Raw genomic sequence first — 57,671 nt, 5'->3', positions numbered from 1 at the left:
GAATGAAAGTGATTATAATGGATTGCAGGCTGTGAAAGTGAGTTATTATTTAGTTAGATTTGCAAACACCTGGTTCACTGCTTGGATTGTTTTTTCAATGTGTTCCATCGTATGTGCAGTTGAAAGGAATAGTCCTTCAAATTGGGATGGTGGCAGGAAAATTCCTTCTTCAATCATGCCGCGATAATAAGCCGCGAAACGGTCTAAATCAGAAGTTTGTGCTGTTTCAAAGTTGATGACTTCTTCAGCTGTAAAGAATACACCGACCATAGAACCGACACGGTTAATTTGTAATGGAATACCATGTTGCTGGCTAGCTTCCTGGAAACCTGCCTCTAACCTGTCAGCTAATCTCCCGAGCTCTTCATACGCCGCTTCGTCCATCGCTTTTAATGTTTCGTAACCCGCTGTCATTGCTAGAGGGTTTCCGGATAATGTTCCCGCTTGATAGATCGAACCTTGAGGTGCGATTTGTTCCATAATCTCTCGTTTTCCACCGAATGCACCGACTGGAAGCCCTCCACCGATAACTTTCCCGAGACAAGTAAGGTCCGGTATTACATCATAATAACCTTGTGCACAATTATAACCAACACGAAAGCCTGTCATGACCTCATCAAAAATAAGTAATGCACCATGCTTTGTAGTAAGTTCACGCAAGTTTTGTAAGAAGTTATTTCTTGGTGGAACGACTCCCATGTTACCACAGACAGGCTCGGTAATGACCGCAGCAATCTGGTCGCCGTACTGTTCGAATGCAAGTTGAACACTTTCATAATCATTATATGGAACTGTAATTGTGTTACTTGCAGTCGAAGCCGGCACCCCTGGGCTATCCGGGAGACCGAGTGTTGCTACACCGGAACCAGCTTTAATTAATAAGGAATCACCATGGCCATGATAGCTTCCTACAAATTTCACAATAATATCTCTGCCGGTATATCCTCGGGCAAGCCTAATTGCACTCATCGTCGCTTCGGTACCCGAATTTACCATCCGAACCATTTCGATGGAAGGCACTCGTTCTTTTACTAGTGCAGCCAATTTATTTTCCATTTCAGTTGGTGCACCGAAACTCGTTCCTTTATCAACTACTTCTTTCAATTTAGTTGTTACCCGCTCATCGGCATGACCTAAAATAAGCGGTCCCCAACTTAACACATAATCAATATATTCATTTCCATCAATATCCATAATTGTCGCACCTTTTCCCTCTTCCATAAAGATTGGCGACATGCCGACTGATTTAAAAGCGCGAACGGGTGAGTTCACACCACCAGGCATTAAGTCAACTGCTTCTTTATATGCATCAATGGATTTTGAAAAGTCTTTCATCGTTCGTTCCTCCTTCATGAATTACGTAAAACTGCTGCAATATCTTTTGCAAAATAAGTTAATATAATTTCTGCTCCTGCACGTTTCATGGAAGTTAGCATTTCAATCACAAGTTGTTGCTCATCAATCCAGCCATTCTGTGCGGCAGCTTTTACCATTGCATATTCTCCGCTCACATTATAAGCAACAACGGGAAGGTCAAATTCATTTCTGATGTCACGGATGACGTCGAGATAGGATAACGCTGGTTTGACCATAAGAAAATCTGCCCCTTCTTCAACGTCTGACCAAGCTTCCCTGATTGCCTCCAGACGATTTGCCGAATCCATCTGGTATGTCTTCCGGTCACCGAACTGTGGAGCACTATCGGCCGCATCGCGGAAAGGTCCGTAGAAGGCTGAAGCATATTTAACTGCGTATGACATAATCGGAATGTGGGTAAACCCTGCCTCGTCCAGTGCTTTTCTTATAACTGCGACAAAGCCGTCCATCATATTAGATGGTGCAATAATATCCGCCCCTGCCTCAGCTTGAGATACAGCTGTTTTTGCAAGCAATTTTAATGACTCGTCATTATCTACATCATTGCCATGAATCACGCCGCAATGACCGTGGTCTGTATATTCACAGAGACATGTATCAGCAACAACGAGCAACTCAGGATACTTCTCTTTTACTAGCTTGGTAGCTTGCTGCACAATTCCGTCTTCTGCATACGCCCCGGAACCAACCTCGTCTTTACCTGTAACGACACCGAAGAACATAAGTGCACGTATACCTAATTCATACGCTTCTGTTACCTCTTCCATTAAGCGGTCCAGTGAGAATTGGTAAACAGAAGGCATCGATGGCACTTCATTCTTAATATTTTCCCCTTCGATGACAAATATCGGATAAATAAAATCTTCAACATGAAGATGTGTTTCACGCACCATCGCCCGCATGGATGCACTACTCCGTAAGCGACGATGTCTTTTAAATTGATTATTCATTCTCAAATCTAACATTCCTTCCATCAATTAATCTTGAATCATTGCTTCGAGCATTCCTTCAATCGTAAATGTTTTTGCAGTGATCAACTGGTTGAAACCTGCCGCACTTGCCGCCTTTTCCGTTGTTGTACCGATACAGACACAAGGAACCGAAACAGGTTCTCCATATAAGTCAATAAATGCGTTCACTGTTGAAGGGCTTGTAAAGGTGAGATAATCAAAGGCATTCTTCTGTATCACTTCATTCAATCGTTCTTTTATACCTTCATTTATCATTGTCTCATATACTTCTATCGAATCGAAAGTAATGCCTCTTTCCATAAACTTTTTCGGTAAAATATCCAAGGAACGACTACCTCGCACTAATAAAATCTGTTCTCTATTTTGGTAAATCGGCAAGAAAATCGCTGCCAAAGATTCTGCATCATATGTATCAGGCACGAGATCAGCTGTATAGCCGAATCGTTGTAGTGCCAAATCTGTTTTATGACCAACCGCAGCGATTTTTACTTGCTCCCCAAAATGGACACCATTTTTATCGTATGCAGCAAAAAAGCAATTCACGCCATTTGCACTCGTGAAAATAATCCAATCATAGCTTTTCAGACGATTGAAAACATCCTGCTCATTGCTTGCTGTTATACTATTTATCCGAAGAAGCGGGATTTCAATCGGTATGCCTCCGAGTTCTCGTATTTTTTCCGAGAAACTTTTCGCTTGACCGGCTTCCCTTGTCACGATAATACGTTTCCCCTTTAAGTCACCGGACATTACTCCTGCTCCTCTTTCGCATTTTGAACGATTTCTTTTGCTCCTTGATTAATAAGCAAGTCCGCAGCTTCTGTTCCAACTTCAACCGGGTTTTTTCCTTTTACTACTTCCTTCAAAATTGTTTTACCATCAGGGGTTCCGACCAACGCTGTCATTACAAGTTCATCCTCCTTGTAATAGGCATGACCGCCAATCGGCACTTGACAACCACCTTCAAGCAAGTCTAAAAATGTCCGTTCTGCTGTGACCGTTTCCGTTGTCTCCTCATCATTGATTAAGGAGAGGATTTCTCTTATTTCCTCATCGTCTTCCCGGCACTCAATCGCAAGAGCTCCTTGTCCGACTGCTGGTACACAAACTTCAGGATCAAGGTATTCTGTAACTATCGATAAGTCCATACCAACTCGTTTAATGCCAGAGACTGCAAGAATAATTGCATCATAATCTTCTTCTTTAAGCTTTCTAAGGCGGGTTTCAATATTGCCGCGAATCCATTTTATTTCAAGATCTGGGCGCGCGGCAAGGATTTGCGTGCTACGGCGTAAACTGCTGGTACCAACAATTGCTCCCGCTGGTAATTCGTTCAGTTTCAGATCATTTTTTGAAATGAAAGCATCTCGATAATCCTCCCGAACTGGAATCGAGCCAATTATTAAGCCTTCCGGAAGTACAGCAGGCATATCTTTCATACTATGAACTGCAAAGTCGATACGCTTATCATAAAGGGCTTGCTCAATTTCTTTTACAAATAAGCCTTTACCGCCTACTTTTGATAACATGACATCAAGGATCTGATCGCCTTTTGTAACAATTTCCTCGATGACAAATTCATTTTTCACCCCTGCTTTTTTTAATTGTTCAATAACCCATTTCGTCTGTGTCAAGGCAAGATTACTTCGCCTTGATCCAACAATAATTTTCCGCATGAAAAAACCTCCTAATTGCGAATCCGTCTCTTTGTCTCTATATACTGGAAATCTCCTTAATCCGAGGGAGCGGAGAGTTTTCCGGTCGATTCAATTCTTTCATACTTTCATTTTTTTCCGTTTGCTTTTCGAACTCCTCAACTACTTCCGCTTCAATGCCGAATATATCTACAAAAAGCTGCAGACTTTCTTCCGCATTCTCCGATCCAGCCAATTCTTTTGCCTGAGTAATCGGCTCCTTTAACAATTGATTAATAATACTTTTTGTATGCTTACTCAGAACCTTTTTCTCCCGCTCTGTTAAATCAGGCATTTTCCGTTCAATACTTTTCATCGTTTCCGCTTGAATGCCTAAAGCTTTTTTCCGAAGTGCGGAAATTACCGGGACAACACCTAGCGTGCGGAGCCACTCTTTAAAGTCGATAATTTCTTCATGAAGTAGCTGCTCCACTTCATTTGCAGCTTTTCTTCTTTCTTCTAAATTCTCATCGACAATATGCTGTAAATCGTCAATATCAAATAAATATACTTTATCAAGTTTACCGATTGCAGGATCTATATCCCGAGGAACAGCGATATCAACTAAAAATAAAGCTCTGCCTTCTCTTCTAGAAAGAACTGGTTCGAGCATTTCCTTTGTTAGTACGATATTTTCAGCGCTAGTTGTCGTAAATAAGATGTCAGTCGATTGCAGAACTTCCAGTAGTTTCTCCATTGGTTCTGCTTCCACTTGAAATTTTCTTGCCATTGTTTCTGCTTTCGAATACGTCCGGTTAACAATGGTGAGATTCGATGCGCCGGCACCTTGTAAATTTTTCACAGCAAGTTCGGCCATTTCTCCTGCACCGAGAATCGTTATATTTTTATCACGAATTTTTCCTAATTTATTTTTAATCAATTCGACAGCGGTATAACTTATTGATACGGCATGTTCACCGATCGCTGTTTCATGGTGTACCCTCTTTCCAAAGGTGATAACTTGTTTGAACAGTTCATTAAAGATCGTTCCGGTCGCTTTCACTCTCTGGGATGTAAAAAATGCATCCTTCATTTGACCAAGAATCTGTGTTTCCCCAAGCACCATCGAATCTAAACCAGTCGTCACCCGAAATAGATGTTCCAGTGCATCGTCATTTTCGTTAATCTGCAAGTACTCTTCAAATTCAGCTCTGTCAATCCCGAACCAATCAGCTAAAAATGTTTTAATATAGTATCTTCCGGTGTGTAACTGATCGACAACCGCATAAATTTCCGTACGATTACAAGTTGACAATATGACGTTTTCTAAGATGCTTTTTCTAGCTTTTAGCTCAATCATTGCTTCATGTAAAGACTCCTCGGAGAATGTCAGTTTCTCCCTAATTGCAACCGGAGCATTCTTGTAGTTAAATCCAACTTTTAAAATGTGCACGTGTCTTACCTCCAGAAGTAATCAATCATTTTTCCGTAATTGAATTTACATATTCCACTATAAGTATAGTATTATTATATCATAAGGCTTTATCCAGTAATTTTACAGCTTTAGCACAATTACAATTTTGTTACAGTTATAATGTAACAAAACTTTCACAGTCTAAGACCTCAATTTGCTTTCATTCAGCGTAAGTGTGTGGTTCGTTCACTAATTATGGCGTTCTAATCGCCGTTCAGTTGCCCGGTGGACGGATGCTTTCCGCGGGCACAGCCGAAGCCTCGACGCACAGGACGTTAATGTCAGACGTTGCCACAGGACGTGGCGATCTTAGTCTGCCTCGGAAGAAAACCGCTTCCTGCTCAGGTCTGGACTCGTGCTATTCCCGTAGGAGTCACCGTCCGCCGGGCAACTGAACTGGTCTAAAGGATTATTTTAAAAAGAAATTATTCCGTTATGATAAGGATTGTACTTTTGGAATATTAAACAGTAATCCAAATCACGCCTTTCCTCGGAGCAGTCCAGACACCTCGAGACTCCAGCAGGAGGCCGGCTAAGAACGGTCACGTCCTGTGACCAACGCCGGCATTAGAACTTCCTGTTCGTCGAAAGGCATAGGTGAGACCCCGCAGGGCGACAGCCCGAGGAGGCTCACCAGCCGCCTGCGGAAAGCGAGAGGTGTCTGGACTGCGGACCTACAGGAGAAGGTTGCACACACTTACGCTGAATGAAAGGATTCGTATGATTAATTTACAGGTGCAAAGGTTGAGGGTGTAATGTTAAAATTGATTATTATTTGTTAGAGGAGAAGATGGATGAGAACACAAAATCCTTTACTTGCTTACATATTAATTGGGATTGGCGTATTTTTTCTGCTGCGTGAATTGAAACTACCGATCATTACTGATTTCTATTCTTGGCAAACCCTTTTAATTATCATAGGACTAGCCTTTTTGATTCACAGTTACCGTTCCCGCAGTTATCAACATATTTTCACCGGTATTCTTATTCTCGGTATCGGGATCCACTTACACGGATCAACTCATTATCATTTTTGGATTGATCATTGGGCAGTTTATTTAATCATAATTGGTTTAGCCTTTATAATTCGCTATTTTAAAACGAAATCGGGCTTTCTCCCAGGTATTGCCTTTCTTGCTGTCGGGGTATTATTTATATACTCAACCGCGTTTCATTCCTATTTTTATTGGATATATGATGTAATTGCTTTAGTGGAAAGGTATTGGCCAATCGCACTAATCATCTTAGGTTTTGTCTTATTAAGAAAGAAGTAGAGTCATTTCAGAGGAAAGACCTCCTCTTTACGCGAAAGTAGAAATTTCCGAAAGAGGAGGTGAACCTTATAAATATTGTTTAATTGCTTGCCAAGCTTGGTCTTTCCCTTCACCTGTTTCTGCTGAAAAGGGAATGACAATATCTTCTGCATCAACTTCAAACGTGTCTTTTACTACTTTCACATGTTGATGTTGTTTTGATTTTTTTACTTTATCAAGTTTCGTTGCGATGATAATGACAGGAAGCTCATAATATTTTAGATAATCATACATTTGGACATCGGCGTCTGTCGGTTCATGACGGACATCACAAACGAGAACAACTGCTTTCAAGTTCTCTCTTTGCTGGAAATATTCATCCATCATTTTACCCCATTTTTCTCTTTCTTTCTTGGATACCTTTGCATAGCCATAGCCCGGCACATCTACAAAGTAAAAAGCTTCATTTAACTTATAAAAATTCAACGTTTGAGTTTTTCCTGGTTTTTGTGACGTTCGAGCTAAGTTTTTTCGATTAATCAATGTATTGATAAAAGATGATTTTCCGACATTCGAACGTCCCGCTAAAGCGATCTCAGATAAGCCTTCCTCCGGGTATTGCTTCTTCGTGACCGCACTAATTACGATTTCCGCTTGATTGATTTTCATTTTCTTCCTCCACTAATGCGATTTCCAATACTTCATCTAAATGACTAACCGGGATAAATGTTACATTCTGTTGTACACTTTCTGGAATAGAGGCAATGTCCTTCTCATTTTCTTTCGGAATAATGATTGTCGTTAAGCCAGCCCGGTGTGCACTTAATGATTTTTCTTTTAAGCCGCCGATAGGAAGTACTCTTCCCCGTAGTGTTATTTCCCCAGTCATTCCAACCTCTTTCCGAACAGCTCGGCCAGTAAGTGACGAGACAAGTGCCGTTGCAATGGTAATTCCCGCTGAAGGCCCATCTTTTGGCGTGGCTCCTTCCGGCACGTGGATATGAATATCAAACTTCTCATAAAAGTCAGCAGGGATGTGCAGTTCCTTGGCACGGGAACGGACATAACTGGAAGCAGCTTGCGCAGATTCCTGCATCACTTCACCTAGCTTACCAGTTAAAATTAATTTACCTTTTCCAGGATAATGGGATACTTCAATAGATAAGATATCGCCACCTGCTGATGTATAAGCAAGACCGGTTGCAGCACCGACTTGGTCTACCACTTCCATTAAACCATAACGGTATAATGGTTTCTCTAGGAAATCCTCTAAATTCTTGACCGTGACGACTACTCTTTTCTTCTCACCAGAAATAATAATTTTGGCTGCTTTACGACAAACTTTAGCAAGTTGTCTTTCCAGATTACGGACGCCCGCTTCCCTAGTATAAGTTCTTACAATTTGCAGGAGCGCTTCATCTCTAATTTGTAAATTGGATGGTTTTAATCCGTTTTCTTTAACTTGTTTTGGCAATAAGTGTTCTTTTGCGATATGGAGCTTTTCCACTTCCGTATAGCCCGAAAGAGAAATTAATTCCATCCGATCTAAAAGCGGACCAGGAATACTATTCACATTATTTGCCGTTGCAATAAATAATACTTTCGATAAATCATATGTTTCTTCGATAAAATGATCACTGTAACTATTGTTCTGCTCTGGGTCCAATACTTCGAGCATTGCAGCGGAGGGATCCCCGCGGAAGTCATTTGACATCTTATCAATTTCATCGAGTAAAAATACCGGATTTATAGTACCTGCCTTCTTCATTCCTTGGATAATCCTGCCTGGCATTGCACCAATATAAGTCCTTCGGTGACCTCTTATTTCCGCTTCATCCCTCACTCCACCGAGGGAAATACGCACGAAATTTCGATTTACGGACTGAGCAATGGAACGTGCAAGGGATGTTTTCCCAACACCAGGCGGCCCAACTAGACAAAGAATTGGACCTTTTAGAGAGTTCGTCAGCTTTTGGACAGCTAGATATTCCAAGATGCGTTCTTTTACTTTCTCCAGTCCGTAATGGCCTTCATTTAATACTTTTTCAGCTTCATTAATATCAATTGTATCTTGCGTTTGTTTTGTCCATGGCAGATCTAATAACCAATCCAAGTAATTGCGAATGACAGAGCTTTCTCCAGAGCTTTGTGGTACTTTCTCGTAACGGCTTAATTCTTTAAGGGCAATTTCGTAAATATGTTCCGGCATATCGGATTTGTCAATTTTTTCTCTTAATTCACTGACTTCACCGGATTTACCATCCCTATCACCGAGTTCTTTTTGAATTGCTTTTAATTGTTCACGCAAATAATATTCTTTCTGGGTTTTCTCCATGGATGTTTTAACTCGTTCACCGATTTTCTTTTCAATGCTTAATACTTTCTTTTCATTCGTAATTAAGCTAATGATGTGTTGCATACGTTCGGTGACATTCGTCATTTCTAATAATGTCTGTTTTTCCTTTAACTTAATGGATAAGTGTGAGCTAATAATATCAGCGGCCCGTGCCGGGTCCTCCATATCCACAACTGACTTTGCTGTTGCACTAGACACTTTCCTGGAAAGCTTTGTATACTGCTCAAATTGTTCAAGTAGTGCACGCATGAGTGCCTCTTCTTCCGTCTGATCTGCATGTACTTCTTCAAGTTGCGCAATTTCTACTAAAAACTCGTCTTCTTCATCGATCGTGCGGACAATTTCATAACGGTCCAGTCCTTCTACCAATACACGCAACGTGCCATTAGGCATCTTCAGCATTTGGTTGACCTTTGCAAGTGTACCAATTCGGTATATCTCATCTATTTTCGGCTGATCAATGCTCGTTTTTTTCTGTGCAGCCAGGAATATAAGTTGATCATCAACCATTGCTTTCTCCAGAGCTGCGATCGATTTATCTCTTCCAACATCCAGATGTAAAACCATGGATGGAAACACAATTAAACCGCGTAAAGGCAGGAGGGGGACTTTCTTTATTTTGTTAACCATGATAACGACCTCCAAAATGAATATGTATATCTCTATGTTAATCCGTTCAACCGAAAAAAATAGTTAGTTGATTTACATGTTGTAGTAAGTACTATTCCCCAATATCCTATTTATACATACAGAAATGGAGACTTACTGCTAATAGGCTCTTCAAACAGACGAGAGCATCTTTTAAGCAGCCAGTCTCCATTATCGCAAAAATGTTCTACTTCACATTATGCACTTTCTTTTGGTAAATTCTCATTTCCTTCAATTACCGTACCGTCACGGAATACAAGCTTGGGACTGCCATGTTCTTCTTTCACCGTATCCTCTGTTATAATACATTTCGTAATATCTTCACGGGAAGGAAGCTCGAACATAACATCAAGTACAAGCCCTTCAATGATGGAACGAAGACCCCGGGCACCTGTCTTCCGTTCGATTGCCTTCTTCGCAATCTCACGTAGAGCAGCTTCCTCCATCTCCAGTTCCACATCATCCATTTCAAATAGCTTCTCATATTGTTTCACGAGCGCATTCTTAGGTTTTGTCAGAATTTGAATAAGGGCATCCTCATCCAATGGTGTTAAGCTGGAGATAACCGGAATACGACCAATGAATTCGGGAATTAATCCATAGCGAAGCAAGTCTTCTGGTAAAATTTTGGAAAGCAGTGCACCCATGTCCAAATCTTCTTGTTGTTCGTTCGCTCCAAACCCGATAACTTTCTTACCAAGACGGCGCTTAATTACTTGATCAATTCCGTCAAAGGCTCCTCCTACGATAAATAGGATATTTGTCGTATCGATTTGGATGAATTCTTGATGTGGATGTTTGCGTCCGCCCTGTGGTGGTACACTTGCAACCGTCCCCTCCAGAATCTTAAGTAAAGCTTGTTGTACACCTTCACCTGAAACGTCTCTTGTAATTGATGGGTTTTCAGACTTTCTTGCTACTTTATCAATCTCATCGATATAAATAATTCCTTTTTCCGCTTTTTCCACGTCATAATCGGCTGCTTGGATTAGTTTAAGAAGAATATTCTCGACATCTTCTCCTACATAACCAGCTTCTGTAAGTGATGTAGCGTCAGCCATAGCAAAAGGCACATTAATGATGCGTGCTAATGTTTGAGCTAGTAATGTTTTACCACTTCCTGTAGGTCCAATCAGAGCGATGTTACTTTTCGCCAGTTCTACATCGTCGGTTTTATTTATCGAGTTGACTCGTTTATAGTGATTATAAACAGCTACAGACAGGCTCTTCTTCGCTTGATCTTGCCCAATGACGTAATCATCAAGGATTTCACAGATTTCCTTTGGTTTTGGGATTTCTGTAAATTCCATCGCATCTTCCGAACCGAGTTCTTCTTCTACAATTTCTGTACATAACACAATACATTCATCACATATATAGACACCAGGCCCGGCAACTAATTTACGAACCTGTTCCTGATTCTTTCCACAAAAGGAGCATTTTAATTGTCCTTTTTCTTCATTGAATTTAAACATTTTTTCACCCCTATAGTTCATAAGAAAATTAAATTTCCTGACTTAATTATAGCAATCATATCAGATACGAAATAAAAAACAAAACGATAAACCTTGTAGCATGATATCCATTTTAATTAATTCCATATTACTTATCTATATGACAGATAGCAACCGTTAAGTCAGTGAAATGTAAATTAATGCTTGTTCCGTTTCGGTTATACAGAAACAAGGTGCGAGGGAACTCGCACCTTGTTCATGTTGTCTTGTCTTAGCTGGGATGATTAGTTAGCTGCTTTGCTATGTTCCACTAATAGATCGATTGCTTTTCTTATTTTGAGATCGTTTTGGATTGTTTCTGTGTTTCCACCAAGGATTTGAACAAGTTGATCTTTATCTACACCGTACATGCCAGCCATCTTGTCAATCTCTTCATTCACTTCTTCTTCTGTAGCCTCAAGATTTTCCGCATTTGCAATTGCTTCAAGCGTCAAGCTAGTTTTCACTCGTTTAGCCGCATCTTCTTTCATTTGTTCTTTCAGCGCGTCTTCATCTTGACCAGAGAATTGGGAATACATTTCTAACGTCATTCCTTGCATCTGTAGACGTTGTTCAAATTCAGCAAGCATTTGTTCCAATTCATTTTCTACCATTGCATCTGGAATATCAACTTCAACATTATCAGATGCTTTTTCAATTAGACTTTCACGTTTTGCAGTTTCTGCCGCTTGCGTTCTTTCTTCCAGCATTTGTTCTTTCTTTTTCGTCTTGAGTTCATCAAGTGTCTCTACTTCATCATCAACATCTTTCGCGAACTCATCATCAAGTTCTGGAAGTTCTTTTGCTTTGACTTCATGAATTTTAACTTTAAAAGTTGCTTCCTTACCGGCTAGATTTTCTGCATGGTATTCTTCTGGGAAGGTTACATCGATTTCGGTTTCTTCACCTGGTTTCTTACCGATTAATTTCTCTTCGAATCCAGGAATGAATTGACCAGAACCGATTTCCAGGCTATGGTTTTCACCTTTACCGCCTTCAAACGCTTCTCCGTCAGTGAAACCTTCAAAGTCGATAACAACCGTATCGCCTTCTGCAATTTCCCCATCTTCTTTAACAACAAGCTCTGCATGTTGCTCCTGAAGGTTTTTTAATTCTTGCTCGATATCTTCATCTGTCACTTCAACAGATTCTTCTTCTACTTCTAGTCCTTTATATTCACCTAAAGTAACTTCAGGCTTCACTTCAACCTCTGCAGTGAAGATTAATGCTTTTCCTTTTTCGATTTGTTCGATATCTACACTCGGCTGTATAATTGGGAAAATATCCGCCTCGTCAACTGCTTTTGAGTAAGCTTCTGGTAATACGATATCTACCGCATCCTGATAAAGGGATTCTACTCCGAAACGCTGTTCAAATAACCCACGCGGAACTCTTCCTTTACGGAAACCTGGAAGCTGCACATCTTTTACTACCTTTTTAAATGCTTGATCTAATGCTTGATCAAATTCTTCAGCAGGAACTTCAAATGTTAAAATCCCTTTATTTCCTTCTTGTTTTTCCCATTTCGCTGTCATTATTAATTACCTCCAACATCTATTGTTTAACTTAATAACATTTTTTTAGGGTTCGTTTTCAATTTTTACAACTTAATCATTATACCATAATTGAGAGGTCTTTCAAGCCTTTGTTCCTGTATAAGAAACTATAAATTAAAAATGCTGTGATAACATAGGTGTCAAGGGCCAGCCACGTCCGGCTCCAGCGCCCAGCAACTAGCAAATCTTTCGTAAAAGGGAAGTTCGATTAAGTTCGCCCCGTCCTGGGGCAACATCGAACTACCTCCCGTCCTGGGAGGCACAGTTTGTACGTTGCTACGACGCACAGGATGTGCTAGTACAGGCGTTGCGACAGGACGTCGCGTTTTTAGCCTGTAAGGGCGCTTGCGCCTTTGTTCCTAATCATCAATAATACTTGCATATAATAGATCGGTTGTTTTAATTTCTTGGATATACTTATCTACCTCTGCCTGTTCTGATGTGGACACGGCGATGTTTAAATAGTCATTCCCAATCTGAAATAATGCTTCCGCGATATAAAATGATTCATCAATTGATGGTGTAATCGGATAGAGCGCATAGAGATAATGTTCTAAAAGCGTATTCATCACCTCATATAGTGATGGATTGCTTTGCTCTATTTTCTTAATCTCGGTAGCAATTTCTTTCGCGATTGCACTTTCATTAACCTCCGGCGTTTCACTTGGCGTCATCTTCATCTGAATACCAAACTTATGTACTTCTATTGGTTTTGCTACTCCTAAATTCTTCAACCATAAATAGATGGCTGTTTTGACAAGCGGATGGATATGTTCATTTACAAGCAACGAAATCACTTTCTCATTTGGTTGGATTGTCGTTTTACTGAGTTTGTCAATAAGTCTCCATTGTTCGATATGATTATCTTGGTGAACAGCATCATAGAGTGCATTCAGAAAAACATTCGAACGCTCCAGTTCCACATTCAGCCGCATTTTTTCACTCATCGTGTAGAGCTGTTTAAATGGTTCTTGCAAATGATTTGGTACGTTTCCGCTTTCTAATTCCACAGATACTACATCAATTAATGTATCATACTGATCTGTTTGGAATAATAATGTTAAATAAATATGTATGTATTGATAGTAGTGGGAATCTTTTTCTTCTATTAAAGATTCACAGAGTTCTTGCGCTTCCTTATAACGTTCCAGTTCCATTAAGCAGATTAATTTACCGGTATAAATATCATGATTTTTCACGTCATAGCTTAATAGGTTATCTAATTTTTCTAAAGCATCCTCGAATTTCTTTTCTTTAATTGCTGCAACACTTTCTTCTTCTAACACTTTTTGCCATTTTGGAAACAAAATGATATTCCCAGGTTTCATTTTTCTCAGGTCACCTCCTCCTTTTGTTTCATTTTATATGAGAATGACTTAATAAATAGTTTTACCCTTCCAATTGAATATGAAACATAAAATGAAACTTCATTCAGCGGGAAGTTTACTCTTCTCCGGCGGGATGTAGTTGAATGATCAGGGTGTTAGCATCCATTATCTCCCACCTACATAATTCCCCCACTTAAAGGCAGAAGTTCTATGGACGGTAGCACCGTGGTGAAGAGAAAGAAAAAAAGCAGCTTTTTGCATTCTCTGCTACAGTTTAGTTCCGTTCATCCAATCGAGGAGTTGTTTCATCTGGTTCGAAAGCGCAAGCAAGTAGATAAAAGTATATATATCTTATCATAATACAAAAGAGAAACCTAAAACAAGTTAGGTTTCTCTTTTGCTGTTTGAAAAGCGTCCCAAGTAGGATTCGAACCTACGACCTACAGCTTAGAAGGCTGTTGCTCTATCCAGCTGAGCTATTGGGACATGGAGCGGGTGAAGGGAATCGAACCCTCATCATCAGCTTGGAAGGCTAAGGTTTTACCACTAAACTACACCCGCAGGTTGCTTATTTATTTAGTTTTAAAAATTCATTATGTAAAAGTATGTTTTAGAAGCGAACAAGATTTATTATAGCAGTTTCACATAAAATGTCAATACCTATTTTAAAAGATTTTTGTAACGTACTATTTCTCTTTTCCATTGTACCGCTTCGCATTCTGGAGACGTCTGCAAGTCTCGACATACTAATACAGACGATACGAATGGGTTATAGGCTTTGTAAAATGAGTTATTTGTCCTCACCTCGAAACATCTTACTCTAATTTAAAAAAAGCTCGCCAAGAAACTAAATTCCTTAGCAAGCTATTGAAGCATCAAGTATTCTTCGGATAATCCAACGCTCTATAATGTTCGCCAGTGAGGGTATAAAACTTCACAGCTATATCCTGCTGACCTGTATCCCATTCTAAAATAGCATAAGTTTTCTCTTGCATCCCACCCCTTGGCTGATAGATACTGCCTGGATTAATAAATAGCTGTTCCCCTTCCTGTACAACACCAGCGACATGTGTATGGCCGAAACAAACTACATCGGCATTCGCTTCCCGCGCACGTAATGAAAGTGCGGTTAAACCATAATTCACTTTATGCAGATGCCCGTGAACAATGAGGAAGTTTAAGCCATCAATCTCCATAGTTTGCTCTATCGGATAACGGTTGTCAAAGTCACAGTTCCCTGCTACTTTATAAAAATCTTCCATTGGACCGGAGTCGATATCAAGCTCAGAATCTCCGCAATGGATGAGATAATCAACCTCATGCCTTTCTTTGATTTCCGATAGCTCTTCTGCTAGTCCGTGACTATCACTGACAATTAAAACTTTCGTCATGCTGCATCTCCCTCTCTGTTCGTCCTTTTTCATGTAAAGAGGATGTTTAACCTCAAGTTAGCTTTTCCCAGTTTTTCAATTGTTTTATTGCGTTACTTCGATGGCTTATCTGATTTTTTTCAGCAGAGCTTAATTCTGCCATCGTTTGTTGATATCCATTAGGGATAAACAGTGGATCATAGCCGAAACCATTCGTCCCTTTGGGATTAAGCGCTATCTTCCCTTCACAGACACCCCTGTAAAGCGTTGTTTCTTCACCAGGAACGGCGATTGCAAGTACACAAACAAATCTTGCTGTTCGCTTATCTTGCGGAACTTCCTGCAAATTCTTGAGTAGCTTTTGATTATTTGCTTCATCACTTTTTTCCTCTCCGGCATAACGGGCGGAATAAATTCCCGGAGCACCATGGAGCGCATCAACGACGAGACCGGAGTCGTCTGCTAGAACAGGACGATTCAACAACTCTGCAATTTGCTCCGCTTTAAGTGTCGCATTTTCTGCAAAACTATCCCCAGTCTCTTCAACATCCGGGAGTTGTTCAGCAATTTCCAGCAAGGATTGCACCTTAATACCGTAGGGTTTAAAAAAATCGATAAATTCGTTGACTTTGCCCTTATTTCGAGTTGCGATAATGATTTCTTTCATTTAAATTTCCTCGCCCTGCGCCACTTGCCCGCTTCCAATTGATTCTCCAAGCTCCCCCAGTATTTCTTTCTGTAACTCAAATAACTGTTGTAAACCTTCATCAGCCAAATCCAACATGGTAAAGAGCTCATTCTTCGAGAATGTGGCCTCTTCTCCTGTACCTTGGATTTCCACAAATTCACCTGCACCAGTCATTACAATATTCATATCTACATTTGCATCGGCATCTTCCTCATAATTTAAATCAAGAACCGCTTCTCCAGATGATAGTATTCCGACTGATGCCGCTGCTAGATAATCTTTTACAGGCAAGGACTTGATTTGCTTTTTTTCCAGTAAAGTTCCGAGCGCAAGTGTCATCGCCACAAAGGCTCCGGTAATGGAAGCAGTTCTGGTCCCACCATCCGCTTGAATGACATCACAATCTACCCATACCGTGCGCTCACCGAACCCTTCTAAATCAACAACGGAACGTAATGCACGTCCAATGAGTCGTTGAATTTCCATCGTTCTCCCCGTGACTTTCCCTTTGGAGGACTCCCGGATATTTCGTTTCTCTGTTGCCCGTGGAAGCATCGCATATTCAGCAGTAATCCAACCTTTCCCTTGCCCTCTCATAAATGGTGGTACTCGGTCTTCAATACTTGCATTACAGATTACTTTTGTATTCCCCACTTCGATCAATACTGAACCTTCAGGATGCATAATATAATCTTTTTCCATTTTAATAGGTCTTAATTCATTTATTTTTCTTCCATCATTTCTCATGTAAAAATCCTCCTCATTCGTCAAATCAAGCTTACCATACTTTTCCCGAAAGAAAAATCATCATTCCTACAAAAGTTGCAGATTAATAATCCACTGTATTTTTATTTTATAGTTTCCTTATGTATGAAATAATGGTTATTAAGGTTGCTCAAAAACTTTAAAAAAGTATTTGACATGCTATGAAACAAAAAGAAGCCAGGGCATCCCCCAGCTTCGGAATCCTTTTATTAAAGCTTCTCACTTGGAACAAAGAAGTCCGCAGTAACAGGGTCACTATATGGTTCCCCGTTCTCATTTGCAATAACATCCTTATTCTCCACTTTAATATCCACAGCGTCAATTTCATCTTGTACTGTTAATGTTCGGACAATCGTCTCCATCACTTCGTCGGCAATAACTGCTTCTTCTACATCTTTTAATATCGCTTCGTTAAAGGTGAGTTCCAACACACCCTCCGATAGGACAGGCTCACTCACGAGCATTGCCTCATCATTGAATACATGAGTCACATTTGCCATAAAGCCTGGACCTTCCATTAAAGAAGTGACAATCGCTTCAAACATTTCTTCTTCATTCTCAGCACCTACATATTGAGTAACCGGGATATAATAACGATTCTCCTGATCACTTGCAGGGTAATACATTGTTACTGCCTCGCTATTAATAAAATCAATCGTGTCATTCTGCATAACATTAATTCCATGTGCCTGCGAATAACCTTTCCCAATCGGTGTACCATTTACCGGCATTTCATCCAGTGGATGGCCATTAACCCAAAGTTGAACCCGTTCTACACTATCAAATTGTGTTAAAGTATGTGTAATCGCTTCAAGTATTTTCACTTCATCTTCAGCGGCATACTCTTCAAATTCCTTGGAAAAGTCTACAACCATTGTCCCGTCCTCTAAAAGATTTAAACCAAGTACTTCCGTTCCTGCGGGTAAAACCGCACGAAAACCATTTGGCAGTAGATCCATTACCGGTCCATCATCAACTAGATACTCTAATACTTGGGTTGCAACTTCATTTGAATCAAGCAATGGCAATTCAATTATTTGTGAGGCGACCATGCCGTTTTCATCAATCAAATATAGCTGGCGGGCAATCATATCTGCAGCTTCTTCAGTGTTTTCCTCATCCGCTTCGACGTCCTCTACCTCCGTTTGATCATTGTTTGCTGTATCATTCACTGCTTCTGCATTTTCTGGTGGATCGATTTCAACAGAAGACTGCTCCCCTTGGAAACAGGCTGTCAGTAACAATAATGACGCACATACACCTGGAATTAATAATCGACTCGCTTTCATGCAATACCTCCCTGCGATGGTTTGTACTACAATATATACGAGCTATCATGTGAAAATAGACCATCTTACCGAAAAAATAAAATGTTAATACGTAAGTTAAAGATAAAGTGAAACTTCATTCAGTGGGGAATTCCTATTAAAAAAGACTAGCTAGGCGCTAATCTTTTTCAATGACTGCTCGTTTAATTTTAAATTGCTGCTGGATACCACTTTGGAAAATTTTGGTTGCAATACAATTAAATAATTCCATATCCCCTGTAGAATAAATTTCATGTACCTGTTGCACGCCTGATTTATTATGCAAATGTTTAATTTCAAGTATAGCACTTGTTTCCCTTGCTGTTTCTTCACTTGAAGAAATCACCGCAACCTTGTTACCAACTACATCTTGGATCAGCGGTTTTAATAAAGGATAATGCGTGCACCCTAAAATTAATGTATCCATCACGTTATCTTCCACTAAAGGTTCTAACGTTGTCTGTACAACTGTTCTTGCTTCCTCACCTGAAAAGACTCCTCTTTCCACTAGTGGCACAAACAATGGACAGGCAAGCGCTTGTACATGAAGTTCTGGATTGATTCGCTTTAACGCCTCCGGATAAGCGCCACTTTTCACTGTACCTTCTGTCCCGATAATGCCAATTTCTTGATTGTTTGTTGCTTTAATCGCTGCTCTTGCCCCCGGATTGATGACACCGATCACCGGAATATTTAATTTATCTTTTAAATCATCAATCGTATAGGCTGTAGCTGTATTACAGGCAATTACAAGCAGCTTAATTTCTTTTTCTAATAAGAAATTCACCATTTCCCAAGTGAATTGCTGAACTTCTTCTTTCGTTCTTGGTCCATATGGGCAGCGTTTCGTATCCCCAAGATAAATTAATTTCTCTCTTGGCAGTTGCCTCATAAGTTCAAGTGCTACGGTCAAACCGCCTACACCTGAATCAATTACTCCTATTGGTCTGTCCACTTTTCGTTCATTCCTTATCTACTATTTCTCATTTACTTGCTTCATTCGATCATACAATGAATCAAGCATTTCATTTAATACTGTTTCTTCTTCCGTGGTAAAGCCGGCGAGAACTTCCCGTAAATATTCCTGACGCTTTTCAATTACTTCATGGATAATCACTTTTCCCTTGTCTAATAAATGAATCCTCACTACCCGTCGATCCTTATTATCCCTGATTCGTTCAACCAGTTCATTCTTCTCCATTCGGTCTACAAGATCGGTCGTTGTGCTAAAAGCAAGACTTATTTTATTTGAAAGCTCTCCAATCGTCAAATCGCCTTCTTCCAATAACCATTGGAGGGCTACAAACTGCGGAGAGGTTATGGGATAGTTATGTAAAATCTTCCTGCCGTTTTGTTTGATCATTCCAGATATATAACGTAATCTTTTTTCAATTTTAACGATGGGTTCTGATGAAGCAATCTCATTCTCCATTCGGCAACCTCCTTACACTCTAATTTCAAATTTGAATAAACGCCTTAGACTAGTATACCAAATTTTCATCTGTAGCATAGTAAATATGCTACTTATCTACGGAGTAAAGGCTTTAAAATAGGTCATTTACCACGCACTAAATTCCTTTCCGTTCATAAGCTATAATGACTAAATAATTCCCTTCAAAAAGCAGCTCTATCAAGAGCAAGGAGGGGTTATAATTTGAAGGACAGCAACTATAAACCGAAGCAATTATTAACGAAGCGAGAAAAGGAAGTATTTGAACTGCTTGTACAAGATATGACAACAAAAGAAATAGCCCAGAAACTGTTTATATCGGAAAAAACCGTGAGAAATCACATTTCAAACGCGATGCAGAAACTGGGGGTAAAGGGGCGTTCACAGGCAGTCGTTGAGCTTCTTCGTATGGGAGAACTTAAGCTGTAATTTAGACCGACTTTCATTTAGTGGAAGTCGGTCTAATTTATCTTTTTATGAATAAACCAAGCGCACTCGTAACTTCAGTCATGAGAGGTTCAAAGTATAAACTAACAGGCTTGTACAATGTAACGCATGGCCCCTCATTGACGAGTCGTCCAAAAAGGCTATATACTAATACGAAAAGACAGAATATTATCTTTTATAAAGTCTTTTTATACAATTAAATCAAGGAGGTTTTTACAATGACAAACGATCGTTATCAAAGAGGGATAGATAAGATACAGGAACTTACGGCATCCGATGATCGTAATCCAACTGGAGAAATGGATATTGGGGAGGCGTTTAAAGATATTGCGCCAGATTTGAGCAAGTATGTTGTTGAATTTGCTTTTGGAGACATTTATGCGCGTCCTGGATTGGACAACAAGCAAAAGGTAATGACAACCATTACTGCTCTCGTCGCTCAAGGAAAACCGCAAATCGAAATGCATATTAAAACTGGATTATCTGTTGGTCTAACGCCGGAAGAGATTGTCGGTTGTATTATGCATCTCATTCCATATACAGGATTCCCTAGTGTGCTGAATGCACTTTCTGTCGCGAAAAAAGTTTTCGCCGAACGTGGCTTAACCGTTTCAACTCCTGAAGATTAATATAAGATTGAATCTGTTTTAAAAGATACATAGATTTAAAAAACCGACTTCCTTTTCATAGAAAGTCGGTTTTCTCCATTTAGCGTACATGATTTTTGTCTGCAAGTATTGTTTTCATTTCCTCAGGGATAGCCCAGGCTTTGTTCGTTGTAAAATCCATCATAACGACACGACCTCTTCCCGTTACCGTTATTTCACCTTGATTATTAACCGCCATATAATGTAAGTCCATGGATGTTGTACCGATTGTTTCCACTTTAACATAGAAATCTATCGTTTCATTGAAAAACATTTGCTTGAGATAATTACATTGGAGGTCAGCGACAACAAACCCTCGTTTCTTTTGATCCAAATCCCTAAATGAGCCAAAAGATTGCAAAAACTCAATTCGCGCCTCTTCGAAATAGATGAAAACGGACGTATTATTGACATGACCATATAAATCCGTTTCAGAAAAACGTACCTTTATCGGTATGGAAAAAGAAAATTCGGAACGCCATGTCTCCAAATCATTTATGTAATCTATTCCCTTCATCGCAATGCTCCCCCTTAAATAACGGAATGGTCCTCGCCTACATAGGTAAGGACCATTCGCTTTATTTCATCCCAGTACAATCGTCCGTAAAACTCCCACATCAAAAAGTCTACCAAAGGAGTTTTGATGGAAGTTAACGGGCCCTATACTCCAGTTTGTTCAACTAATAATAAGTGGGGATAAAATACCCCCGACTTATTAAGTTTCACTTTATAGTGTTTTGTCACTGCCAAAGAAGCTTCTGAAGGCGTGTAGATTTGTTGCACGGTTCATTGCTGCAATCGAAGTAGTAAGCGGGATGCCTTTCGGACATACTTGTACACAGTTTTGTGAGTTACCACAGCCGCTGATACCGCCATCCTCCATCAAACCTTCTAATCGATCACTTGCATGCATTGCTCCTGTTGGGTGGGCATTAAATAAGCGCACCTGTGAAAGAGCCGCCGGTCCGATAAAGTCGGATTTGTCGTTAACATTCGGGCAGGCCTCCAAACAAACACCACACGTCATACATTTTGAAAGTTCATACGCCCACTGCCGTTTATTCTCCGGCATTCTTGGACCAGGTCCAAGATCATGCGTTCCGTCAATTGGAACCCAAGCTTTCACTTGTTTCAATGCATCAAACATCCGCTCACGGTCGACAATTAAATCACGTACAACCGGGAAAGTCGACATTGGTGCCAAGCGGATTGGCTGCTCCAACTGGTCAACCAACGCTGCACATGATTGTCTTGCGGTACCATTAATTACCATCGAACAGGCACCACATACCTCCTCTAAACAACTCATCTCCCACATAACCGGTGATGTCTCTTCCCCATTTGCATTCACCGGATTCCGTTGAATTTCCATTAACGCGGAAATAACGTTCATATTCTGACGGTATGGAACATGAAACGTTTCTTCGTAGGGTTCAGAGTCTGGACTGTCTTGACGAGTTATAATAAATGTAACTGTACTTTTTTCAGCCATCTTGTATTCTCCCCCTTAGTGTGTAGTTGTGTAGTCACGTTTACGAGGCTTGATTAATGACACATCAACTTCTTCATAACTAATAATCGGTTCCACATTCTTGCTGTCAAACTCCGCGATTGTTGTCTTCAGGAATTCGTCATCATTACGTTCAGGGAATGCCGGTTTGTAATGTGCTCCGCGGCTTTCATCACGCTTAAAGGCACCAATAGTAATAACACGCGCAAGATGCAACATGCTATCCAGCTGACGCGCAAACATGACTCCTTGGTTACTCCAACGAGAAGTATCATTAATATTGATATTCTTCCAGCGTTCTTGTAACTCCTGAATTTTTTCATCTGTTTGAAGCAGCTTTTCATTTTCTCGTACAACAGTTACGTTGTCCGTCATCCATTCACCTAGCTCTTTATGCAACACATAAGCATTTTCGGTCCCATCCATGCCTAATAGCTCATCGAATTTCGCTTGCTCTTTTCGTGCTTTCTCGTCAAAGAGCTGGTCACTAATGTCTTCTGCATGTTTATCAAGTCCGTCAATATATTCAATCGCTTTCGGGCCTGCTACAGAACCACCATAAATTGCGGATAGTAGCGAGTTTGCACCTAGACGGTTCGCACCGTGCTGAGAATAATCAGCCTCTCCCGCTGCAAAAATCCCTGGGATATTTGTCATTTGATTTTCATCAATCCAAAGTCCGCCCATCGAATAGTGAACTGCTGGGAATATCTTCATCGGAACTTTACGCGGATCCTCTCCAACAAACTTTTCATAGATTTCTATAATTCCACCAAGCTTAATATCAAGTTCTTTTGCGTCCTTATGCGAGAGGTCAAGATAAACCATGTTCTCTCCATTAATACCAAGCTTTTGGTTCACACAAACATCAAAGATTTCTCTCGTAGCAATATCACGCGGTACAAGATTTCCATAAGCTGGATATTTCTCTTCCAGGAAGTACCAAGGCTCCCCGTCTTTATATGTCCAGATCCGTCCACCTTCTCCACGAGCAGATTCACTCATTAAGCGCAGTTTATCATCTCCAGGAATTGCTGTCGGGTGAATTTGAATAAATTCTCCGTTTGCATATTTGACTCCCTGTTGATAAAGAATACTTGCAGCTGAACCAGTATTGATCATCGAGTTCGTTGATTTTCCAAATATGATACCAGGACCACCTGTTGCGAAAATAGTAGCGTCAGAACGGAATGCTCGAATTTCATGTGATTTAATGTCCTGAGCAACAATTCCCCGACCGATACCTTCTTCATCGATAATCGCTGAGAGAAATTCCCATCCTTCAAACTTTGTAACAAGTCCCTCTACTTCATAACGACGGACTTGTTCATCCAATGCATATAATAATTGTTGCCCCGTAGTTGCTCCGGCAAATGCAGTACGGTGCATTTGTGTACCACCAAAACGTCTGAAGTCTAGTAGGCCTTCTGGTGTACGGTTAAACATAACTCCCATCCGGTCAAACATATGTATAATCCCCGGAGCCGCCTCACACATTGCCTTTACCTGTGGTTGATTAGCTAAAAAGTCTCCACCGTATATCGTGTCATCAAAATGAAGCCATGGTGAGTCTCCCTCACCCTTCGTATTAACCGCTCCATTAATTCCACCTTGAGCACATACAGAGTGAGAACGTTTTACAGGAACAACTGAAAATAAATCAACTTTTACACCTGCTTCTGCTGCTTTGATTGTAGCCATTAATCCTGCTAGACCACCACCAATTACAGCAATTTTACGATTACTCATTTATTTGACTCACTCCTCTAATTACTTACTTTTACACACCATACGCAAACTGAATTAATGTTCTTACACCGATATAGCTGACCGCGATAAAAATGAAGAGTGCTACATATGTTAACACCCGCTGCGATTTCGGTGATTGCGTAATACCCCATGTTACAAAGAAGCTCCACAGTCCATTAGCGAAGTGGAATACAGCTGAAACTACACCGATTATGTAGAACCAGAACATAAATGGGCTAGAAAGAATTCCTTCCATTAAGCTGTAGTTTACTTCAGCATTTCCAAGTCCAATCTGGACGCGTGTTTCCCATACATGCCATGCAATGAATACTAATGTAATAATTCCTGTCCAGCGTTGCAGCTTGAACATCCAGTTGCGGAAGAATCCATATTTCGCTACGTTATTCTTTGCAGTAAACGCTATGTATACCCCTAATACTGCATGATAAAGAATCGGCAGGTAGATCACAAAGATTTCCAGTAATATGACAAATGGAAGCCCTCCCATAAATCCTGCTGCTTTATTGAAGCTTTCTTCTCCATACACGGCAAAGTGGTTAATTATTAAGTGCTGGACTAAGAATATTCCGATTGGAACAACACCTAGTAAAGAATGTAACCTTCTCCAGTAAAAATCACGTTGCCCCGCCATGTTTTTCCCCCCTTGTAGGTTAATAATTTCATATTTAGTTATCATTTTAGTTTAATAGGTTCTACTTTTTTCTACATGAACCTCTAAAATGATACAAAATTGTAACACTTTTATTGTACTTCTTAGTTTATAAACCGTCAAGAAAACGATTTTATTTCTAACAATTCCGAAGTAAGCAGCTTGGACCTTCTAAAAACTTCCATAATTTAATTATACCAAACTTAAAATAATTTGCGTTTAAAAAAGACTCAGTAAGGAATCCGAAGACGATGAGCCTTCTCAGGAAACGCTTTTCTTTCGAGGCAGACTAAGAATACACGCTCTCGTATATGGCAACGTCTGCATTAGCACGTCCGATGTGTCGGGTCTTAGCGCGAATCTTGCAGAATGCATAGTACGGTAGCAGACATCCTAATTTACGGAGAACTATCGTAACTGCGGACTCGCAGCAGCACGTAATTATCCTAACTCCAGTTAGGACTGGTTCGCTGTATTTATGTATTGTATAATGAATAAAAGTCTATTTATGATAGTTTAGTATATTGACAGTCTAGGATGGAAAGGGTGACAGAAATGAGTAAGCAGCTGACGACGATCCCGATTTCTCAACTTGAAGAATTACAGACATCCGGTGCAGGGTTTGATGTCCTTCGTTATCTCGCGCTTCCTGATCTATTAGGCAACGAGGCACCTACATTGCTTTATTTCATGGGGAAAAATCTTGCAAGGAAATTTGAAATAAATTCTATAGATGATATTACATATATCTTTGAAATGTTAGGTATCGGCAAAATGGAACTCGTAAAAGAAAAAAAACAGGAGAAAATATTTCATCTCCTCTCTGATTCGGTCGTATTGCGCTTAAAAGGTCCACTAGAAGCAGATTTTCGTTTGGAAGCGGGCTTTCTAGCGGAAGCTGTACAAATGATTGATGGAATAGAATGTGAATGCAAAGAAGAGATCAATCGCCGCATCCATCAAATCCAATTCACAGTGTTTTACACAAATTAAAGATACGCACTGTTTCTTCGTACTATTTATACGAGAGCAGTGCGTATTTTCATAGTGGTGCAATCTCCCTTCCAACAGACAGATTTATTAAGTTATACAGCCAGAAGATAACGGACGCTAGCGCCCTAATTCACGAAAGCAAGTTCAATGGGAAAAGAGCAATGACACTCGCTGAATGAAGATTCGTATTATGAATTCGTTTTTTCTTCTGTTTCTTCTTTCTCCTGTGCATCTATTTCATTTAAATGATTGATGATCTCTTGGGCTGTGTTCGATGGAATTCCAAGTTTAGTAATATCTGTGACCGACGCCTTTTTCAGCTCCGTGATTGATTTAAAATGTCGGAGCAATAACTTTTTCCGTTTTTCACCGACACCTGGAATACCATCCAGAGAAGATTGGAATAATCCCTTACTGCGCAGATTCCTGTGAAACGTAATTGCGAACCGGTGCACTTCATCCTGAATCCGTTGGACAAGATAAAATTCATGAGATTGCCGCTCAAGTGGAACAATCATTGGCGGCGAGCCATAGAGTAGTTCACTTGTCTTATGTCTTTCATCTTTTATTAAACCGGCTATTGGTATATCAAGGCCTAATTCATTTTCGAGCACATCCGTCGCCGCGCTTATTTGGCCTTTTCCACCATCAACAATGATCAAGTCAGGCAGTGGTAGATTTTCCTTAAGTACGCGCGTATACCTTCTTCGGATTACTTCACGCATCGTTTCATAGTCATCAGGACCATCAACTGTTCGAATTTTATATTTGCGGTAATCCTTTTTACTTGGCCGACCATCTACAAAAGCTATCATCGCGGAAACTGGATCTGTGCCTTGGATATTCGAGTTATCAAAGGCTTCAATGCGATAAGGCGTTTCAATATTAAGAATCTCACCAAGCTTCTCTGTTGCGATAATCGTCCGTTCTTCATCCCTTTCAATTAAAAGAAACTTCTCATTTAAGGCGATCGTTGCATTCTTCATCGCTAATTCAACAAGTTCTTTCTTCCTGCCACGGAAAGGGGTATGTGCCTGGACTTCCAACAACTTACTGATCAATTCGTTATTTGTACCAATTGGCATTAGAATTTCTTTCGGTTTCAAATGATTTTGGTGTAAATAAAATCTTCCAATAAAACTAGTGAACGCCTCTTCTGGATCATCATAAAAAGGAAAAGTTGTTACATTCCGTTCAATCAACTTACCTTGGCGCATGAAGAATACCTGAATACACATCCAGCCTTTATCGTAACTGTACCCGAATATGTCACGATCCGTTTTATCGGCCATTGTCATTTTCTGTTTCTCCATGACAACATCGATATGCTGAATTTGATCTCGCAGTTCTTTCGCCCTTTCAAAGTTCAGCGCTTCACTCGCTTCATACATTTTCTCTGTTAAATTCCCTTTAATCTCCTGGTAACCACCTTGCAAAAACGAGCTCACTTCTTGAACGATTTTGGCATATTCCTCTTCAGTCGGCGGTGTTTTACTACATGCTTTACATTGGTTCAAGTGATAATATAAACACGGCCTACCTGATGGATTATTGCATTTACGCAAAGGGTAAATTCGATCGAGCAGTTTCTTCGTTTCCCGTGCTGCAATAACATTCGGGTACGGACCGAAATATTTCCCTTTATCCTTTTTAATTTTTCTCGTAATCAATAGACGGGGATGTCTTTCAGCTGTGATTTTTAAATAGGGGTAGGATTTGTCGTCTTTTAACATGACGTTATATTTCGGATCATATTTTTTTATTAAATTCATTTCTAAAATGAGTGCTTCTAATTCTGAAGAAGTGACAAAATACTCGAAGTCGACGATTTCTTGAACCAATCGTTGGGTTTTCTGATCATTAGCTCCTGTAAAATAAGAACGGACACGATTACGCAATTTTTTAGATTTACCGACATAAATGATCGTTCCCTGCTTATCTTTCATCAGGTAACAACCTGGATTTGCCGGGAGTATTTCCAGCTTCCTTTTAATGATGTTATTCATGATAATCATTCCTTTAAGTTTAGAAAATCCCTTGTTATGAAAACAACAAGGGATTTCGGTTCTCTACTATATAATTTTACATGAATTAGAGATGTTTGTTAATTAATTCGGTTAGTGCTTCTTTCGGCTGGAAGCCAATTGCTTGGTCAACTACATCCCCATCTTTCAGTAGTAATAGTGTTGGGATGCTCATGACACCAAATTTACTTGCAGTTTCTTGGTTATCATCGACGTCTAATTTAACAATTTTTACATCATCGGACATTTCTCCGTCAATTTCCTCTAATACTGGAGCAATCATTTTACAAGGTCCGCACCATGGTGCCCAAAAATCAACGAGAACTAAACCTTCAGCGGTTGCCTCAGCAAAATTTTGATCTGTTACATGTTCAATTGCCATTAACATTTCCTCCTTTTGATAAAAACGAAACTTCATTCAGTGGAGCTTTTGGCCATCTCCAACTGAATGCTAGATGAGCTAATCAGGGTGGTAGCGTCCAGTATGACCCGCCTAAATAAATTCGGCTAACCTCTCTATATTTAAGGCAGATGTTTTAGGAACGATTGCACCGTGATCATTCAACCTACTTAAATAGAAGTATAACACCCTTATTATTTACTTCCTAGCTTTTTGCTTATTCGTTTTTAAAAAAATTGAAAGAAAGAAAGAACCGGGACAAGAAACATGTCCCGGCTAATTTTCACATTATACTTTAACCGTTTTAATTTCTTCAATAAGTAATGGTATCACTTCAAATAAGTCTCCTACAATTCCGTAGTCGGCGATATTAAATATGTTTGCTTCTGGATCTTTATTAATCGCTACGATGACTTTCGAGTTTGACATCCCCGCCAAATGTTGGATTGCTCCGGATATACCAACTGCAATATAAAGGTCCGGAGTAACGACTTTACCGGTTTGCCCGATTTGAAGAGAGTAATCACAGTATTCCGCGTCACATGCCCCACGGGACGCTCCTACCGCGCCACCAAGGACATCCGCAAGTTCATATAATATGTCAAATCCTTCCGCACTCTTGACACCACGTCCGCCTGCGATAACGACGCTTGCTTCGGACAAGTCTACCCCTTCGCTTGCTTTTCGGACAACGTCTTTGATAACGGTACGAATATCAGCTACTTCCACTTCTTTTGCTGTTATATCACCGGTCCTTGCTTCATCACGTTCAAGAGTTGCGATGTTATTTGGACGGATCGTTACAAAAGTTAGACCATCTGTAATAATTTTCTTTTCGAAGGCTTTACCAGAATAAATTGGTCGAACATACTCGACTCGGTCGCCGTTTGTTTCAATTGCTACAACGTCGGAAACTAATCCAGTATCCAACTTGGTAGCGAGCTTCGGTGTCAAATCCTTCCCAATGGATGTATGTCCCATTACGATGCCATCTGGAGATTCATCATTTATTACCGTCAGAACGGCTTGACCATAACCTTCTGAGGTATAGTTTTCTAATTTTTCATGCGCTATAGTAACAACGCGATCTGCGCCATAATAAATCAGCTCTTGGGCTTGCTCTTCCAGATTTTCTTTTCCTAAAACGATGCCGACGATCTCAGCATCCGCATGGATTGCCTTCGCTGCTGCAACCGCTTCAAATGATACGTTACGTAAAGCACCGTCTCTACCTTCTGCAATTACTAGTAATTTACTCATTCTTCTTCCCCTCTCTCTATCCTTTTCGCTTAAAGTACTTTCTTTTCATTTCTCAGCAATGTGACAAGTTCTTTCACTTGATCCTGGATCTCTCCTTCCAGAACCCTCCCCGCTTCTTTTTCAGGTGGTAGGAATACTTCAACTGTCTTCGTTTTCGGTTCAATATCGTCTTCATCTACATCAAGATCATCCAGTTCTAATTCTTCAAGCGGCTTTTTCTTCGCCTTCATAATTCCTGGAAGAGATGGGTAACGTGGTTCGTTTAAACCTTGCTGACAAGTAACGAGGAGAGGTAAGGTCGTTTCAACCGTCTCTACATCTCCTTCCACATCCTTTTCAATCCGAACGTTATCCCCGTCAATCGATAGATCTGTAATTGTTGTAACGTATGGGATGCCTAAAGCTTCTGCAAGACGCGGACCAACTTGGCCACTCGCCTCATCAATCGCAACATTTCCTGCTAATATTAAGTCCACTTCTTTATCTTCAAAAAACGCTTCCAAAATTTTGGCTGTTGTATATTGGTCTCCCTCATCCAAATCATCTTCTGTATTGATGAGGACGGCTTTATCTGCTCCCATTGCGAGGGCAGTTCGTAATTGTTTTTCAGAGTCTTCATCCCCGATTGTAATCACGGTTACTTCCCCTCCGTGCTCATCCCGCTGTTTAATTGCTTCCTCCACAGCGTACTCATCATAAGGATTAATGATGAATTCTGCACCCTCCTCATCGATTCTTCCATCATCCAGATTAATTTTTTCTTCTGTATCAAAGGTCTTTTTTAATAGTACATAAATATCCATCTTGCTTCCTCCTCTTATACTTTTTATTTATCTTTAAAATTAGGTTTTCTCTTTTCAATAAATGCTTGAATGCCTTCTTTTGCATCTTCGGAGCCAAATACAGTTCCGAAGGCCTCTGCTTCAGCTTCCACACCAGCTATGAATTTATCGGAGCGGGTGTAATTTACAAGTTTCATAACCTGGTTAATTGTTGGCTTACTTTTTCCAGCTATTTTTTCCCCAAGCTTTCTAGCTTCTTCCAAGACACTCTCGTCAGACACTGCCCGATTAGCAAGTCCAAACGTTACCGCATCACGGCCGGAAATCGGCTCCCCTGATAATATCATTTCATATGCTTTAGCAGTTCCGACGTAGCGCGGTAAACGCTGAGTCCCAGCAAAACCAGGAATAATACCTAGATTGAGCTCTGGTAGACCGAGCTTTGCATTTTCCCCGACAATCCGGATATGGCATGCCATCGCAAGTTCTAAACCTCCACCTAATGCTGCACCGTGGATTGCTGCAATAACAGGGACCCGGAATTCTTCCAACCTTTGAAACACTTTCTGCCCATTTTTAGCAAGCTCCTCATAATCTGAATGCGCTTGCAAAGAAGTGAATTCTTTAATGTCAGCACCAGCCGAGAAAAATTTGCCCTCCCCGTGAATAACAATCGCTTTCACATTGTCGCCCTCTTCAATTTCCCCAAGGAACACATCTAAATCCTTTATTAATTGACTAGACAATGCATTAGCTGGTGGACTTTGAATCGTTAAGTATGCCACTTGATTTTCCACTTTTTTTACAATCGTGGTCAATATGATCCCCCCTCTATATTCTCTATCTTAATCGATAAACGATTATTTTGAAAATAATAACTCGAATAATAATGTATCATCCTATTTTTTTATTCGAGTTATTATCGTTAAACGGCGTTTTATTAAGCCTTCAAACCATTTGTTAAAAATTTGTGTACCTCATCCACCTGATCGACTAAAGTAAATTTCCTATCCTTCATCACCCAATTCGTCACTACTTCGTCAAGCGTTCCGAAAATCATTTGCCGGATGAGTGCTGGATTGATATCGCTACGGAATTGTTTGTCTTTCATCCCTTCTTCAATAACTTCATCAATGACACGTAAATAGGCCTTTAACACATTATTGATTTGTAATCGCAAAGAGTAATTGGATTGTCTTAATTCTAGTTGGGTGACGATAGCGAGATCAGGATTTTCTTCCAATTGACTAAAGTGCATTTCTATTAAAACTTTCAATTTATCATTGGCATTAGCTTGCTCACTCGTTGCCTTGGCAATCTTGTCTATAAATTGCCCCATTTTCTCTTCAAAAACGGAAACGAGCACATCTTCTTTATTCTTAAAATATAGGTAAATCGTTCCATCGGCTACGCCTGCTTCTTTCGCGATTTTTGAAACTTGTGATGCATGATAACCATTTTCTGCAATTACTTTAACTGCAGCTTCGATAATCTGTTGGTATTTTGGCTTATTGCTCTTCATTGTTTTCTCCTTAACATGTTTCTAGCTTTTCGTTCATATAAAATCAAAATAAATAACCTGACAATTACTTTCATTCAGCGTAAATGCAACCTTCTCCTGGAGGTCCGCAGTCCAGACACCTCTCGCTTTCCGCAGGCGGCTGGTGAGCCTCCTCGGGCTGCCGCCCTGCGGGGTCTCACCTATGCCTATCCTCCTGCTGGAGTCTCGAGGTGTCTGGACTGCTCCGAGGGGAAAGCCAAATTTGGAACACTATTTCGTATTCTAGAAGTATAATTTTAATCGAGATGGAATAACTTCCATTCATCATAATCATCTTTACCAGTTCAGTTGCCCGGCGGACGGTGACTCCTACGGGAAAAGCACGAGTCCGAAGACCCCGCAGGAAGCGAACTTCTTCCGAGGAGGCTGAGGCCGTGCCCGTGGAAAGCATCCGTCCGCCGGGCAACTGAACGGTAATTAGAACGCCAATAAAATGAATGCACAAAATACTTACGCTGAATGAAAGTGATTAGCTAATCTTTAAGTTCTCAAAATTGTGCCTAGCTGATTTAGGGCGTGATTGCTGTATAAAAAATGGAATTATGAATGACTGTTCATTCATAATTCCATTTTATTCGTTTACCTGTTAAGTGTCAATGTTTTTGCAAAGATTTCTTGAATTATACTGGTTCGATTTGTTCGTCTTGCTGTTTGACCTCTTCATCAACTAGTTGCCTTCTGAGAATTTTACCAACTATGGTTTTTGGGAGTTCTTTACGGAATTCGTACCTGCGAGGGACTTTGTAGGCTGCAAGATTATCACGACAGAACCTATTCAGGTCTTCTTCTGTCGCTTGCTTCCCTTCTTTAAGAACGATGAATGCTTTAACCGTTTCGCCGCGATACGGATCAGGTACACCCACTACTGCACATTCTTGGATGGCCGGATGTTCATAGAGGACTTCCTCGACTTCCCGTGGGTAAATATTATAACCGCCAGCTATAATCATATCCTTCTTCCGGTCAACAATATAAAAGTAACCGTTTTCATCCTCGTAACCCATATCACCTGTATAAAACCAACCGTCACGGAGGGCGTTGGCTGTTTCTTCTTCATTTTTCCAGTAACCGACCATCACTTGTGGTCCTTTTACAGCCAACTCACCGACTTCACCAATTTCTACTTCTTCATCTGTACCGGTCTTAACAATTTTAACATCGGTATCAGGCCACGGGAGACCGATACTACCATTTATCCGATTTCCCCAAATGGGGTTAGCGTGGGTTACTGGGGATGTTTCAGTCAACCCATAACCTTCAACTAACCTTCCACCAGTAAGTCTTTCAAATTGCTCTTGCACTTCAAGCGGAAGTGGTGCAGAACCACTTAGGCACGCTCTAATTGAGGATAAATCATACTTCTCAATATCAGGGTGATTAATCAAGCCGATATAAATCGTTGGTGCACCAGGAAATAAGGTAGGCTTTTGTTTATCAATCACTTTCAAGACATCTTCTGGATTAAATTTCGGCATCAGAATGATTTTCGACGCTTGCTTTACACCGAAATTCATTACTGTCGTCATGCCATATACATGAAAGAATGGAAGTACTGCAAGAACGACTTCTTTCCCTTGCTCAGCCTTATAAAGCCAAGCTTCACACATTTGTAAATTAGCAACTAAGTTATAATGGGTAAGCATGACGCCTTTCGGATAGCCCGTTGTTCCACCGGTATACTGCAGGAGAGCAAGATCCTCCTTAGGATTGATTTTGACTTTTTTATATTCGGCTTTAGCGGTCTTCATTATACTTTCCCATACGTGGGTATCCGGACTCTGCTCTACTTTCACTACCATGTTGTACTCGCGCTTCTGTATAAATGGATAAATCAAGTTTTTCGGAAATGGCAAATAATCTTTGATGCCGGTTACAATCTTATGCTCTAAATTTGTTTTCTCTTGTACATTGCTTACCCTTGGCACGAGTATGTCTAGACAAACTATCACTTTTGCATCAGAGTCGGCTATCTGGTACTCGAGCTCTCTCTCTGTATAAAGCGGATTTGTCTGTACAACAACCCCCCCTGCCATCAGGATACCATAATAACTAATTACAGCCTGCGGACAGTTCGGAAGCATAATTGCAACCTTATCTTCTTTTTTTAGACCGAGAGATTGTAAATAATTCGCGAACTGCTTCGCTTGAGAATGTAATTCTTGGTATGTTAATTCTTTTCCCATGAAATAAAGCGCTTTCTTTTCCGGGTAGAAAGAAGCACTTTCCTCAAGATAGGAATCTAAAGGCTTCTCATCATATTGGATGCTTCGCGGTATTTCTTCTGGGTAGTGGGCATACCAATTTTTTGTTGCTTCCATTTCATCTCCTCCTTTTTATCTATTATAATCATTATATCGATTAATTTCTATTTTTAGAAATTTTATTTATCAAATTTAAGATATTTTTTTATTTTACCTGAAAATATAATATAAGCCAACAAGTAAAAATGCAATCGCAACACCAATTAAAATCTTTGCTAACCGTTCAAAAACCATCCTGCTTCCCCTTTCTAACCAATACTTGCGCCAATGACAAAAGCAATCCCGATGGAAAAGATCATCGATAATAATCCAACCGCTACATTTCCTTTTCCAATCTCTTCATCCACTTTAATTGTCGGTAAAAGAAATTCAAAGATAAAATAACCAGTTAATAATAAAATAAAACCGAATGTTCCCCAGCCAATCGTCTGAAGCAGGGAATCGTTATGCTCGATGGAATAACGGAAAATCGTAGCAATGCCAAAGATTTTCCCACCTGTTGCCATTGCTACTGCAAGATTCCCCTTACGAATCTCTTCCCAATTTTTATAGGATGTTACCAGCTCAAACACAGTAAGAAATATAAGCGTACATAAGACAACAACACTATATCTTGCTGCTGTAATTACGATAATATTTTCCCAAAAACCATTCATACGGACATCCCTACCTTTTATTTAAGTTCTAAAACGGTAACCCCGCTGCCACCTTCACCACTGCCGCCGAACCTAGCAGATGATATGGCTGGATGTTGTTTAGCAAAATCCTGTACAGCTGAACGAAGTGCTCCGGTTCCTTTCCCATGGATAATCGTTACTTTTGAGTAACCCGCAAGTAGTGCATCATCAATATATTTCTCCAGCCGGTGAAGGGCATCCTCAAAACGCTCGCCCCGCAGGTCAAGTTCGGTTCTCACGTGAGCATTGGAACCTCTAACTGTTGCTACGGTTCGTTCGGGTTCTTGCTTTTGTCTTCCAACATATTGTAGGTCTTTCCGTTTTGCTTTTACTTTCATAATACCAACTTGAACCATATATTCTTGATCATTTAATTGCTCCAGTACGACACCTTGCTGATTGACTGTAAGCAACTTAATATCATCACCAGGTTTTAATGGTTTGTTCTCTTTCGACACTTCCTGTTTCGTTGGATTAGATTTGCTAATTAATTGTGGGTGAGCCTCTTCCAGCATCTTCCTCGCTTCAATCCACTCATGTTCTTTCAGGCCAGCATTCGTTTTCATATTACGGATTTCTTCGACAATGATTTCCGCTTCTTCCCGTGCTTGTTTTAATGCTCTTTCTGCCTTCTCTTCCGCTTTTCTATACAGCTCTTCTTTTTTCCGCTCAAAAGTGTGCCACTCTTTTTCTAATTCGGTCCGCATTTTCTCACTCTCAAGTAAAATTTCATGAGCTTCCTCATACTGCTTTTCCGCAGCGATTTGCGACTTTTCAAGTGATGCGATCATATTTTCAACACTTTTTGAATCGATGCCAACTAAGCTTTTTGCCTTATCAATAAGTTCTGCTTGTAATCCGAGACGTCTTGATATTTCAAATGCATTACTCCTTCCTGGAACACCAATCAAGAGACGGTATGTCGGCTTTAATGATTCGACATCAAACTCAACCGACGCATTAATGACATGATCGCGATTATAGCCATAAGCTTTCAATTCTGGATAATGTGTTGTAGCAATGACTCGCGCACGACGAGCGATCACTTCATCAAGCAAGGCCATAGCAAGTGCAGCTCCTTCACTCGGATCTGTACCTGAGCCTAGTTCATCAAAGAGTACAAGAGACGCGTCATCCACTTCTTCCATAATCGAAACGATATTTTTCATATGGGAAGAAAATGTACTTAGATTCTGTTCAATCGATTGCTCATCACCAATATCGGCAAATACAGTTTGAAAAACGGCAAGCTCACAATCATCAAAGGCTGGGACTTGTAAACCAGATTGGGCCATTAATGTACAGAGGCCAACCATTTTTAATGTAACAGTCTTCCCCCCTGTATTCGGTCCTGTAATAACAATTGCCGTATATTCTTCTCCGATTTCAATATCATTAGCGACAACCTCATCATCTGGGATGAGCGGATGGCGGGCTTGTTTCATCTTAATAATCCCTTTATCATTCATCCGCGGCTTACTTGCTTTCATTTTGCTTGCAAGCTTTGCCCTTGCTGCAATGAAGTCGATCGTAGCCAGTAATTCTAAATTGCTGGAAATCGTTGGTTCTACTCCAGCAATTTGGTTCGAAAGCTCTGTTAAAATTCGTTCAATTTCTTGTCTTTCATTTAGGATTGCTTGCTGCAATTTATTATTTAAATCGACCACTGCCCGAGGTTCCATAAAAAGGGTCTGGCCGGAAGAGGATTGGTCATGGACGATTCCCCCGATTTGTGCCCGGTATTCCTGCTTCACAGGCAATACATACCGGTCATTACGAATTGTAACAATAGCGTCTGAAAGCATCTTCGCATGAGATCTCGTATACCCTTCTAATTTTTCTCGGACACTGGCCTCAAATGTTCTTATCTGAGAACGAATACTTCTTAATTTACTTGATGCATTGTCAAGTACGTCTCCATTTTCATCGATGGCACGGCGGATTTCCTGCTCCATCTCACGCATTGGAGCAATATCTTCTGCGAATTGTTTCAAGATTGGAATCTCTTCTTCCAAATCTTCAAGGAAATCCTTCACCCGTCTTCCACCATACATTGTATTCGCTATATCAAGGCATTCCGAGGCAGATAAGACGCCACCGATTACGCTGCGTTTTAGGCTCTCTCGGATATTACGGATTCCTCCAAAGGGAATCACCTTATTGAGGCGCAAAATTTGAGCCGCTTCATCCGTTTCTTCCTGAAGCCGATTCACCTTGTCTAGATCTGTTTCAGGGAAAATATGTGCAGCCTTTTCCTTGCCAAGTGATGTTTCTGCTTGCTCCTTTAATTGTTCGACTATTTTATCAAACTCGAGTACATGAAGTACACGTTCGTTCATTTACTTCACCTCTATTTATTTCGATCTAAATAAGCTTTAAGCTCTGCTAGAGGTAAGGTGTTCAATACCGTACTTTTTTGAATCCAGCCCCGCTTGGCGGTTCGGACTCCAAACTCCATAAATGCAAGCGTTTCATAGCTATGGGCATCGGTATTAATAATCAGCTTTACTCCAGCTTCTTGAGCCATTTTTGCATGTGTTGCTGAAAGATCGAGTCGATTCGGATTGGCGTTGATTTCAAGCGCTGTATTTGTTTCTTTCGCTTTTTCGATCAACTTTTCCATATCGACCCGGTAGCCGTCCCGGCGTCCTAGTAATCTTCCGGTCGGATGTGCAATCATATCTACATAAGGGTTTTCAAGTGCTTGATATAATCGCTCCATCATTTTTTCTTCACTTTGGTTAAAGCTTGAGTGAATGGACGCGATCACGAAATCCAGTTCTTTTAAAAAGGAGTCCTCAAAATCAAGAGTTCCATCTGGTAAAATATCCATCTCAACCCCGGTGAAAATATGAATATCAGGATATTTTTCATTTAATAGCTGAATTTCCTCCCATTGTTTCCGAAGACGTTCTTCGTTCAATCCATTCGCTACCCGAAGGAATTTAGAATGATCCGTGATGGCAATATATTCGTAGCTTTTCTCCATAGCCTTTAGAACCATTTCTTCCAAGTTTTGTGCCCCATCGCTCCACGTCGTATGCATATGTAAGTCTCCGCGGATAGCTTCTAGTTCAATCAATTCCCGGGTCTCTTGAAACTGTTCAAGTTCAGTCGTTCCCTCTCGTATTTCAGGCGGGATATAAGGAAGACCAAAATGTTCATAAAATGTCTTTTCATCAGGGAATGTGAGTATTTCGTTCGTTGCTTCCACTTCAACTCCATATTCACTAATTTTCTCTCCACGGGATTTCGCCAATTGGCGCATCGCTACATTATGTTCCTTCGAACCTGTGAAGTGATGAAGTGTTGTTGTAAATTCCTCGTCCTTTACAAGACGGAAATCGACATTGATATCATATTCTTCTTCCAGTGTAACAGACACCTTTGTATCCCCCTCGGCAATCACTTCTTTTACCGTAGGGAGTAACAGTAGTGCTTCACGTACCTTCTCCGGTTCATCTGTTGAAATAATAAAGTCGATATCCCTGATTGTTTCACGCATTCGTCTTAAGCTACCTGCAATAGAGTAGCGGGTAATCCAATCTATATTATCCAAATAGTTTTCTATTTTCCCGGCGATTTGCAGCATTACTGCAATCGATAGACGTTCCGGGCGTTTTCCAACCTCGTCCAGCGCTGTTAGTAGATTCTTCACTGTTTTAGCCCCGAAACCAGATAACTTTTCGACCTCCCCATTCTCACATGCAGTTCGCAAACTGTCTGCATCGACAATATTCAACTCTTTATATAATCTGGAAAGTTTCTTGCCACCAAGTCCTGGCAACTGGAGAAGGGGAATTAATCCAGACGGAACCTCTTCCTGCAATTTCTCAAGCTCTGTCGATTTTCCTTCCTTCATGAATTCGGTAATGACTGCGCCTGTTCCTTTTCCAATCCCTTTTATTTTCGTCATATCATCAATTTCGTCAAGTGACCGTTCATCTGTTTCCAATCCTTGGGCAGCCTTGCGATAGGCTGATATTTTAAACGGATTTTCACCCTTTAATTCTAAGTAAATAGCAATTTGTTCTAATAAACGAATAACATCTTTCTTATTTACGAGCAATCCATTCACCTGCTTTATTGTTATTTCAATAAAAAAAGACCGATTCCGTACCGTTTACTACTATTGTACATGTAATCCAGTAGCAATACTAATACGACGAACCGCTCTTATAAATACACTTTTACTAAGTCAAACACTTTATTGGAGAAATATGGAGTCTGCTCCAGTATGAGTAAAGCCAACGATGAATTATTAATATATGATTGTACAGTCTCAATTGGTGTTAAGGCAAGTACATATAGAAGGACAAACACAATTAAATAAATTTCTAAAAAACCTAAAACTGCACCAAGAATCTTATTCACCGGATTAATAAGCGGGATTGCCGCAACAAAATCAAGCATATTTGCAACAATCTGCAAGATTATTTTTACCGCAAAAAATAAAGCTGCAAATGAAATGATATTATAAAATGCCATTTCAATCGGTAACCCTTGTAGGAATTCAGGCCAGATATTTGCGCTTAGTTCCTTGTATGGAATCCAAAGTTCCAACCGAATAGCTAAGTCATCATAGTACCTTGCCGCGATAATAAAAGCTGTTATAAAGCCTATCAAATGAAATAGCTGTAAAATAAACCCTCTATTCAGGCCAATAAACAGACCGAATAGAAGTAATATAATTAAGATTAAATCAAACATATCTTATTTTTCCTCTTTCCTCGCAATTGATCCGACTAATTTTGCGTAGTCTTCTTTCAATTTCACATAATCGTTCATCGTATTTACAGCTGTGAGTACGGCCAGCCTTGTTGTATCTAAATGCGGATTATGGTCTTTAATTTCATTCATTTTCTGATCAACAAGACTCGCGACCAACTTCACATGACTTGCTGGTTCATTACCCATGATTGTATATGTTCTGTTATTGATTTCCACTGTAATCCTGTTCTTTTCACGTTCTGTCATGTTGATCCCCCCGCCAAAATCACTACCATTTATCATATCATTTTTTGTTTCTAAAAAGAAGTATTATAATTACCCCTGCTTTTGGAGTTTGGGACAATCAGCCCTCCCTTAGTGCAATCCAAAAAACTGACATTTCGCTCTACATAATCCTCATAGCTTCCTCCGCTTTCCAACTAATACCTTCATTCAGCGTAAATGCAACCTTCTCCCGGAGGTCCGCAGTCCAGACACCTCTCGCTTTCCGCAGGCGGCTGGTGAGCCTCCTCGGGCTGGCGCCCTGCGGGGTCTCACCTATGCCTATCCTCCTGCTGGAGTCTTGAGGTGTCTGGACTGCTCCCAGGAAAGGCGTGATTTGGATTACTGATTAATATTCCTGAAGTATAATCCTTCCTTATCATAACGGAATAATTTCTTTTTAAAATAATCCTTTAGACCAGTTCAGTTGCCCGGCGGACGGTGACTCCTACGGGAATAGCACGAGTCCGAAGACCCCGCAGGAAGCGGTTTTCTTCCGAGGAGGCTGAGGCCGTGCCCGTGGAAAGCATCCGTCCGCCGGGCAACTGAACGGCGATTAGAGCGCAAAATTAAATAAACGAGCAAAGACACTTACGCTGAATGAAAGTATAAGTCGTTCGTTTTGAAAAACTTTAATTATGTCTGGTTATATTCTTCAACGACTGTGGATGTTTCATTAGGTTCATCGTTACGTATTGAAGAAGTAAAAACGTTGTAGCGGACTTATGATCCATGCTACAACGCTTTTTGGTTTTTTAAGATCTTACATAACCATTAAATTCATCGGATATGGCTTTTACAATTTCCTGATAAGATGCTTCCACTTCTTCGTCTTTCAATGTTTTCTCCGGATCTTGATAAACGAGATGATAAGCGATTGACTTCTTACCAGCCTCTAAATGTTCCCCTTCATAAACATCAAATACAGCAACAGACTTAACTAATGGTGCACCTATTTCGGCAATTCTTGCTTGAACGTCGCCTGCTAAAACTTCCTTATCAAGGATAAAGGCAATATCCCGTGAAATCGCTGGGTATCTTGGAATTTCTGTATAGCTCGGTTCATTTTCATACTCTGCAAATACTGCATCTAAATTGATATCAAATACATAAGTTTCCTTTAAATCTAACCTTTTTGCAAGGAGTGGGTGAACCTGTCCGAGGAAACCGATAACCTGACCGTTTTGTTTAATTACCGCTGTTCGGCCTGGGTGCATATCCTCAAGCTTTACCGGTTCAAATTGGATAGATAACTTCAACTGTTCAAATAACCCTTCAACAATTCCTTTTACAACATAGAAGTCCACCAGTTTTACTTCCCCTTGCCATGGATGGTCAACCCAGTTCCCCGTTATCGCACCTGCAGCACGAAGAATTTCTTCCGGTTGCTTCGTAATTTGTTCTTCTTCAGATACAAAAATTGACCCAATTTCATAATAAGCAATATTCATCTGGTTTCTTGCTTGATTATATGATAGGGATTGAAGAAGCCCTGGGAGTATGCTTAGACGGAGATATTTATGATCCTCACTCATCGGCCTAGCCAGTGCAATTGGAACTGGTGACTTTTTGATAATCTCCGGGCTGATTAATTTCTCAATATCATGTTCATCCGTCAAGGAATAGGTTCTGTTTTCCATTAATCCTAATCCCTCAAGTAATGATTTGATATTTCGTTTTAATTGCTGTACGTGATTCAGGCCACCTACTTGCCCTTCCCCTTTAGGTAAGGTGTACGGCAAGTTATCATAGCCATAAATACGAGCGATCTCCTCAAGCATATCCTCAAAGATTGTAATATCCTGTCTTCTTGTCGGTACTTGAATCGTGAATGTTGTGCCATCTTGCTCAAAAATGAATTGCAATCTATGCAAGATGTCAGCAATCTCCTCATTTTTCATAGAGGAACCAAGTCTTTCATTCACACGATCCGTTTCAATGACAACTGTTTTCTCCGAATAATCAAGGCCATCATATTCACTTAAACCTTGCAAAACTTTTCCATCTGCATATTTTTCAAGTAGATGGCAAGCTCTTTCGCCGGCTTTTCTTACCCGTTTCGGGTCAACTCCTTTTTCAAAGCGGGTACTTGAGTCGCTCCGTAAACCAGTTTGTTTAACTGTCTTTCTGACAGTCGTACCGTCAAAATAGGCTGCTTCTAGTAAAATAGTCGACGTCTCATCCGTTACCTCCGAATCAAGTCCACCCATTACTCCAGCAAGCGCAGTCGGTACCGAACCATTGGTAATGACAAGATTCTCACGCGTCAATTTGCGAGTCTGACCATCAAGGGTAACAATTTCTTCCCCTTCATTCGCACGTCTAACCAACACCGTGTTTGATGCAAATCTATCATAATCAAACGCATGAAGTGGTTGGCCGTATTCGAGCAAGACATAGTTCGTAATATCAACTACATTATTAATCGGACGGATACCAGCTGCAAGTAAATAGTTCTGTATCCATAAAGGAGAAGGCTTAATCACAACATCTTTAATGATAAATGCCCCGTAATATTTGTTTAACTCTTGGGCTGCCACTTCTACGGTTACATAATCTTCCGCACACTCACTTTCATTACTTTCAATCGTTTCATCTGGATATGTGACTTGTTCATCAAGAATAGCTGCTACTTCATACGCTACCCCCATCATGCTTAACGCATCTGCCCGATTGGCAAGTACATCGAGTTCAAATACCACATCGTTTAAGTTGAGAAGCGGAGTAACATCCTCACCGATTTCTACTTCATCCTGGAAAACGTAAATACCGTCTACGAATTCTTGGGGAACGAACTTTTCTTTCACTCCCAATTCCTGTAAAGAGCAAATCATCCCATTTGATTCCACGCCACGTAATTTCACTTTTTTAATTTTAAAATTACCTGGTAAGACAGCACCGGGCTTGGCTACGACAACTTTTTGACCTGCAGCCACGTTCGGGGCGCCGCATATAATTTGTAAGGTTTCTGTTCCAACATCTACTTGGCAAAGATTTAATTTGTCGGCATTCGGATGCTGCTCACAAGTTAGGACATGTCCGACAACAACATCGTTCACCTTTTCTCCGACGTACTCAATTCCTTCCACTTCAATTCCAGACTTTGTAATTCGCTCTGCAAGCTCTTCTGGAGAAATATCTCCTAAATCAACATAATTTTTTAACCAGTTATAGGATACGTACACTTATTTTTTCCTCCCTATGCGTGATGATACTGTTTTAAGAATCGGATATCGTTCATATAGAAGCTACGAATATCACTTACACCATATTTCAACATAGCAATTCGCTCTGGACCCATTCCAAAAGCAAAACCGCTGTATACGCTCGGATCATATCCGCCCATTTCCAAAACTTTCGGATGGACCATTCCGCCACCTAATATTTCAATCCAGCCTGTTCCTTTGCATACACTACACCCATCACCATTACAGACTTTACAGGAAATATCCATTTCCACAGATGGCTCTGTAAATGGGAAGTAGCTTGGACGGAGACGAATTTCGCGGTCTTTTCCAAACATCTGTTTAGCAAATTTATCTAATGTTCCTTTTAAATCACTCATCCGGACGTTTTTATCGACGAGTAGACCTTCAATTTGTGTAAATTGATGGGAGTGTGTTGCATCATCGCTATCTCGACGATATACTTTCCCCGGACAAATCATTTTAAATGGCCGTTCGCCTTTATAACTTTCCATTGTTCGTGCTTGAACAGGAGAAGTATGTGTACGTAGCAATAACTCGTTCGTAATATAGAATGAATCCTGCATATCGCGGGCCGGGTGATCTTTCGGTAAATTAAGTGCTTCGAAGTTATAATAATCTGTTTCTACCTCTGGGCCTTCCTTGATCTCATAGCCCATACCGATGAATAAATCCTCGATTTCCTCCACAATACTTGTTAAGAGATGCGGTCCTCCAACGTTGACCTTACGACCCGGTAGTGTCACATCAATCGTTTCCGATTCTAACTGTTCATTCAAAGCGGCCTCTTCTAGTTTAGCGGCCTTCTCTTCAATTGCTTCAGTGATGATATTACGTACTTTATTAGCCATTTCTCCAATAACTGGACGCTCTTCTGGGGAAAGCTGTCCCATTCCTTTTAAGACCTTCGTGATCGAACCCTTCTTCCCTAAATAAGCGACTCGAATATCTTGAAGGCTTGTCATTCCTTCAGCATCTTCAATTTTAGCAAGTGCTTCTTGCTGAATTGTCTCCAACTGCTCCTTCATGTGTGAACCCTCCTTAGAATACTTTTAAACAATTAAAAAAGCCCCATCCCAATAAAGGGACGAGGCTATTATTTCGCGGTACCACCCTTGTTGACAACATATATTGTCCAACTCACATTTTGATAACGGATTATAAAATCCGGGCGCACCTTTACTTGTACGAAACAAGGTCCAAGTGCCTGCTCCAGAGTGAAATGGTCCTATCCCAGTAATAGAAATGTTTTCAGTCTCAGACATTTCCTCCCTGCATTACCGTCATGGATATAACCTAGCTCTTTCAACACATTTTCTATTCATACGTTTATTTATACAATCAATTAACGCTTCACTTCATCCATTATAGATAATTTTCTTGCAGCTTGCAAGCCTATTCTTTCAGGCGATACATGAGGATGCCTGCAGCAATGCTCACGTTCAATGATTCTGCTTTTCCGTAGATTGGGATTTTCACCCGTTCATCCGCCTGCTTAAGCAATTCTTGCTGAACGCCCGCGCCTTCATTTCCAAGTACTAGTCCAATTTTATCCGGCGTCTTCATCTCCTGATAATAACGCGCATCTTCCAGTGCAGTTGCCCATATCTCATACCCTCTCCCTTTCAATGAAGGTATTTCTTCTGTCAAATCAGCTTCAAAAACTGGGATATGAAAGAGTGACCCTTGGGTTGAACGGATGACTTTATCATTGTATAAATCAACTGTACCTTTACCCAGAATGACAGCATCCATACCAGCAGCGTCTGCCGTACGAATAATTGTCCCTAAATTTCCAGGATCCTGTATCGCATCAAGCATCACAAGCTGATTACCCGTGACACTTCTATGCGGCTGCATCATAATAACAGCCGCTATTCCTTGGGGTGTTGTCGTCTGAGAGATATGTTCAAATACTTGTTTAGAAACACGCTCTACAGGAAGGTCATTACTCCAAGCAGGAAGCGGAACACTCTCCTCCACGATGATTTCTACTATTTCCTGTCCGCTTTTCCAGGCTTCTTCCACAAGATGTGACCCTTCAACGAGAAACATTTGCTGTTCTTTGCGCCCTTTTCGTTTGTGAAGCTTTCTCCAAGCCTTAACTTTTCCGTTTGTCAATGATGTAATCAACGTCTTCATCCTTATCCTGTTCTTTTTTCTTATCATACATATTTAGAAACCATTTGGTCAAACTAATTTCATGAATCAAAGAACTAAGGAGGTAAACAAAATGGATTTAAATTTACGCAAAGCAATTCTCAGTAATATATCGACAAATGATCAATCCCAACTGGAAGCAACGATTGTAGATGCGATACAAAATGGAGAAGAAAAAATGTTGCCAGGACTTGGTGTATTATTTGAGTTAATCTGGCAGCAAGCTGACCAAACAATGAAGCAAGACATGGTAGAATCACTAGAATCTGGTGTAAAGCAAGCTACCGCAGGCTCCTAAGGATACTTTTCCCTACTACTTTCACGATATTCTTGATAAACTATGGATAACCAAAAGTGAAAGGGGTTATTCAATGTATCGGAAAGTAGAAGATTTTCTTCAAGATTGGCAAGGTGCAAGCGCAGGAACGTTGCGAGTTCTCGAAGCAGTAACAGATGAAACATTGGATCAAGCAATTGTAAAAGGGCATAACACGTTAAGATGGTTAGGCTGGCATTTGGCAACCGCTCCCGCTTATTTTGCAGGTCTGTTAGGACTGGAACTGAACAATGTGGGAGATTCAGGAAAACTTCCTAGCACAGCTAAAGAAATCGCAGAAGGATACGAAGCAGTGAGTAGTGAAATTGCCGAAAAAGTATCGCTTGCATTTTCTGATGAAAGTTTAACCGAGGAAGTGGATCAGCATGGCAGGCCAACAGCCCGGGGAGCGATTCTTCGTACATTAATCGATCACCAGACTCACCATCGCGGTCAAATGACAGTACTCCTTCGCCAAGCGGGACTTAAAGTTCCAGGAGTCATGGGACCGACAAAAGAAGATTTGGGAAAATAATGAACAAATTGGGACATGACGGCGTAAAATAAACGCCTTATGTCCCTTTTAACGATTGAAATATGTGCGAAATCCTAGTAAGATTGTAGTAGAGAAAGTAGGGATTATATTGGAAATCAGAGACTTAAACCAGCTTATGCAGCTACAAGCTATGCAAACAATGAGCTCAGGCAGTGCACACTCCAGTTCATCTTTTGCAGAACTTACTTTCAATCAATTACTACAGAGTAAAATCGACCAAGCAAGGGCGCTCACACCACCTGCTCTATCCTCTCTTGGATCGGTACCTTTTCAACGACCGGATAATTTGAGCCAACCGAGTCATCAGGCTAACCGTTCGTCCCCTTTGAAGGCAACTGCTTTTGATCATTATATCGTTGAAGCGAGCGAGAAATACAATATTGATAAGCGGCTGATCCGAAGTGTGATCCAAGCGGAGTCCGGCTTTAATCCTCGTGCAACAAGTGGTGCCGGTGCTAAGGGTCTTATGCAATTAATGCCGGGTACTGCAAGAGGTTTAGGTGTTGCTAACTCCTATGACCCACGGGAAAATATTTTAGGCGGCACAAAATATTTAAGACAAATGCTGGACCGTTATAATCAAAATATGGAGCTTGCTCTTGCAGCGTATAATGCTGGCCCAGGAAATGTCGATAAACACGGTGGCATTCCGCCATTCAATGAAACAAGAAATTATGTAACAAAAGTGATGAACAATTATTTAGCCTGATAAAAAAACAAGGTGTCGATGCACACCTTGTTTTTTCTATTGTTATGCGAGTATAAGTTCTTTCACCTTATCCTTATCAAGTTGTTTAATAACTTCTACAATTAATTTAACCGCATTTTCAAAGTCGTCACGATGTAAAATTGCTGCGTGAGAATGAATATAACGAGTTGCAACTGTTATAGATAAAGAAGGTACTCCATTTGCAGTTAAATGAATGGAGCCGGAATCTGTTCCACCGCCGGCAATTGACGTATACTGGTAAGGAATCCCTTGTTTATCCGCTGTTTTCACAACTAAATCCCGTAAGCCTTTGTGGGAGACCATCGAAGCGTCATAGAGAACAATTTGTGGCCCATCCCCCAACTTACTATCCGCTTCCTTATCAGAGATGCCTGGTGTGTCACCAGCAATCCCCACATCAACACCAAAGCCGATATCTGGTTCAATCTTATGTGCTGCTGTTTTCGCCCCACGAAGCCCAACTTCTTCCTGAATCGTTCCGACACCGTAGACGATATTTGGATGATCCACGTCTTGAAGTTGTTTTAATACCTCGATAGCAATAGCTAAACCAATTCGGTTATCCCAAGCTTTCGCCATCAGCATTTTCTCATTTTTTAATTGTGTAAATTCAAAATAAGGAACAATCGATTGACCCGGCAGAACACCAAATTCTTCTGCTTCCTTCTTACTCGATGCCCCGATGTCGATAAACATATCCTTTATCTCATATGGCTTCTTACGCGCTTCTGCTGAGAGCACGTGCGGTGGTTTTGAACCGATAACACCGGTGACATTTCCTTTTGAACCCATAATCGTCACACGCTGGGCAAGCATGACTTGGTTCCACCAACCACCAACCGTTTGGAAGTAAATGAACCCTTTATCATCAATACGCGTAACCATGAAGCCTATTTCATCTAAATGACCAGCTACCATAATTTTTGGTCCATTTTCGTCTCCAATCTTTTTTGCAATGGAGCTGCCTAAGTTATCTGTTATCATTTCATCTACGTAGGGCGTAATATACTTTTCAAATACTTCTCTCGCTTCTCTCTCATTTCCCGGGATACCATTCGCGTCGGTCAAATCTTTCAACATCGTTAATGTTTCATCTAATTTTGCCATGTTCTAATATCTCTCCTTTACTGTGACTTAAAGTATAAACCTATTATACTCAACTTTCTTAATTAAAAAAACGAAAGTAAATTAATCTTAACAAATACTCCCACAGAACGATTTTTTTAGTAGAAAAAATCTAATAAATGTCTTGCATCTCTTTTTATTATGTGATATCATTAAATAGTTGACGGGACATTAGCTCAGTCGGTAGAGCAACTGACTCTTAATCAGTGGGTCGTAGGTTCGATCCCTACATGTCCCATAATAACGCCTAAGCCTTTGATATATATGGGTTTAGGCGTTTTTTATTTACATAATAAAAATTAGAGTTTCCGTAAATTTTATTTATCATTATGCGGATATGGGTGGACTTATAGTTCCTTTTAATATCCTTGGTCTTGCCGTTCATAATTGATTTCGTTTTTCTCCAAGTAGGCATTATAAATATCTTTTTCGTTAAATCCGAGCAATTTACCTAAATGGATGAATTCCTCAAACAATTGAACGTACCCTTCTTCTGTTGGATGCTGATTAAAAGCAGCTGCTACGATAAAAACGTGATTAAATTGTTTCGTCCGTTCATTTTCAGTTCCAACAGCTTCTCCACTATCGTATCGATAACCCTTCTCTAAACCGATTGACAAGAGAAAATGAATCCCATCCACATATTCCGCTAGAATTACTTCCCTGTCACTCGGTGCCTTCTTACTCCAAAATTTAAAGCAACGAGTTTCATTTGCAAGCTCCCCAAGCTCTACAAGGAAAGCCAAATGTCTTTCATGATATAAGTCTTTCCCTTCCAACTCATGATTATCGGCAATATAATTATCCAATTCCTGCTGCATGTTATATAGTTTTTCCCAATTCAATATTCTGCACCTCATTTTATCTAATATTTTTTTAAAAGTGAAACCTTTCCCCTCTTCCTTTCGTACTTGAATTATATAATAAGTAAGGAGACGATTACACATGCTTGTACTATTATTCCGCATTCTTATTCTGCTTGCAATTATTCTCCTTGTTTATACTTGGATTGAGTACTTGAGAAGTTCGGATAGAAAGATACGAATTGCTAAAGACCTAAAGCAATTCTACCTTGATGATGAACCGAAGAACAGTAAAAAGAATTTACGTTTTGTATATAAGGGTTGTACGTTTGTCGGGGAAAAATATGTCGGTATTGCTGAAGATTCATTTGAGGTAACGAATATCCATGTCAGTGTCTGCCATCCGATTGAATTGAATGGGATTACGAGAGAAGATCTATACTTTTTAGAAAATGAATTATTAATACGTTATCCTTATGCGAAAATTGAATGGAAACATCCGATCAGCGAACTTGTGTTAACCCCCTTAGAATAAACCAAAGCACACATCAAGCTTTCGATGTGTGCTTTGGTTGTTCCATGGAGAAAAAATCCTGCCATTTGATAATGATTTCTTTCCTGCGTAATAAATAGAGAAAAATAAGCAGAAGTACCATTAATCCGGTGATTGTATAAGGGGACAAGGTAGAAAAGGTGCCGCCAATTGATGTATAAATGAAGGCGAGTGGAATGTTTGTAAGGAGAGAAGTTCTTGTATAATCTCTGAAGCTGGACGAAATTTCAATCAGGCAAAGGGATAATAAATGAAAATGAATAAAGGGCACTAATCGAAGTAACAGAATTTGAGATTTTGTAAGTTCTTTGTTGTCTCCAAGCAAACGTTGCTTTATACGAAAAATGCGATCCATAGCGTTCGGCATTTTCGTATAGATTCCATAAAATAAAATACTTGATAACGTAATACCGATTAAAGAATACAAACCACCTGCAAACGGTCCGAAAAATATTCCTCCCGAGATACAGATAAAAACAACAGGAATAAAAAATAATGGTCGGAGTAAATGAAAACAAATGAATAGGACTGGTGCAAACAAGCCGCCAAGCTCAACATAGGTGAGAAGATTCGCTCCTAATGCCTCCATGCTCCTCCTCCTTCTTCATATTCGCTTTACCATTTATTATATGTTAGGCAATGAGCCGATTATGACATGTTTACGAATAGGTAGATAAAAGCACCAGCATTCCAAATGATCAGCACTGGGATTCCAACCGCGAACGATGCGTGTTTTGTTTTATGACGAAACAGTTGCATGCCGATATATGTACCGAGCGCACCACCTAAAAATGATAACAGAAAGAAAGTCCTTTCCGGAATACGGAACTGTTGCTTGATCGCCTTCTGCTTATCAATTCTCATCAGAAAAAACGTAAAAATATTTACAACTAGAACATAAACCAACATAGAATCATACATAAAAAATCTCCCTTTCTATTATGTTGTAATTTTATCACGTATTAACGGTCTGTAATACCCCCCACCTCTAAACATGAGGGATAACCAAAATGTTAAGATGGGGGATATACAGTCCGTAAATACCTGATTCTGTTCAACTAACATTCAGTGGGGAGGGAAGGAATTCCCCACTGAATGAAGTTTCACTTTATCACGTATTAACAGTCCGTCATACCCCCACCTCTAAACAAGAGGGATAACCAAAATGTTAAGGTGGGGGATATACAGTCCGTAAATACCTGATTCTGTTCAACTAACATTCAGTGGGGAGGGAAGGAAACCCCCACTGAATGAAGTTTCACTTTATCATATAACTGTGATGAAGGAGTAACTTCCTCTCCAAATTCTGGAGTCCCGATACCTTGAGACTTCTCTGGGTTTCATAGGCCTTGCAAGATCCCACAGCACGATAGCGCGAGGTTAGACTAAGAACGCCAGTCATTTGGCAACGCCTGTATTGCCACTGGCGCCAGAGGCAGAGACTTGCCGGATGCATGCGGAAAGCGAAGGCATCGGGACTACGGACCTCGGGAAATTAAAAAAGGTCAAATTCCGTTTGAGTTGGAATTTGACCTTTTTATTATTTACTTAAAGCTTCTTTAGCTTTATCCGTTAACTGTGTAAATGCTTGTGCATCGTTTACCGCTAGTTCAGAAAGCATCTTACGGTTAATATCAACACCAGCTAATTTCAAACCATGCATTAATTTGCTGTATGACATATCATTCATACGAGCAGCTGCGTTAATACGTGCAATCCATAATTTACGGAAATCACGTTTCTTTTGTCTGCGGTCACGATATGCATACTGACCGGATTTCATCACCTGTTGTTTTGCTACTTTAAATAAATTACTTTTTGAACCATAATATCCTTTAGCTAATTTAAGGACGCGTTTACGACGTTTGCGCGTTACTGTTCCACCTTTTACACGTGCCATTTTAAATTCCCTCCTAGTACAATTCTAATCCAAATTTATTTCAGTATTTCCATGACTTAAGGAATCATGGAATCGATGCGTCTTTGATCTCCACGGGAAACGACCGCACCTTTACGAAGTTTACGTTTTTGTTTCTGTGATTTGTTTGCAAATAAGTGACTTGTATATGCATGAGATCTTTTCAATTTTCCAGTTCCAGTTCTTTTAAAACGTTTTTGAGACCCTCTGTGGGTTTTCATTTTTGGCATCCGAATTTCCTCCTAAAGTAAAATTAAGCAGTATTTCTTACTAAGAAAATAACGTATCTTATTTTTCAGTTGATGGCGCAACCATCATGAACATATTACGCCCTTCCATCTTAGGCTTCTGTTCAACGATTGCAATATCTTTTACTTCTTCAGCAAAGCGGTCAAGGACATCACGGCCAAGCCCCTTATGAGTAATAGCTCTTCCGCGGAAGCGCACAGCTACCTTCACCTTGTCGCCCTTTTCCAAGAATTTCCGAGCATTTTTCAGTTTCGTTTCAAAGTCATGATCGCCAATTCCTGGTGTAAGCCGTACTTCTTTCACGTTAATAACTCGTTGTTTCTTCCGTGCTTCTTTTTCTTTCTTCTGCATTTCGAAACGGTATTTTCCGTAATCCATAATACGGGCAACTGGTGGTTTTGCATTAGGTGCCACTAAAACCAAGTCTAAATTTCTCGTTTGAGCAATTTGCATAGCTTCTTTATGCGATTTCACACCTAGTTGTTCACCATTGGAATCGATTAGACGTACTTCCCTTGCGCGGATTCTTTCATTTACATTTAAACTCTCTTTGCTAATCTCAAGCCACCTCCGAATATTTTTGTTGCTGATCATTTCAGACAATCTATTTACTCACATAAAAAAGTGTCGGTACAAAATGCACCCACACGTTTCCCTGTCAATTAATCATTAATATCTTGAGAGAAACCAGTCAACTACACAAATGGTGTCGAGCAGGTGAGAAGCGGGTGCTTCTGCTTGTCTTTAGATCATATAAATCTCATTCAACTACTAAATTATAGCATGATTGAGTCTCTTCGTCAAGTACTTTCTGGCTTTCAGAAATCTTGTATACGTTCCTCAGCAAAAACTGCTTATTTATAGTAGCATAGATAAATAACAGAAGCAAATATTTTTTACATCTTTGAAGTATTCCTCGTTTTTCGATATACTACAGATGGTTAATAGAAATCGAGGTGTAAACATGGAAACGTTTAATTGGAAATTCTTTAGTTTGGCCTTATTAGTTGTCTTTATGTTTATAGCGGTAGGATTCGCTATCGCTTTACGTAGTGTTCCCTTGATCATTTTATTCATCTTACTCGCATTCGGTTTGATGGGTTATGGACTTACCCTCAAGAAAAAGCAAAAGTGACTGCGTGCATACAGTCACTTTCGGCCATTTTTTATAAACGTAAGTAATTGTTCTTGAATTTTTGGATTACATGCTAAAATAGAATTATTCCCAAGCATATTCAATTCTTCTCCGTCTAATGTTGTCACATTTCCTCCAACTTCATTAACGATCACTACACCAGCCGCGATATCCCATGGAGCAAGACGCATGGATAAATAGGCATCAATTATTCCCTCAGCAACATAGGCTAGCTCAAGCGCCGCAGAACCGTACGTCCGGCTTCCTCGAACAGTGCGAATCATCTGATGCATAATTTTCTCATCAACAATCCGGTTCGGACAGAGGAAATAATGGTTCATATCAACAATTGATTCTTCGAGTTTTAAGTCTTGTCTCGGTTCTGGCAACAATTCCTCATTCTTAAAAGCACCCTCGGAACGCTTAGCATGGTACAATTCATCAGCCATCACATCATAAATCAATCCAATTTCACCAATTCCATCATGAAAGACCGCGACGGAAATCGCAAAGTTCTTCTGCTGATGAACAAAATTCATCGTTCCATCGATTGGATCGATTATCCAGACAGTGCCTTGTAAAGAAGTAAGCTCATCGCCGTATCCTTCCTCACCTATAATATAATGATCTGAATAAGTAGCTTTAATTTTCTCAACAAGAAACTTCTCTGTTTGTTTATCCATTTCAGTTACGAGATCATCCGGGTTTGATTTCGTTTCAATAACTCTTGGTTCATTTATTTTATTTCTTATCTGTTCACCAGCTTCCAACACCCAAGCTTTGGCGTCCAGATAAAGTTTGTCTCGATTAATTTTATCCATGTGTCTATCCCCCCAAAATCTCTCTCTTCTCCCCTCATTGTACCAAACGTACTGCCCAAGTCATAATGAAAGGACCTCGTATTTATTTGACCACCGCAATGATACCGTAATAAATACGAAGTCCTCCTGTTTACTTATTTTCATTTTTTGTAATTTCAATCAGCTGGTGACGTAACGAGCTAAGCCTCTGCTTAACTTTGATCATTTCCGTTTTATCTCCTGCCTCCATGGCTTCGTAAAGATTCATTAATTCATAATCTATTTCCATTCGAATTACCGGCAGTTTAAGTTTAGCTTCTTGTTTTTCGATTGCTTGCATTAAATATTTCATTCTAATCACACCTCTCTAAGTGATTACGATGGCTCTTTTAATTTAGTTTATGAAGATTTCTTAAAGGAAGTTCGCCAATATTTAGAACTAGCTTCTTAAAATAGGTTTTCCCATATCCTTTACAATTTAAACATTCAATTAGCTAAAAACCTCTATTCTAATGGGTTTGTCCCCTTAGATACAAGCGAATCATCTCTGTAATATCGATTCATTGACAAATCGAATCCATTACTTAATAATTATTATTACTCGGCTTTCACAGTCTAAAACCGTTAGCTATCGCTTCATATAATTAGTATGCCCAGCAATCGATTAGGCTTACAGACAAAATGCTAACTGCTTGTTCTGTTTTCCTAACAACTCTATTTCAAAAGTAACCAAAAGTAGTATTATTACTTTCATTCAGCGTAAGTATCTGGTTCGTTCACTAATTATGGCGTTCTAATCGCCGTTCAGTTGCCCGGTGGACGGATGCTTTCCGCGGGCACAGCCGAAGCCTTGACGCACAGGACGTGCTAATGCAGACGTTGCCACATACGAGAGCGTTCTTAGTCTGCCTCGGGCTGAGCACTAAGGGGTCTTCGGACTCGTGCTTTCCCGCAGGAGTCACCGTCCACCGGGCAACTGAACTGGTAGAGAGAATTATTATTAATGGAAAATATCCCACCATGATAGGTGCCCTCTTACTAAAATGGAAAAGTAGTGCTCCAAACTTGGCCTTTTCTCGGAGCAGTCCAGACACCTCGAGACTCCTGCAGGAGGAAAGGCATAGGTGAGACCCCGCAGGGCGGCAGCCCAAGGAGGCTCACCAGCCGCCTGCGGAAAGCGAGAGGTGTCTGGACTGCGGACCTTCAGGAGAAGGTTGCACTTACGCTGAATGAAAGTAACCATCTGTTATTTTGAAAAGCCTTTTACTAATTATGTTTAAGTTCATATTTTAAAGACTGTAGATGCTTGTTAAGGATGATTTACATTCATATTTTAGGTGCAAAAGTTAAGTTATCATTCATCAGAAAGGATGACACAAATGGATTTTAATGGTTTTAAACAAACTGATTTTGACACATTTCATATCGATGGCTTGGAGGCACGCATGGAAGCAATCCAAACTCGCATTCAACCGAAATTTCGAGAACTCGGCGAAATTTTAAAAGATAATCTATCCATGAAGCTTGGAAATGAAATGTATTTACATATTGCAAAACACGCTAGAAGAACAGTTAATCCTCCAAAAGATACATGGCTAGCAATTAGCGATAATAAACGAGGTTATAAAAAGCATCCACACTTTCAAGTAGGCCTGTTTGATGACCGCGTCTTTATCTGGCTGGCACATGTTTACGAATTACCGAACAAACAAAAAATCGCTCAAAGTTTTATAAACAACTTCGAAGCGATTAAAAAATTGCCAAGTGATTTTGTTATCTCAATAGACCATATGAAGAAAAACTCTATAGCCCTGGATGAACTAGAGGAGTCACTGCTGGAACGTTTTCGCGATGTGAAAAAAGCAGAGTTTTTAATTGGCAGAAACTTAAAGATGGATGATGAACGGGTTCAAGACGGACAGCAATTACTCGATACAATCATCTCGACGTACGATGAACTCATCCCCTTCTATCAATTAGCTGTAAAAGAACGCTAAAAAATGCTGGGACGGCAACATATGTCCCAGCATTTTTACATTCGAATATTTTTCACTTCTGAATTTCTTGCTTGTTTCACTACAGGATAAGGTGCATAGCCCGATGCTTTTGTAAATGTAGCGAATAATTGTTTCTCCTCTGATTTAGACGGAACAATTTCCTTAAAGCGTCGGTATAGAGCAATAATGTCATCCCTTCGAACCTGTTTCTCATACGCTTGCTCAATTAGGTTAAAAAAATTAACGACATCGACGATTTCCTGCTGTGACCACGTTTCATCAATTGGATAGGAATAACTCATAAATTTCCCTCACTTTGCCCATTGTTCACGTATTTCTGTTGCTTCTTTTATAAGAGACTGAATTAAACTTTCCACTGTCGGAACATCATGTATCCTTGCAGCAGATTGTCCGGCCCAACCAAACCCTTCTGTATCATCGCCTTCTTGGATATAGTGATGATTAACCTTTCCGCTTATGTAATCCTTTAATGATTCATACCCTTGTTGCTGCTTTTCTATTTCAAGGATTTTCTCGGCAAAAGGTCCCTTTAACACTCTGGCAGGAGCGCCAATTGAACGTTTAATAACGGTTGTATCCTCTTCTTCTGCATCCAGTATTGCTTGTTTATAATTGTCATGAGCAAGGCACTCTTTCGTTGCAATGAAGCGGGTTCCCATTTCAATCCCCTCTGCTCCGAGGCTTAACGCTGCCATAAAGCCTCGCCCATCGGCTATCCCACCCGAGGCAATTACTGGTATTGATATATGATCAACGACCTGTGGTGTAAGAATAAAGGTACCGACATCGGAACGCCCCAAATGCCCTCCGCCTTCCTGCCCAACAACCATCACAGCGTCTGCACCGAGTTCTTCCGCTTTCTTCGCCTGTCTTCTAGCCGCTACAAGGACTAGTTTCTTTATTGGATGATTATCTACCATATCGAGCACACCCTTAGGATTACCTCCAGTGACAGAAATAACCGGAACCTTCTCATCTATGGCAACTTGTACCATATCTTCATAAGATCTGCCGTGTTGCCCAATTGCATAATTCACTCCAAACGGTTTATCCGTTAATGATTTCACTTTTCGTATTTCTTCGCGTAATGCTTCTGGTGAAGGTAACGTCATCGCGGTAATCTGTCCGAGACCACCTGCATTAGAAACGGCTGCGGCAAGGTCGGAATAAGCTAAGTAAGCAAGCCCTCCTTGGATGATAGGATATTTAATATTTAGCAACTTTGTTACTCGAGTTTCAAACTCCATTAATTTTTTCCTCCCTTTATTTCCATTTCATATGATTATTTATTCTTTTTCACTTGCTTCATCTAGTGTTTGAATAAGATGGGGATCAACAATTTCATACCCGCTGTCTCTTAATCCATTAACAATTCTCTCAAGCGCCTCATTCGTCCATTCCCTGTCATGCATTAATAAATTTGCTCCCGGCTTCAGCAAGGAATAATCGACATCAACTTCTGGACCTTCACCCGAAATCATCGCTTCAGCTAATTTATCCGCATCCATATAAGGTTCGAAATAATCGTATCCATATGTCCAATTCATTAATATCATACCTTCATCAGCAACAATTTGCTCAGAATAGTCCGTATTCATCCCGTTAGGAGCTCGGAAGAATTTCGGTCTTTCTCCAATAATTTCTTCCACTCGATCATTCAAACTTACTATCTCTTCTTTTTGTTCTTCTTCTGGTAAATCAGGGATTAAAGGATGATTATACGTATGATTCCCGATTGGAAATCCCATTTCATGGAGTTGTCTCAAGGCTTCTTCCTCTTCCGGTGTATCAAGGAAGTGACCATTCACAAAGAAAATTGCACCTGCTTCCAAATCCTGTAATGTTTCCGCCATTTCTAAAGCATATCCCGCTGGAGCATCATCAATCGTTAAAAGTACAACATTTTCATCGATATCTTCTTCTAAAGGGACGACACTTGCATCCTCAGCTATATAATACTCTGGCTCATTCGCTGCTTCTGCGTCTACTTCTATTTCGGATTCTTCATCCTCCTCAGGTTCCTCTTCCTCCGCTCTTTCGTCTTTATGTTCCATTTCTTCCTCTGTTTGTTGATTCGTGTCTTCACTCGCCGAATCATCCGGCTCTTCTGCTTCATTTGCCGAGCAAGCTGACAAAGCAAGCGCGAAAATAAGCAGGAAAATTAATCGCTTCATTTTTCGTATCCTCCTGATGTTCTCTTTGGTTTACATTATAGTAATGATTAGAATGGATGACAATGAAAAACTTTCCAGTATTAAAGAGCAAAGGCGCAAGCACCCTTACAGGCTAAGTACGCGATTCGTTACGCAACGCCTGGGACTGCGATTACTCGTCCCACCGAAGAGCATTTGTACTAGCACATCCAGTAGTCGCAGCAACATACAAACTGTGCCTCCCAGGACGGGAGGTAGTTCGATGTTGCCCCATACGTGAGCGAACTTAATCGAACTTCCTTTTTA

The 57,671-nt window shown here is 40.3% G+C and carries 57 protein-coding genes, 3 tRNA genes and 1 other annotated feature; of the genes, 11 read left to right on the top strand and 49 right to left on the bottom strand.

Annotation, left to right across the window (positions count from 1 at the left end):
* Window positions 1-45 precede the first annotated feature (45 nt).
* Genes hemL through hemA form a run of 5 tightly spaced genes read right to left on the bottom strand, consistent with a single transcriptional unit; the run spans window position 46 to window position 5,435 of the window.
* Window positions 46-1,335: a glutamate-1-semialdehyde 2,1-aminomutase gene (gene hemL, locus SPD53_RS00300; RefSeq protein ID WP_336251339.1), complete on the bottom strand. Its 1,290-nt coding sequence runs from the start codon at window positions 1,333-1,335 to the stop codon at window positions 46-48.
* 14 nt (window positions 1,336-1,349) lie between these two features.
* Window positions 1,350-2,327 carry a porphobilinogen synthase gene (hemB, locus tag SPD53_RS00295; RefSeq protein WP_336251338.1) on the bottom strand — a complete coding sequence of 326 codons (978 nt, stop codon included), beginning with the start codon at window positions 2,325-2,327 and terminating at the stop codon, window positions 1,350-1,352.
* Between the two features lie 27 nt (window positions 2,328-2,354).
* Window positions 2,355-3,098, bottom strand: a complete 744-nt coding sequence (locus SPD53_RS00290) for a uroporphyrinogen-III synthase (protein WP_156856305.1) — start codon at window positions 3,096-3,098, stop codon at window positions 2,355-2,357.
* The gene (gene hemC / locus SPD53_RS00285) at window positions 3,098-4,024 is read right to left on the bottom strand and encodes a hydroxymethylbilane synthase (RefSeq protein WP_156856306.1); all 927 of its coding nucleotides are present in this window, start codon (window positions 4,022-4,024) and stop codon (window positions 3,098-3,100) included. The genes SPD53_RS00290 and hemC overlap by 1 nt, the downstream gene beginning before the upstream one ends.
* Window positions 4,025-4,061: 37 nt before the next feature.
* Window positions 4,062-5,435: a glutamyl-tRNA reductase gene (hemA, locus tag SPD53_RS00280; protein WP_336251337.1), complete on the bottom strand. Its 1,374-nt coding sequence runs from the start codon at window positions 5,433-5,435 to the stop codon at window positions 4,062-4,064.
* 815 nt (window positions 5,436-6,250) lie between these two features.
* Here hemA and SPD53_RS00275 point away from each other — a divergent pair.
* Window positions 6,251-6,730 carry a LiaI-LiaF-like domain-containing protein gene (locus tag SPD53_RS00275; RefSeq protein WP_336251336.1) on the top strand — a complete coding sequence of 160 codons (480 nt, stop codon included), beginning with the start codon at window positions 6,251-6,253 and terminating at the stop codon, window positions 6,728-6,730.
* A 66-nt stretch (window positions 6,731-6,796) separates the two neighbouring features.
* On the opposite strand, the gene yihA is transcribed toward SPD53_RS00275, so the two are convergent.
* From yihA to SPD53_RS00210, 13 genes are all read right to left on the bottom strand, one after another.
* On the bottom strand, window positions 6,797-7,378 hold the full coding sequence (gene yihA, locus SPD53_RS00270; RefSeq protein ID WP_156858017.1) for a ribosome biogenesis GTP-binding protein YihA/YsxC: 582 nt from the start codon (window positions 7,376-7,378) through the stop codon (window positions 6,797-6,799).
* Window positions 7,347-9,695 (bottom strand): endopeptidase La, encoded by a 2,349-nt coding sequence (gene lon, locus SPD53_RS00265; protein WP_336251335.1) that lies wholly within the window; start codon window positions 9,693-9,695, stop codon window positions 7,347-7,349. The genes yihA and lon overlap by 32 nt, the downstream gene beginning before the upstream one ends.
* Before the next feature lie 215 nt (window positions 9,696-9,910).
* The gene (clpX, locus tag SPD53_RS00260; protein WP_156858019.1) at window positions 9,911-11,188 is read right to left on the bottom strand and encodes an ATP-dependent protease ATP-binding subunit ClpX; all 1,278 of its coding nucleotides are present in this window, start codon (window positions 11,186-11,188) and stop codon (window positions 9,911-9,913) included.
* Between the two features lie 263 nt (window positions 11,189-11,451).
* Complete coding sequence (tig, locus tag SPD53_RS00255) at window positions 11,452-12,741, bottom strand: trigger factor (RefSeq protein ID WP_156858020.1); 1,290 nt, start codon at window positions 12,739-12,741, stop codon at window positions 11,452-11,454.
* Between the two features lie 380 nt (window positions 12,742-13,121).
* On the bottom strand, window positions 13,122-14,090 hold the full coding sequence (locus SPD53_RS00250; protein ID WP_156858021.1) for a tetratricopeptide repeat protein: 969 nt from the start codon (window positions 14,088-14,090) through the stop codon (window positions 13,122-13,124).
* A gap of 412 nt (window positions 14,091-14,502) precedes the next feature.
* Window positions 14,503-14,576 (bottom strand) — tRNA-Arg (locus SPD53_RS00245).
* A gap of 1 nt (window position 14,577) precedes the next feature.
* Window positions 14,578-14,651, bottom strand: a tRNA-Gly gene (locus SPD53_RS00240).
* Window positions 14,652-14,965: 314 nt separating this feature from the next.
* Window positions 14,966-15,481 carry a metallophosphoesterase gene (locus tag SPD53_RS00235; RefSeq protein ID WP_156858022.1) on the bottom strand — a complete coding sequence of 172 codons (516 nt, stop codon included), beginning with the start codon at window positions 15,479-15,481 and terminating at the stop codon, window positions 14,966-14,968.
* 52 nt (window positions 15,482-15,533) lie between these two features.
* Window positions 15,534-16,127, bottom strand: coding sequence for an XTP/dITP diphosphatase (locus tag SPD53_RS00230; RefSeq protein ID WP_156858023.1), 594 nt, complete (start codon window positions 16,125-16,127; stop codon window positions 15,534-15,536).
* Window positions 16,128-16,895, bottom strand: a complete 768-nt coding sequence (rph, locus tag SPD53_RS00225; protein WP_156858024.1) for a ribonuclease PH — start codon at window positions 16,893-16,895, stop codon at window positions 16,128-16,130.
* A gap of 227 nt (window positions 16,896-17,122) precedes the next feature.
* On the bottom strand, window positions 17,123-18,202 hold the full coding sequence (locus tag SPD53_RS00220; RefSeq protein ID WP_156858025.1) for a GerMN domain-containing protein: 1,080 nt from the start codon (window positions 18,200-18,202) through the stop codon (window positions 17,123-17,125).
* A gap of 157 nt (window positions 18,203-18,359) precedes the next feature.
* On the bottom strand, window positions 18,360-19,175 hold the full coding sequence (racE, locus tag SPD53_RS00215) for a glutamate racemase (RefSeq protein ID WP_156858026.1): 816 nt from the start codon (window positions 19,173-19,175) through the stop codon (window positions 18,360-18,362).
* 21 nt (window positions 19,176-19,196) lie between these two features.
* A complete protein-coding gene (locus SPD53_RS00210) occupies window positions 19,197-19,652 on the bottom strand; it encodes a MarR family winged helix-turn-helix transcriptional regulator (protein ID WP_156858027.1) in 456 nt (151 codons plus the stop codon).
* A gap of 222 nt (window positions 19,653-19,874) precedes the next feature.
* Here SPD53_RS00210 and SPD53_RS00205 point away from each other — a divergent pair, with 222 nt between their 5' ends.
* Together SPD53_RS00205 and SPD53_RS00200 are read left to right on the top strand one after the other, a co-directional pair.
* On the top strand, window positions 19,875-20,099 hold the full coding sequence (locus SPD53_RS00205) for a helix-turn-helix domain-containing protein (RefSeq protein WP_156857869.1): 225 nt from the start codon (window positions 19,875-19,877) through the stop codon (window positions 20,097-20,099).
* A 236-nt stretch (window positions 20,100-20,335) separates the two neighbouring features.
* The gene (locus SPD53_RS00200; protein WP_336251334.1) at window positions 20,336-20,746 is read left to right on the top strand and encodes a carboxymuconolactone decarboxylase family protein; all 411 of its coding nucleotides are present in this window, start codon (window positions 20,336-20,338) and stop codon (window positions 20,744-20,746) included.
* A gap of 79 nt (window positions 20,747-20,825) precedes the next feature.
* Here the strand turns inward: SPD53_RS00200 and SPD53_RS00195 are convergent, their stop codons facing one another.
* From SPD53_RS00195 to SPD53_RS00180, 4 genes are all read right to left on the bottom strand, one after another.
* Window positions 20,826-21,281, bottom strand: a complete 456-nt coding sequence (locus SPD53_RS00195) for an acyl-CoA thioesterase (RefSeq protein WP_336251333.1) — start codon at window positions 21,279-21,281, stop codon at window positions 20,826-20,828.
* A gap of 210 nt (window positions 21,282-21,491) precedes the next feature.
* Window positions 21,492-22,256 (bottom strand): succinate dehydrogenase iron-sulfur subunit, encoded by a 765-nt coding sequence (sdhB, locus tag SPD53_RS00190; protein ID WP_156857867.1) that lies wholly within the window; start codon window positions 22,254-22,256, stop codon window positions 21,492-21,494.
* A gap of 15 nt (window positions 22,257-22,271) precedes the next feature.
* A complete protein-coding gene (gene sdhA, locus SPD53_RS00185) occupies window positions 22,272-24,023 on the bottom strand; it encodes a succinate dehydrogenase flavoprotein subunit (RefSeq protein WP_336251332.1) in 1,752 nt (583 codons plus the stop codon).
* Between the two features lie 31 nt (window positions 24,024-24,054).
* Window positions 24,055-24,675 (bottom strand): succinate dehydrogenase cytochrome b558 subunit, encoded by a 621-nt coding sequence (locus SPD53_RS00180; RefSeq protein WP_156857865.1) that lies wholly within the window; start codon window positions 24,673-24,675, stop codon window positions 24,055-24,057.
* A gap of 573 nt (window positions 24,676-25,248) precedes the next feature.
* Here SPD53_RS00180 and SPD53_RS00175 point away from each other — a divergent pair.
* On the top strand, window positions 25,249-25,686 hold the full coding sequence (locus tag SPD53_RS00175; RefSeq protein ID WP_156857864.1) for a YslB family protein: 438 nt from the start codon (window positions 25,249-25,251) through the stop codon (window positions 25,684-25,686).
* Window positions 25,687-25,874: 188 nt separating this feature from the next.
* Here the strand turns inward: SPD53_RS00175 and uvrC are convergent, their stop codons facing one another.
* The 15 genes from uvrC to SPD53_RS00100 form a co-directional block, all read right to left on the bottom strand.
* The gene (gene uvrC, locus SPD53_RS00170) at window positions 25,875-27,692 is read right to left on the bottom strand and encodes an excinuclease ABC subunit UvrC (RefSeq protein WP_156857863.1); all 1,818 of its coding nucleotides are present in this window, start codon (window positions 27,690-27,692) and stop codon (window positions 25,875-25,877) included.
* Between the two features lie 85 nt (window positions 27,693-27,777).
* Window positions 27,778-28,092, bottom strand: coding sequence for a thioredoxin (gene trxA, locus SPD53_RS00165; RefSeq protein ID WP_156857862.1), 315 nt, complete (start codon window positions 28,090-28,092; stop codon window positions 27,778-27,780).
* A 306-nt stretch (window positions 28,093-28,398) separates the two neighbouring features.
* The gene (locus SPD53_RS00160; RefSeq protein ID WP_156857861.1) at window positions 28,399-29,370 is read right to left on the bottom strand and encodes an electron transfer flavoprotein subunit alpha/FixB family protein; all 972 of its coding nucleotides are present in this window, start codon (window positions 29,368-29,370) and stop codon (window positions 28,399-28,401) included.
* Between the two features lie 29 nt (window positions 29,371-29,399).
* Entirely contained in the window at window positions 29,400-30,173 is a 774-nt protein-coding gene (locus SPD53_RS00155) for an electron transfer flavoprotein subunit beta/FixA family protein (RefSeq protein WP_156857860.1), read from the bottom strand.
* A 23-nt stretch (window positions 30,174-30,196) separates the two neighbouring features.
* A complete protein-coding gene (locus SPD53_RS00150; protein WP_336251331.1) occupies window positions 30,197-30,970 on the bottom strand; it encodes an enoyl-CoA hydratase in 774 nt (257 codons plus the stop codon).
* Between the two features lie 122 nt (window positions 30,971-31,092).
* Window positions 31,093-31,674: a TetR/AcrR family transcriptional regulator gene (locus SPD53_RS00145; protein ID WP_156857858.1), complete on the bottom strand. Its 582-nt coding sequence runs from the start codon at window positions 31,672-31,674 to the stop codon at window positions 31,093-31,095.
* 659 nt (window positions 31,675-32,333) lie between these two features.
* Window positions 32,334-34,031 (bottom strand): long-chain-fatty-acid--CoA ligase, encoded by a 1,698-nt coding sequence (locus SPD53_RS00140; RefSeq protein ID WP_156857857.1) that lies wholly within the window; start codon window positions 34,029-34,031, stop codon window positions 32,334-32,336.
* 191 nt (window positions 34,032-34,222) lie between these two features.
* Entirely contained in the window at window positions 34,223-34,630 is a 408-nt protein-coding gene (locus SPD53_RS00135; RefSeq protein ID WP_156857856.1) for a DUF350 domain-containing protein, read from the bottom strand.
* A 17-nt stretch (window positions 34,631-34,647) separates the two neighbouring features.
* The gene (locus tag SPD53_RS00130) at window positions 34,648-36,990 is read right to left on the bottom strand and encodes an endonuclease MutS2 (protein ID WP_336251330.1); all 2,343 of its coding nucleotides are present in this window, start codon (window positions 36,988-36,990) and stop codon (window positions 34,648-34,650) included.
* A gap of 11 nt (window positions 36,991-37,001) precedes the next feature.
* Window positions 37,002-38,720 (bottom strand): DNA polymerase/3'-5' exonuclease PolX, encoded by a 1,719-nt coding sequence (gene polX, locus SPD53_RS00125; RefSeq protein WP_336251329.1) that lies wholly within the window; start codon window positions 38,718-38,720, stop codon window positions 37,002-37,004.
* Between the two features lie 107 nt (window positions 38,721-38,827).
* Window positions 38,828-39,361 carry a CvpA family protein gene (locus tag SPD53_RS00120; protein WP_336251328.1) on the bottom strand — a complete coding sequence of 178 codons (534 nt, stop codon included), beginning with the start codon at window positions 39,359-39,361 and terminating at the stop codon, window positions 38,828-38,830.
* Window positions 39,362-39,364: 3 nt separating this feature from the next.
* Entirely contained in the window at window positions 39,365-39,628 is a 264-nt protein-coding gene (gene zapA, locus SPD53_RS00115; RefSeq protein WP_188857048.1) for a cell division protein ZapA, read from the bottom strand.
* A gap of 770 nt (window positions 39,629-40,398) precedes the next feature.
* Window positions 40,399-42,828 carry a phenylalanine--tRNA ligase subunit beta gene (pheT, locus tag SPD53_RS00110; protein ID WP_336251327.1) on the bottom strand — a complete coding sequence of 810 codons (2,430 nt, stop codon included), beginning with the start codon at window positions 42,826-42,828 and terminating at the stop codon, window positions 40,399-40,401.
* A 14-nt stretch (window positions 42,829-42,842) separates the two neighbouring features.
* Window positions 42,843-43,877 carry a phenylalanine--tRNA ligase subunit alpha gene (pheS, locus tag SPD53_RS00105; RefSeq protein WP_336251326.1) on the bottom strand — a complete coding sequence of 345 codons (1,035 nt, stop codon included), beginning with the start codon at window positions 43,875-43,877 and terminating at the stop codon, window positions 42,843-42,845.
* Window positions 43,878-44,244: 367 nt separating this feature from the next.
* Complete coding sequence (locus SPD53_RS00100; protein ID WP_336251325.1) at window positions 44,245-44,991, bottom strand: TrmH family RNA methyltransferase; 747 nt, start codon at window positions 44,989-44,991, stop codon at window positions 44,245-44,247.
* Window positions 44,992-45,082: 91 nt separating this feature from the next.
* Here SPD53_RS00100 and sspI point away from each other — a divergent pair, with 91 nt between their 5' ends.
* The 3 genes from sspI (at window position 45,083) to SPD53_RS00085 (ending at window position 46,590) form a co-directional block, all read left to right on the top strand.
* Window positions 45,083-45,307: a small acid-soluble spore protein SspI gene (sspI, locus tag SPD53_RS00095; RefSeq protein WP_156857849.1), complete on the top strand. Its 225-nt coding sequence runs from the start codon at window positions 45,083-45,085 to the stop codon at window positions 45,305-45,307.
* A 73-nt stretch (window positions 45,308-45,380) separates the two neighbouring features.
* Complete coding sequence (locus SPD53_RS00090; RefSeq protein ID WP_188857052.1) at window positions 45,381-45,860, top strand: DinB family protein; 480 nt, start codon at window positions 45,381-45,383, stop codon at window positions 45,858-45,860.
* A gap of 55 nt (window positions 45,861-45,915) precedes the next feature.
* Window positions 45,916-46,590 (top strand): lytic transglycosylase domain-containing protein, encoded by a 675-nt coding sequence (locus tag SPD53_RS00085; RefSeq protein WP_370459817.1) that lies wholly within the window; start codon window positions 45,916-45,918, stop codon window positions 46,588-46,590.
* 42 nt (window positions 46,591-46,632) lie between these two features.
* Here SPD53_RS00085 and SPD53_RS00080 read toward each other — a convergent pair whose 3' ends face one another.
* Window positions 46,633-47,718, bottom strand: coding sequence for a M42 family metallopeptidase (locus SPD53_RS00080; RefSeq protein WP_336251324.1), 1,086 nt, complete (start codon window positions 47,716-47,718; stop codon window positions 46,633-46,635).
* 183 nt (window positions 47,719-47,901) lie between these two features.
* On the opposite strand from SPD53_RS00080, the gene SPD53_RS00075 reads away from it, so the two are divergent.
* Window positions 47,902-47,974 (top strand) — tRNA-Lys (locus tag SPD53_RS00075).
* 121 nt (window positions 47,975-48,095) lie between these two features.
* Here SPD53_RS00075 and SPD53_RS00070 read toward each other — a convergent pair.
* Window positions 48,096-48,581 carry a dUTP diphosphatase gene (locus tag SPD53_RS00070; protein WP_336251323.1) on the bottom strand — a complete coding sequence of 162 codons (486 nt, stop codon included), beginning with the start codon at window positions 48,579-48,581 and terminating at the stop codon, window positions 48,096-48,098.
* Between the two features lie 100 nt (window positions 48,582-48,681).
* On the opposite strand from SPD53_RS00070, the gene SPD53_RS00065 reads away from it, so the two are divergent.
* Window positions 48,682-49,074, top strand: coding sequence for a sigma-w pathway protein ysdB (locus SPD53_RS00065; RefSeq protein ID WP_156857988.1), 393 nt, complete (start codon window positions 48,682-48,684; stop codon window positions 49,072-49,074).
* Window positions 49,075-49,087: 13 nt separating this feature from the next.
* Here SPD53_RS00065 and SPD53_RS00060 read toward each other — a convergent pair whose 3' ends face one another.
* From SPD53_RS00060 to infC, 5 genes are all read right to left on the bottom strand, one after another.
* A complete protein-coding gene (locus tag SPD53_RS00060; protein WP_336251322.1) occupies window positions 49,088-49,681 on the bottom strand; it encodes a TVP38/TMEM64 family protein in 594 nt (197 codons plus the stop codon).
* A 59-nt stretch (window positions 49,682-49,740) separates the two neighbouring features.
* A complete protein-coding gene (locus SPD53_RS00055; protein ID WP_336251321.1) occupies window positions 49,741-50,013 on the bottom strand; it encodes a DUF1294 domain-containing protein in 273 nt (90 codons plus the stop codon).
* Between the two features lie 619 nt (window positions 50,014-50,632).
* On the bottom strand, window positions 50,633-50,992 hold the full coding sequence (gene rplT, locus SPD53_RS00050) for a 50S ribosomal protein L20 (RefSeq protein WP_156857990.1): 360 nt from the start codon (window positions 50,990-50,992) through the stop codon (window positions 50,633-50,635).
* A gap of 56 nt (window positions 50,993-51,048) precedes the next feature.
* On the bottom strand, window positions 51,049-51,240 hold the full coding sequence (rpmI, locus tag SPD53_RS00045; RefSeq protein ID WP_156857991.1) for a 50S ribosomal protein L35: 192 nt from the start codon (window positions 51,238-51,240) through the stop codon (window positions 51,049-51,051).
* 58 nt (window positions 51,241-51,298) lie between these two features.
* Complete coding sequence (infC, locus tag SPD53_RS00040; RefSeq protein WP_156858005.1) at window positions 51,299-51,853, bottom strand: translation initiation factor IF-3; 555 nt, start codon at window positions 51,851-51,853, stop codon at window positions 51,299-51,301.
* Window positions 51,854-51,871: 18 nt separating this feature from the next.
* Window positions 51,872-52,005, bottom strand: a sequence feature (ribosomal protein L20 leader region).
* Between the two features lie 218 nt (window positions 52,006-52,223).
* On the opposite strand from infC, the gene SPD53_RS00035 reads away from it, so the two are divergent.
* Window positions 52,224-52,394 carry a DUF5325 family protein gene (locus SPD53_RS00035; protein ID WP_336251320.1) on the top strand — a complete coding sequence of 57 codons (171 nt, stop codon included), beginning with the start codon at window positions 52,224-52,226 and terminating at the stop codon, window positions 52,392-52,394.
* Between the two features lie 14 nt (window positions 52,395-52,408).
* Here the strand turns inward: SPD53_RS00035 and SPD53_RS00030 are convergent, their stop codons facing one another.
* Together SPD53_RS00030 and SPD53_RS00025 are read right to left on the bottom strand one after the other, a co-directional pair.
* Complete coding sequence (locus SPD53_RS00030; RefSeq protein WP_336251319.1) at window positions 52,409-53,215, bottom strand: inositol monophosphatase family protein; 807 nt, start codon at window positions 53,213-53,215, stop codon at window positions 52,409-52,411.
* 130 nt (window positions 53,216-53,345) lie between these two features.
* Window positions 53,346-53,546 carry a hypothetical protein gene (locus SPD53_RS00025; protein WP_156857994.1) on the bottom strand — a complete coding sequence of 67 codons (201 nt, stop codon included), beginning with the start codon at window positions 53,544-53,546 and terminating at the stop codon, window positions 53,346-53,348.
* 1,027 nt (window positions 53,547-54,573) lie between these two features.
* Between SPD53_RS00025 and SPD53_RS00020 the strand changes: the two genes are divergently transcribed.
* Window positions 54,574-55,191 (top strand): YktB family protein, encoded by a 618-nt coding sequence (locus tag SPD53_RS00020; RefSeq protein WP_336251318.1) that lies wholly within the window; start codon window positions 54,574-54,576, stop codon window positions 55,189-55,191.
* A 35-nt stretch (window positions 55,192-55,226) separates the two neighbouring features.
* Here SPD53_RS00020 and SPD53_RS00015 read toward each other — a convergent pair whose 3' ends face one another.
* Genes SPD53_RS00015 through SPD53_RS00005 form a run of 3 tightly spaced genes read right to left on the bottom strand, consistent with a single transcriptional unit; the run spans window position 55,227 to window position 57,386 of the window.
* Window positions 55,227-55,493: a UPF0223 family protein gene (locus SPD53_RS00015; RefSeq protein ID WP_156857996.1), complete on the bottom strand. Its 267-nt coding sequence runs from the start codon at window positions 55,491-55,493 to the stop codon at window positions 55,227-55,229.
* A 9-nt stretch (window positions 55,494-55,502) separates the two neighbouring features.
* A complete protein-coding gene (locus SPD53_RS00010) occupies window positions 55,503-56,459 on the bottom strand; it encodes an NAD(P)H-dependent flavin oxidoreductase (protein WP_336251317.1) in 957 nt (318 codons plus the stop codon).
* A 39-nt stretch (window positions 56,460-56,498) separates the two neighbouring features.
* Window positions 56,499-57,386 (bottom strand): polysaccharide deacetylase family protein, encoded by an 888-nt coding sequence (locus SPD53_RS00005; protein WP_336251316.1) that lies wholly within the window; start codon window positions 57,384-57,386, stop codon window positions 56,499-56,501.
* Between the last annotated feature and the right edge of the window lie 285 nt (window positions 57,387-57,671).

Origin of the sequence: Oceanobacillus sp. MO10714A, assembly GCF_037072045.1 — a bacterium.
Lineage (GTDB): Bacteria > Bacillota > Bacilli > Bacillales > Amphibacillaceae > Oceanobacillus > Oceanobacillus indicireducens.
The sequence above is the reverse complement of the archived record's forward strand: the minus strand, read 5'-3'. Positions and strand labels throughout refer to the sequence as shown.

Coding starts and splice junctions, on each gene's coding strand:
- hemL (WP_336251339.1), bottom strand. CDS start 1,335: ATGAAAGACTTTTCAAAATCCATTGATGCATATAAAGAAGCAGTTGAC.
- hemB (WP_336251338.1), bottom strand. CDS start 2,327: ATGAATAATCAATTTAAAAGACATCGTCGCTTACGGAGTAGTGCATCC.
- SPD53_RS00290 (WP_156856305.1), bottom strand. CDS start 3,098: ATGTCCGGTGACTTAAAGGGGAAACGTATTATCGTGACAAGGGAAGCC.
- hemC (WP_156856306.1), bottom strand. CDS start 4,024: ATGCGGAAAATTATTGTTGGATCAAGGCGAAGTAATCTTGCCTTGACA.
- SPD53_RS00275 (WP_336251336.1), top strand. CDS start 6,251: ATGAGAACACAAAATCCTTTACTTGCTTACATATTAATTGGGATTGGC.
- yihA (WP_156858017.1), bottom strand. CDS start 7,378: ATGAAAATCAATCAAGCGGAAATCGTAATTAGTGCGGTCACGAAGAAG.
- lon (WP_336251335.1), bottom strand. CDS start 9,695: ATGGTTAACAAAATAAAGAAAGTCCCCCTCCTGCCTTTACGCGGTTTA.
- clpX (WP_156858019.1), bottom strand. CDS start 11,188: ATGTTTAAATTCAATGAAGAAAAAGGACAATTAAAATGCTCCTTTTGT.
- tig (WP_156858020.1), bottom strand. CDS start 12,741: ATGACAGCGAAATGGGAAAAACAAGAAGGAAATAAAGGGATTTTAACA.
- SPD53_RS00250 (WP_156858021.1), bottom strand. CDS start 14,090: ATGAAACCTGGGAATATCATTTTGTTTCCAAAATGGCAAAAAGTGTTA.
- SPD53_RS00235 (WP_156858022.1), bottom strand. CDS start 15,481: ATGACGAAAGTTTTAATTGTCAGTGATAGTCACGGACTAGCAGAAGAG.
- SPD53_RS00230 (WP_156858023.1), bottom strand. CDS start 16,127: ATGAAAGAAATCATTATCGCAACTCGAAATAAGGGCAAAGTCAACGAA.
- rph (WP_156858024.1), bottom strand. CDS start 16,895: ATGAGAAATGATGGAAGAAAAATAAATGAATTAAGACCTATTAAAATG.
- SPD53_RS00220 (WP_156858025.1), bottom strand. CDS start 18,202: ATGAAAGCGAGTCGATTATTAATTCCAGGTGTATGTGCGTCATTATTG.
- SPD53_RS00210 (WP_156858027.1), bottom strand. CDS start 19,652: ATGGAGAATGAGATTGCTTCATCAGAACCCATCGTTAAAATTGAAAAA.
- SPD53_RS00200 (WP_336251334.1), top strand. CDS start 20,336: ATGACAAACGATCGTTATCAAAGAGGGATAGATAAGATACAGGAACTT.
- SPD53_RS00195 (WP_336251333.1), bottom strand. CDS start 21,281: ATGAAGGGAATAGATTACATAAATGATTTGGAGACATGGCGTTCCGAA.
- sdhB (WP_156857867.1), bottom strand. CDS start 22,256: ATGGCTGAAAAAAGTACAGTTACATTTATTATAACTCGTCAAGACAGT.
- sdhA (WP_336251332.1), bottom strand. CDS start 24,023: ATGAGTAATCGTAAAATTGCTGTAATTGGTGGTGGTCTAGCAGGATTA.
- SPD53_RS00180 (WP_156857865.1), bottom strand. CDS start 24,675: ATGGCGGGGCAACGTGATTTTTACTGGAGAAGGTTACATTCTTTACTA.
- SPD53_RS00175 (WP_156857864.1), top strand. CDS start 25,249: ATGAGTAAGCAGCTGACGACGATCCCGATTTCTCAACTTGAAGAATTA.
- uvrC (WP_156857863.1), bottom strand. CDS start 27,692: ATGAATAACATCATTAAAAGGAAGCTGGAAATACTCCCGGCAAATCCA.
- trxA (WP_156857862.1), bottom strand. CDS start 28,092: ATGGCAATTGAACATGTAACAGATCAAAATTTTGCTGAGGCAACCGCT.
- SPD53_RS00160 (WP_156857861.1), bottom strand. CDS start 29,370: ATGAGTAAATTACTAGTAATTGCAGAAGGTAGAGACGGTGCTTTACGT.
- SPD53_RS00155 (WP_156857860.1), bottom strand. CDS start 30,173: ATGGATATTTATGTACTATTAAAAAAGACCTTTGATACAGAAGAAAAA.
- SPD53_RS00145 (WP_156857858.1), bottom strand. CDS start 31,674: ATGAAGAGCAATAAGCCAAAATACCAACAGATTATCGAAGCTGCAGTT.
- SPD53_RS00140 (WP_156857857.1), bottom strand. CDS start 34,031: ATGGAAGCAACAAAAAATTGGTATGCCCACTACCCAGAAGAAATACCG.
- SPD53_RS00135 (WP_156857856.1), bottom strand. CDS start 34,630: ATGAATGGTTTTTGGGAAAATATTATCGTAATTACAGCAGCAAGATAT.
- SPD53_RS00130 (WP_336251330.1), bottom strand. CDS start 36,990: ATGAACGAACGTGTACTTCATGTACTCGAGTTTGATAAAATAGTCGAA.
- SPD53_RS00120 (WP_336251328.1), bottom strand. CDS start 39,361: ATGTTTGATTTAATCTTAATTATATTACTTCTATTCGGTCTGTTTATT.
- zapA (WP_188857048.1), bottom strand. CDS start 39,628: ATGACAGAACGTGAAAAGAACAGGATTACAGTGGAAATCAATAACAGA.
- pheS (WP_336251326.1), bottom strand. CDS start 43,877: ATGAAGGAGCAGTTGGAGACAATTCAGCAAGAAGCACTTGCTAAAATT.
- SPD53_RS00100 (WP_336251325.1), bottom strand. CDS start 44,991: ATGAAGACGTTGATTACATCATTGACAAACGGAAAAGTTAAGGCTTGG.
- sspI (WP_156857849.1), top strand. CDS start 45,083: ATGGATTTAAATTTACGCAAAGCAATTCTCAGTAATATATCGACAAAT.
- SPD53_RS00090 (WP_188857052.1), top strand. CDS start 45,381: ATGTATCGGAAAGTAGAAGATTTTCTTCAAGATTGGCAAGGTGCAAGC.
- SPD53_RS00080 (WP_336251324.1), bottom strand. CDS start 47,718: ATGGCAAAATTAGATGAAACATTAACGATGTTGAAAGATTTGACCGAC.
- SPD53_RS00065 (WP_156857988.1), top strand. CDS start 48,682: ATGCTTGTACTATTATTCCGCATTCTTATTCTGCTTGCAATTATTCTC.
- SPD53_RS00060 (WP_336251322.1), bottom strand. CDS start 49,681: ATGGAGGCATTAGGAGCGAATCTTCTCACCTATGTTGAGCTTGGCGGC.
- SPD53_RS00055 (WP_336251321.1), bottom strand. CDS start 50,013: ATGTATGATTCTATGTTGGTTTATGTTCTAGTTGTAAATATTTTTACG.
- rplT (WP_156857990.1), bottom strand. CDS start 50,992: ATGGCACGTGTAAAAGGTGGAACAGTAACGCGCAAACGTCGTAAACGC.
- rpmI (WP_156857991.1), bottom strand. CDS start 51,240: ATGCCAAAAATGAAAACCCACAGAGGGTCTCAAAAACGTTTTAAAAGA.
- infC (WP_156858005.1), bottom strand. CDS start 51,853: ATGATCAGCAACAAAAATATTCGGAGGTGGCTTGAGATTAGCAAAGAG.
- SPD53_RS00035 (WP_336251320.1), top strand. CDS start 52,224: ATGGAAACGTTTAATTGGAAATTCTTTAGTTTGGCCTTATTAGTTGTC.
- SPD53_RS00030 (WP_336251319.1), bottom strand. CDS start 53,215: ATGGATAAAATTAATCGAGACAAACTTTATCTGGACGCCAAAGCTTGG.
- SPD53_RS00025 (WP_156857994.1), bottom strand. CDS start 53,546: ATGAAATATTTAATGCAAGCAATCGAAAAACAAGAAGCTAAACTTAAA.
- SPD53_RS00020 (WP_336251318.1), top strand. CDS start 54,574: ATGGATTTTAATGGTTTTAAACAAACTGATTTTGACACATTTCATATC.
- SPD53_RS00015 (WP_156857996.1), bottom strand. CDS start 55,493: ATGAGTTATTCCTATCCAATTGATGAAACGTGGTCACAGCAGGAAATC.
- SPD53_RS00010 (WP_336251317.1), bottom strand. CDS start 56,459: ATGGAGTTTGAAACTCGAGTAACAAAGTTGCTAAATATTAAATATCCT.
- SPD53_RS00005 (WP_336251316.1), bottom strand. CDS start 57,386: ATGAAGCGATTAATTTTCCTGCTTATTTTCGCGCTTGCTTTGTCAGCT.